We start from the raw sequence: 42920 nt of genomic DNA, 5'->3' as shown, positions 1-42920 counted from the left end.
CGTGGATGCCTGCGGCGGCCTGTGCGGGTGACGTGGGGTTCGCGTTCGCCTAGGGTGCGGGGTGGGTCGGGGGCGCGCCGGGGGGTGTCCGTCCTCGGAACGGCGCGGAATCGGTCGCCCGAGAAGCGGAACGAGTTGACGCGCCAACCGCTGCGGGCGGACACCCCCCGACACACCCCCTCACGTCCGTACGCGCCACACCCACGGAGAGGGCTTGCGCCACCACGGCGACGTCCCCCGACCCGTCCGCGTGCGGCTCGCCTCCGGCGGGGGCTCGCGCGTCGCCTCAGTGATGTACGCCGACTCGTCGGTGCGCGTCCCGCCCGCCGCGGGGGCTCGCGCCGCCTCGGTGACGTACGCCGACTCGTCCGTACAAGGCTTACCCGCTGCGGGAGCCGGGGCCGCCCCAGTGACGTGTGCTCACTCGTCCGTACGCGGCCGACCCGCCGCGGGGCTTACGGCGCCTCGGTGGCGTGCGTCGGGGTCATTCGCCCCTGTCCCGCTCCCCCAGCTGCGGGCAGTCGTGCCGCTGGGGCGGCACGGGTGGGCGCAGCGGTGCCGCGTGGCGCCGGGGTGCTCGGCCCCTGGCCCGCGGCCGCGCCGGTGGTGGCGCTGACGAGGGCCTGGGCGGGCTACGCCGGGACCTTTCGTGGGGTCGGGTTCCGCACCGTGGGGGTCGGTGTGGGGGTTCGCCTCGGGATGGCCAGGGCTGCCGCTCCCGCGAGGGCTACGACCGCGGCGCCCACCGCCAGCGCGGGACGGAGGCCGTCCACGAAGGTCTGTGCGGTTTCGTAGCCGCCCTGCGCCGCGAAGATCGAGGACATCACCGCTATGCCGAGGGCGCCGCCCACCTCGCGGAGGGCGTTGTTCGCTCCGGAGGCCATGCCCTGCTCGGTCGTGCGGACGCTGGACATCACCAGGTGGGACGCGGGGGCGAAGAAGAGTGCCATGCCGATGCCGCTGATGATGAGGCCGGGCAGTTGGGCGGTGTAGGAGACGTCCGTGGTGACGACGTAGCCCAGGTAACCGAGCCCGGCGGCCTGGAGGAACAGCCCCGTCGCGACGACCGGGCGGCCACCGATTCGGTCGGAGAGGACCCCGGCGATCGGCGCGACGAGCATCGGCATCCCGGTCCAGGGCAGCATCCGCAGCCCCGCCTCGGTCGGCGAGTAGCCGAGGACACCCTGCATGTACTGGCTGAGCAGGAAGATCGAGCCGAACATCCCCAGGAACATCAGCATGCTCGCCGCGTTGATGCCGGCGAAGGCGCGGGACCGGAACAGCCGCATCGGGAGCATGGGGTTCGCCGCCCGGGCGCCGTGGAGCACGAAGCCGGTCAGCAGGGCGGTGCCCGCGAAGAGGCCGAGCAGCACCGGGCCGGCCGTCCATCCGTCGGCGGGGCCGCGGACCAGGCCGTACACGATGCCGAAGAGGCCGCCGCTGGCCAGCACGGTGCCGGCGATGTCGAGCGGGGCGCCGGTGCCGTGGGACTCCCGGAGGCGGAGGCGGGCGAGCGGGAGCAGGGCGAGGCCCAGCGGAACGTTCAGCCAGAAGATCCACTGCCAGGAGATGTGCTCGGTGAGGCTGCCGCCGATGAGGGGCCCGGAGGCGACGGCGAGGCCGTTGACGGCACCCCAGACCCCGTACGCCATCCCGCGCCTCGCGGGCGGCACCGCGGCCGTGAGCAGGGTGAGCGTCAGCGGCATCATGATCGCGGCCCCGACGCCCTGGACCGCCCGGGCGGCGATCAGCGAGTCGATGCCGGGGGCCACGGCCGCCGCGGCGGAGGCCCCCGTGAACACCGTGATGCCCACGAGGAAGAGCCGCCGCCGGCCGAACCGGTCCCCCAGGGCCGCACCGAACATCAGCAGCACGGCGAAGGTGAGCGTGTACGCGCTGACTGTCCATTCGAGGTCGTGCAGCTCTCCCCCGAGGTCCTCCCGGATGGAGGGCAGCGCGGTCGTCACCACCAGGTTGTCCAGGGCCGCCATGAATCCGGCGACGCTGGTCACCACGAGCGCCCAGACGGCACCCGCGCGCGTGGGTGAGGTCTTCTCGGTTTCCCTCAGTTCCTTCAGTTCCTTTGGCATCTCTCCCCCAGCGGGATGATTAGTTATTGATCAATAACTTTTGTGGGCGTGAGAGGACGGCCGTGCCGTCCATCTCGTGATCCGCTACTTATCCAGTCGGCCGGTGTCCCGCGCCGACGGGTACATCCCTGCCCAGACCCGGTGTTCGGGCGGGAAGCCCATGGCCATCAGGCAGTTGATGAGCATGCCGTGGGCCAGGAAGTCGGTGGTCCGGCCGGGGTCCGCGCCGAGGGGCAGATGGATCGCGTCCCACAGGCGCGTCCAGCCGGCGCGTACGGCCTCGCCGAACTCGTGGTCGCCGGACTGCTCCGCCGCACCCACGGCGACGTACATCTGCATCTGCATCTGCAGGCGTTCGGGGTGTTCGGCGATGACCTTGCTGTACGCGTTGGCCATGGCGCGCATGGCCTCTTCGCCCTCAAGGCCCTCCGCGGCCTCCGCGAACATGCGGATGGTGTCCTCCACGCACCGCTCCGCGGCCGCGAGGAAGATCGCCTTCTTGCCCGGGAAGAGTCGGAAGAGGTACGGCTGCGACACCCCGACCCGTCGGGCGATGGACTCGGTCGACGTGCCGTGGTAGCCACCGCGGGCGAACTCGCTCGTCGCCGCCCGGATGACGCTCTCGCGCCTCTCCTCCGCGCTCATCCTGACCATGGCCAGAAAGTTAGTACTCAATCACTAACTCGGTCAAGGGCTTCGCAGGGTGTGCGCGGGGGTGCGAGGGAGGTGGGACGCGGGTGTGCGTAAGGGGCGCCTCTCGGTGGAGGGCGCCCCTTACTTCACGTCGTGCCTGTGTGCGGGTCAGGCCAGGCGTACGACCGCGCGGGACATGCCCAGGACCTTCTGGCCGGCGCTCAGCGCGGTGAGGTCTACGCGGACCGTGTTGTCGTCGAGCTTGGCGCCGACCTTGGCGGTGACCTCGATGCTCGCGCCCTGGTCGTCGTTGGGGACGACGACGGGCTTGGTGAAGCGGACGCCGTACTCGACGACCGCGCCGGGGTCGCCGGTCCAGTCGGTGACGACGCGGATCGCCTCGGCCATGGTGAACATGCCGTGCGCGATGACGTCGGGGAGGCCGACCTCCTTGGCGAACTTCTCGTTCCAGTGGATCGGGTTGAAGTCGCCGGAGGCCCCCGCGTACTGGACGAGGGTGGCACGGGTCACGCCGAAGGTCTGGGCGGGCAGTTCGGTGCCGACCTCGACATCGTCGTAGGAGATCTTCGCGGTCATCGGGTCCTCACGCCTCCTCGGCCGCGCGGGCCACGAGCTTGGTCCAGGCGGTGACGACGTGCTCGCCCGCCTCGTCGTGGACCTCGCCGCGGACGTCCAGGATGTCGTTGCCCGCCAGGGACTTGATGCCCTCGATGGTCGAGGTGACGGTGAGCCGGTCACCGGCCCGGACGGGGCGCCGGTACGCGAACTTCTGGTCGCCGTGCACGACGCGGCTGTAGTCGAGCCCCAGCTGGGGGTCCTGGACGACCTGCCGTGCGGCCTTGAACGTGATGGAGAACACGAAGGTCGGCGGGGCGATCACATCGGGGTACCCGAGGGCCTTGGCCGCGTCCGGGTCGGTGTACGCCGGGTTGGCGTCCCCCACGGCCTCCGCGAACTCGCGGATCTTCTCCCGGCCGACCTCGTACGGGTCGGTGGGCGGGTAGGACCGCCCCACGAAGGACTGGTCGAGCGCCATGGGCTCGGCACCTCCTGATTGCTCAGCGGGAACGGCGGCCGTCGGCCGGGGCTCGGCGGTCGGCCGCGGGGCTTGGCTCGTACCGTTCGGCGGTACCGGCCGGTACGGGTCACTCAACGACGCGAGGCCGTCCCCGATCTCTCGGGAACGGCCTCGCGTACGAGCCTGATTTATCGCGTCTCGCGGTGCGCGGTGTGCGCGTTGCAACGCGGGCAGTGCTTCTTCATCTCAAGACGGTCCGGGTTGTTACGCCGGTTCTTCTTGGTGATGTAGTTCCGCTCCTTGCACTCCACGCAGGCCAGCGTGATCTTCGGGCGGACGTCGGTGGCAGCCACGTGAGTGCTCCTTGACGAACGGATGGGACAGGTTTAACGCATAGAAGAGTAGCCGATCGAAGGACCGACCCCACAATCGGCTACTGTCAGTAGCGGTGACCGGACTTGAACCGGTGACACAGCGATTATGAGCCGCTTGCTCTACCGACTGAGCTACACCGCTGTGATGCGATCGGGCCCCGCCTGACGGCGGGAACCTTTCACACCAGAGCCCCAATACGGAATCGAACCGTAGACCTTCTCCTTACCATGGAGACGCTCTGCCGACTGAGCTATTGGGGCGAGCGATGAAGACATTACACGCCCCACGGCCGTTCGCCCAAATCCGTTTCCGGGCCTCGCTTCGCCGGGCTCAGCGGGGATCTTCAGGGAGGTGGGCCGGGGCTCCGCCCGCCTCTGTTCCCCTGCCCCGGGGGCCTCACCCCGCCCCCCCTTCCCCGGCCGCGGTGGAGTTCCTGGTGCCGTACCCGTGTGCTTCCTGTGCCGGGGCGCCATCGCCACGGTCAACATCAGGAACCGCACCGGCCCGGCACATGAACCACGCCGGTACGACTATTGCGCTCCTCCGGGCCGGGGCCGTGCGGCCCGCCTAGGCTCGTCTCACTCTGCGTGATCTTGTGTCCCTCACCTGTGCGCCGTCCCCGCGCCCCCCGTCCACCGTCCCCGTCCGCCTTCGCCGTCATGTGCAGCCGTCGCCGAGCCCCTGGGAGCGCGATGCCCGACAGCCAGCCGCAGCCGTCCCCCTTCTCGTCCGACCCGCCCTCGGGCCCGGACGAACCCGGCACCCTGCTGCTGTGCGGTGCGCGGCTCATGGACGGCCGGGTCGTGGACGTCCGGCTGGGCAGGGGCCGTATCGAGGCGGTCGGCACGGCGGGCAGCCTGGGGACGGGCCGTACGGCCGCGTCCGGTGCCCCCGTCGCGCGCGTGGACCTCGCCGGCCATCTGCTCCTCCCCGCCCCCGCCGAACCGCACGCCCACGGCGACACCGCCCTGTCGGCGGAGATCGAGGGACCGGTCCCGTACGACGGTCAGGACGTCCAGCGGCGGTTCACCGAGGCCGCGTTGTCGCAACTCGGGCACGGGGCCACGGCGTTGCGCTCGCATGTGCACGTGGGGGACGTCCAGGGGCTCGGGGCGCTGGCGGCGGTGTTGCGGGCACGGCGGGCGCTGCGCGGGCTCGTCGAGGTGACGGCGGTGGCGATGCCCCGGCTGCTGACCGGGGTGGCGGGGGCGGAGGGGCTCGCGATGCTCCGGGACGCGGTGAAGATGGGCGCCACCGTGGTGGGGGGCTGCCCCGATGTGGACCCCGATCCGGCCGGGTACGTCGAGGCGGTGCTGGACATCGCCTCCGAGCACGGTTGCCCCGTCGACCTGCACACCGACGCCGACGACCCGGCCCGGCTCGCCCGGCTCGCGGCCATGGCGGGTGGCCTGCGCCCCGGCGTGACCCTCGGCCCGTGCGCGGGCCTCGCACGCCTTCCCGCCCCGGTCGCGTCCCGCGCGGCGGACCAGTTGGCGGCGGCCGGCGTGGGCGTCGTCTCCCTGCCCCAGGGCGGCTGCGGCACGGTGGACGGCGGGGGCACCGCGCCCGTACGGCTGCTGCGGTCGGCCGGGGTACGGGTGGCGGCGGGCAGCGGGGCCCTGCGGGACGTCTCCAACCCCGTGGGGCGCGGTGATCCTCTGGAAGCCGCCTATCTGCTGGCCTCACGGGACGGGTTGCGTGCGGGGGACGCGTACGACGCGGTGAGCGGGGCGGCGCGGGCGGCCCTGGGCCTGCCCGAGGTACGCGTGGAGGCCGGCTTCCCCGCCGAGCTGCTGGCCGTCCGAGGCGAAACGCTCGCCGCCGCGCTCTCCCTGGGGTACACCCGGATCGTCGTGCACCGGGGGTCTGTGGTGGCCCGCACGAGCGCGGTACGGGAGTTCTGCGGGTCCGTGGCGGGGGTGGCGGGGGCGGCGCTGGATCTCCCCCGGCAGGGGCGGGGGAAGCCGTTTCCGGGGGTGTAGGGGGCGAGGAGCGGCTTGGGGGGCGTGGGGGTAGGGATAGGGATTGAGATGAGGATTGGGATGTGGGTCTGCGGGGCCGCCTGCGGCAGGGAAATGAGCGTGGGCACGCGCGCGTGGGTTTTCTCGTGCTCCACGCGTGCGTGCCCGGTGTTTTGAAACGTGCTGTTTCGAACCGTGCTCAATGGGGGACGGGGCCGGTGTTGGTGACCGGCCCCGAAGTCGGCGGCGTGCTAGGGCTGTTCGTGCACATGGGGTGCCTTGGCCGACAGAGCCCTGCCCGTGGCGGCCGAGTCCGACCGAGTCGGACCGAGTCGGACCGAGTCGGTGTCTGACCGTCAGACGGTCGTCAGACGGTCAGACGCCCAGCATTCCGCCGCCCAAAGGGCCGCCGAAGTCGTCGACGGGGATCTCGGAGGCGCCCTGGGGGGCGCTGATGTCGCCGGCCTTGCCGAAGGTGAGGACCAGGGGGGCCTTGGCGCCCTTCGGGTCCTCGGCGAGGACGGCGAGGTCGGTCTCGATCCGGGTCAGGTCACCGTTCTTGAGGGTGAAGTCGACGGCGACCTTCTTGTTCGGCGCGTCCTTGAGGTCCTTGGCGGTGGGCAGTTCGGCGCCCGGCGGGAGGTTGTCCTCGAGCGGCTGGAGCTTGTCGAAGACGCCGGTGAGCAGCTCGCGGAAGTTGGCCTTGGCCGTGATGACCTCGGTGCCGTCCTTGCCGTCCTTGGCCTTGAAGGTGACCTCGCGGGCGATGACTCCCCGCACGGCGTCGAGGATCTTCTTCTGCGTCTTGGCGTCGAGTTCGCCGGAGCCGCCGGAGCCGGAACCGCCCGCCTCCTCACCGGCCTTCTCCAGGTCGCCGGTGTTGATCTTGACCCAGTCGCCCTCGAAGAGCGGCTTCAGGTGCTGCTCGCTCTCGGGGAGTTCGTCGAGGTCGTCGGGCGAGGGGAACGGCATGCCCATCGCGTCGCCCATGGCATCCATGTCGACGCGGTAGTACATGTAGTCGCCGACGAGGCGGTACTCGGTGAAGACCTTCCGGTCGGCCGAGATCTTCATACCGACGCCGACGAGGTCCTTCTCCCCGGAGTCGGCCAGCGGCTTCTTCGACTTGACCGTCACGTCGACGCTGAGCCCGGTGAAGAACTCCACCATCTCCGGCGGCATTTCCTCGCTGTCCTCGCCCATCAGCGCGGTGAGGTCGTCCTGGTCGGCGTCGAGCCGCATGCCGAACGCCAGCGACTTCTGCTCGCCGAGCCGCTCGACGGCGTTGTCCACCTTCTGCCCCGCGCTGAGGTTCTGGACGGTGCCGCAGGCGGCGACCGTGACGAGCACGGCGGCGGCGCAGCCGACCCCGGTGAACGCGCGGCGGAAGACGGGCGCCCCGGCGGCGGACGCGCGCGCCATGGACGTACGTACTGCGGATTTGTGCATGACGGTGATGACGTCCCCCTATGTTTTCGGCGCTCGCCGATACGGCGAACATTGTTGAGACACACGAGGCGCCCGAATGGTTGCGCGGCGAACACAATCGTTCGGGCGTACGGTCGGAGACATGCGCATTGTCATCGCTGGAGGACATGGTCAGATCGCGCTGCGGCTGGAGCGACTGCTCGTCGCGCGCGGGTACGAGGTCGCGGGGCTCATCCGCCGCGCCGAGCACGCCGACGATCTGCGCGCGGCCGGCGCCGAGCCGGTGCACTGCGATCTGGAGTCGGCCACGCTGGAGGAGGTCACCGGGCATCTGCGGGGCGCGGACGCCGCTGTGTTCGCGGCGGGCGCCGGCCCGGGCAGCGGCGCGGCCCGCAAGGACACGGTGGACCGCGGTGCGGCGGTCCTGTTCGCGGACGCGGCGGTACGGGCGGGCGTACGGCGTCACCTGGTGGTGTCGTCGATGGGGGCGGACCCGGACCACGAGGGCGACGACGTCTTCGACGTGTACCTGCGGGCGAAGGGCGAGGCCGACGCGTACGTCCGGGGGCTGGACGCCCTGGACTGGACGATCCTGCGCCCCGGTCAGCTGACGGACGACGCCGGCACCGGTCTCGTACGTCTGGAGGCGTCCACGGGGCGCGGGCCCATCCCCCGCGACGACGTGGCCGCGGTCCTGGCGGAGCTCCTGGAGACGCCGGCCACGGCCGGCCTGGTCCTGGAGACGATCAGTGGTTCGACGCCGGTCTCGGTGGCGGTGAAGTCGGTCGCGGGCAACTGAGGACCGCTGGCTCGGCGAGGCCGGTCAGAAGAGGGGCAGCTGGCCGGGGAACTCCGGGACGGCGTATCCGTCGAGCGTGGGCTGGGCCGCCCCGATCTGGGCCTGCCTGCGCGATCCGGGGCACGACACGAGTTCCCCGCTCGCGCCCGGCGGATCGTGCCGCGCGAACCGTCCGGCCACGACGGCGATCTCACGACGGCACTCGGGGCAGCTCCTGCGGCGCGATGACATGGGGTCAGTGTGCCCGGTGACCGGCGGGCCGAGTCGTAGGGAGAAGATCCCCGACTGGCCCTGCCCGCCTCTGCGTTCGGGACGGCATGCCGTCGTGCGCCCCCGCGCCGGGCGGAACGAGCCCGGGCGGAACGAGCCCGGACGGCCAGGGCAACCGCGCCGGCCTGCCGCGTGAGACACGTCACCTCGCTGTCGCCCCGACGTCCGCCCGCCCAAAGGCGGTCGCACAGCGAAGAGACCCCCTCCGATCCGCTTCTCAACGGATCGGAGGGGGTCTCCCTCCACGTGGCGGCGCCAGGATTCGAACCTGGGTAGGCTAAGCCGACGGATTTACAGTCCGTGCGGCGATCGTGCCGTGACCTCAGCGTTTCACGACTTGAGGGCTAGGTGCCCCACAGATGCCCCGCGCTAGTAGGCAGAGCCGTCATCCCTGCTGGCGCCACTCGCTACGTCCCGAGCAACATCTGATTGAACGTCTCAGGTCGAGGAAAACCCTCCGCGACAGCGCGGAGCAGTCCGACGCGAGCCAAATCTCCCGCGATGCGCCGCCCCTCTTCAATCTCAGAATGCGCCGGATATTTACCGCCATGCACGAGCTTGCTCCGAAGACTGTAAAGACCGGAAAGCTGTTTGAGAATTTCTCGGCGTTCAGTCTTTTTCGACGCCAAATAATGAGCGCCATGCATTCGGAATCGATACCCTAGGTCCCCGTGTCGTGCATTACTGTCGTAAGGCAAAAGAAGCGACTCCAGCGAGACTACAAAGTCGACAACCGCGTCAGCAGAACTGTGGCGCGCAGCCCCTAGATAGAACCTGTGTAGAGCGAAATCATGAGCCGATGCAGGCTCGCCAACATTGTACTTCTGAATCCTGCTGGCCGTCGCTCCTATCTTCTCCAAGGCAACAGGCGTCAAGAGCCGTTTCTCTCGGGATCTTTCCGGAGTCCTTAGCGGGACGCGAGAGGTTCCAACACCCGCCCAGCTCGGATTCAACGCGACTCGCATCTCACGACCGACCAGCGCGTATCCATGCAGATAGAAGGAACAAAGCCAAGCAGCCACCTCCGCCCTGACATCAGGAAATTGCGACGTACGGGGAGTTTTCACGCCGAGCAAGAGGCGAGCGGTCGGAAGCTCAAGGAATGGGTTTCCCATCCCGATTCCCCACGCGTCAAAAATGCCCCCCTGCATCTCCTGCGAGAGCGCGGTGACCCGCATGTTGCCCGTACTCAGACCCTTCTTACGGGAGGGCGAAATCGATATTCCGGACACCGGGATCGCGGCTTCATATGTGAGTCCATCCGACTGCGCAAACTCGATAACATTCGCAGCAAAAGAGTTCGCAGCGCCTTCGGTAACTGCATCAAGGCGTGACAGATCTCTCAGATGGTGACAAAGGGCAGGAAAAAGAAGGTGCCCCAACGTCCAGCGCCCTGGATCTTCTTCATATCCCGGCAACTTCGGAATATCCCCTGACCCGTCATGGGTGAGCATCCAAACAACGTCGGCATCCCAGGGAGCAAAAAACGGAAGAGACACCCCTGGTTCTTTAACCAACTCCTCAGCGCAGAGCAACGCCATTTGAGCGACGGCCGGAGTCAACAAAGGTGCGTAGCGAAACGGAGAGAAGTCAGAATGGGAGAGGATGTTGATTTCCGCACTTCGCGCGAAACTTTGCCACCCGCTCCCATCCCTTTCCCACTGCACGTGAGTTTGACTAACGGGAATCACTAGCGGAATATCAAGGGATCGCAAACGATCCGCCGCAGCAGCGCCCGCCGCCCGAAATAGAGCCTTGAGTTGATTACGGAGAGCATCCTTCGTCACTTCTGCAGCATAACGACCCCTTGCCTCCGTCGGGGATTCTTTTTGCAAGATCCGAGCCACAAGAGCTACGCACGTGCCCCCGGAGGAACAAGTGAAACGCGGCCAAGTGGTGGGGCTGCCCGGTACGCTGGTTCGCACCACTTCAGAACGGAGAGTGCTCTGCGGATGGGGCCGAAGACGACCAAGGTCTATGAGACGCTTCGGGAACGGCTCGCCAAGGGCATGTACCGCCCAGGCGAGAAGTTCCCTTCTGAACGCACCCTGACCGAGGAACTAAGTATCGGACGTACGGCACTCCGGCAGGTGCTCGCCCGTCTGGTGACCGAGGGCGCCCTGGAAGTCCGGGGTCGGAGTTCGTACCGGGTCCCAGGCGCAGTGAGCGTGAAGACACCGGAAGGGCTGGCGCCATGGCGCATCCACGGTGAGCGGGATCTCTACGACAACCGATGGGTAAAGCTTCAGCTCTGGGACGTGGAGCCCCCCGACATGGAACGGTTCGAACACCACGTCGTAAAGCTTCACCACGTTGCCGTGACGGCTGTGGTCGACGATCAGGACCGCGTTCTCATGATGTGGCGGTACCGGTTCGTGCCGGGGCGGTTCGGGTGGGAGTTGCCCGGCGGCATCGTTGACGAGGGCGAAGCGCCGGCGGAAACGGCGATGAGGGAAGTCGTAGAAGAGACGGGATGGCGCCCGAAGCGCGTTGAGCACGTCGTCACGTACCAACCCATGGTCGGCATGGTCGACTCACCGCACGAGATCTTCGTAGCTCACGGCGCCGAAAAGGTCGGAGAGCCGACCGACCTGGAAGAGGCTGGGCACATCGAGTGGGTGCCTCTCGCCGACGTTCCGGGGCTCATGGCACGGGGTGAGCTGTTGGGTTCCGGAACCCTAGTCGCGCTGCTTCACATCCTGGCGACCAGGGGTAGGCAGGGCATCACAGCCGCTCACTGAGAAGGTCGACGCGACGGCGTTGCCGCACCGATCCGGTGCGGCCTGCCAAGAGCCGCGCCTGCCGCAGATGGGTGTTCGCGTCCTCGTACTCGGCACGAGAAAGGTGCGCTTGGGCAAGATCGGTGTGAAGCCCCGCCTTAGCTCGCACAAAGGTGGGGTCCATCACCTCAAGCGCGCTGTAGAGGCTGGTCACGGCTTCGTCGTCTCCGAGTAGAGCCAGAACGTTGCCGCGCCATCGTTCCAGATGAGCGCCGTTCAGGAAGATGCTCAGCATGTCCGGGTCACGGTCCTCAGGGCCCGGAGGGATCACGTCCATGGCCGCTTCCAACGCGCGCTTGCAGTCGTCCACCATGCTGGCGTGCGCGCACACTTCGGCTTCGGCCGCGTGCAACCATGCCCGAAGCCGAGGCGAGCCTGACTGGCCCACGGTGCGCTGAGCGTCGCGTACGAGGTCCACTCCGAGCGCGGGACGTCCGGCATCGCAAAGTACGTATGCCTGCTCAGCCATGGCGTGCGCGAGGTACATCGGGGCTTCGGCGTCGCGCGCGGCATGCTTCGCCAACTCGTAGTGACGCCAAGCCCGTTCGACCGCTCCCGAGTCGATCGCCTGCCACGCAGCGAGGGTGGACGCCCCGGCCAATGCGAGCGCTACGGGGCGGCGCGCGGACGGTAGTACAGCGAAGTTCAGCGCGTCCTCAAGAGCGTTGAGGTGTCCCGTCATTTGGTCGACGAGACTCGCCGCACCCCTCTGCCTGTCCATGGTGCGGAGTAGTTCGGTCTGGCTGTTGAACGCCTCCACCATGGACCTGCTGACGCTTGCGGCCGAATCGATCCGGCTCAACAAGTCGTCGTACCCGTCGGCCGTCGGGATCGTCGACTTCTGGGGTGCGTCCCTCAGCTCGGCGTCGGTCACACCGAGCAGGTTGCGCAGAACCGCCGCGTAGCGGTCCGAGATCGGGCGCCGACCGTTCTCCCATTCCGACACGTACACCCGCAGACTCGCGGTTGAGGCAACGTCGGTGAGGTTCCGTCGGGCGTATTGCTCGATCTCACGGATGAGCCGCTCCTGAGACCAGCCTCGCGCGGTCCGCGCGTTCCGCAGTCCTGATTCTGCGCTCACAAGGCACCCCGTTCAGCGTCAGCCTGATCGCCTCTAACCCATGGTGCCTTACATCGCCGCAGGTCAAAAGGGGTTAACACCAACCCTAACTGGCCGTTCATGAACGTTAGTTGACTGCCGCGACACCCCCTCCCAGAGGTCTCCTTGAGGTGCACCGCGAGGGGCGGTCGCCACTCAATCCGGCGAACCACCTTGACTCTGGTGCGCACCAGATGCACTCTACTGGTGCGCACCAGTTAGCCGGGCTAGACCCGACGCGCGGTGCGAAGGCAACGCCCGGAGGAAAGCCCCCGGCGGGGGTGAGTACGAAGGCAGCGTCCGTTGGTTGAGAACTCAACAGCGTGCATAGAGATCGACGGGGTTCGTCCCCGTCCCCGTGACGGCCGGGTGAGGACCGTCGACGGCCGCTCGCGGTCGTTCTGCTGGCGCCGAGCAGTGCGAATAGGGCGCCCCGACACCTTCGAGGCTCGGGGCCGGACGGCCGTGGCGACGGCTCCGGTGAAGCCCTCGGATTCCCCTTCGTCTCCGACTCGGAGGTCCCCGTGACCCGTCGAAGACCTTCGGGGCCGCCCCGCTGGACCGGCGCGGCGGCATCCCCAACGCGTCACCCGACCACTTCCGCCGCGCGGTGAATGCGGCGGCCGGTTGCCTGCCTCGCCCGTCCGGGCCCGCGTGCTGCGCGGGGCTCGTACGGGCGGGGTCGAGGGGAGCCGGACATCCGACTCCAACGGCGCGCGGCCCCGGTGCGGGAACACCGGGGCCGCTGTTCGGGCCGTTCACCCTGCGAGAGGAACACGACCCAATGAAGCACATCGTGACTGTTCAGGACGCTGTTACGGCGTTCGCCGACTGGCTGGAGCCGACCAGCGCGGAACTGGACGAGATCGACCTGGAGTCCCCCGTCATCCTGGCGGAGGTCGACCTGTTGGACGCGCAGATCAAGGCCATGGACCGCCCCGAGAACGAGGTCGACGCCCGCCGTGTCCGCCGGGCGCGTAACCGGGTGCTGGCCGCGCGGCGGGATGCGGCCAACCGCACCGTCGGCGCGATGCTGCCGGGGGGTGCCGCGTGAGCGCCCCGAACACGAAGCTGACCGCCGCGCACGCCGAGGTGAAGGCGGAGATCACGCGCACGGACACCAAGACGGGGCTGTTGCTCGCGTTCGTCGGTGCGGTGCTCGCCGGCACGTGGACCGTGGCCCGTGACCTGCCCCTGAACCTGCCCGCCTACGTCGCGGGCGGGTTGGGGGTGGCATTGCTGGTCGCGGCGGCCGGTCTGCTGCTGCGGTCGACCCGCCCGAACCTGCGCGGTCGGCACGGGTTCCCGCTGTGGGCGACCCTGACCGCCGAGGAGGTCACCGCCACCGTCAGCAGCGGGGATCTCGCGGCGGACGTCGCCGGGCTGTCCCGGCTCGCGGTGGTGAAGTTCACCGCCCTGCGCCGCGCGGTCGACCTCACCATGACCGGCGGTGCCCTGCTCATCCTCGCGGCCCTGCTCGCGGCGGGGGGTGCGCTGTGAAGACCAGGACCGTACTTCCCGCCGTCGCGATGACGGCGGTGTCCATGGTGCTCACCCTCGCCGTGGTGGTGATGTGGCTCGGTGCCGTCATGCCGTGGCCCGTTGCCCTAGTCGTCGGACTCGGCATCGACGGCGGATGGCTGGCCACCCTCGCCTATGAGCGCCGGTTGGCCGCGCAGGGCGACCACAGCCGTCCGGTGACCGCCGTCGGCTGGACGTTCGGTCTGCTCGCCACGGGCGTCCTGGTCGCGCACGCGCTGACCGCCGACCAGTCGCGCGGCGCGTGGCTGGCCGTGGTGTGGCTGCCGGTCGCGGCCAAAGCTCTGTGGCTGGTCCACGGGTTGTGGGAGCACACCGCGCTGACCCCGGTCGCGTTGGAGGCCATCGCGGGCATCCAGCAGGAAGCCCGCGACGAGGCGGCCGTGGCCCGTGCCCGGCTGCGGGCGGAAGCGGCCACCGAGGAGACCCGGCTGACGGCCGTGACGCAAGCCGGGGCGCGCGTCGCACGCGTCCAGGCCAAGACCGCCGAAACCCTCGCCGGGGCGTGGTCGACGCTGGAGGCGGCGCGGCGCGGTGAGGACACCGGCAGGGCGCTGACCAGCGTGACGACCCGCGTCACGCCCGACGTCACACCCGCGTGGGAACTGCCCGTGTGGGGCCCCATCGAGCCGGTTTCCTCACTCGCGCTGGAGACCGGGCCCGCCCTCACGGACGCTCAGCTTGACGCGCTGGTCGACGAGATCCGTCACAGCGAGACGCCCGCGCTGTCCTACAGGGAGATGTCTGCCCGGTTCCGCGCGGCCGGCCACTCCGCATCCGAGGTCCGTCTTCGGGCCGCGTGGAAGCGGGTTGCCTGATGGTGGCCCGTGCAGCATTCTTCGACCCGGACGGCGACCGCTACGGCATACCGACCTACCCGTGGCGGTGCGCGCCGGGCGGCTACGCCACCCGGCGCGGACTCCTCGCCAAGCCAGTACGGCCGATGACGTCGCGCAAGTGGGGCGCCCTTGCCCTGGCGATGCTCGCCCGCGGTACGTGCCCCGCGTGCCGGATCACTTACAGCTACTGCCTGCCGACCTCGCTCGGCACGTGCGTTGCCTGCGCCTATCCCGAAGAACAGCGCGCCGCTTGATCACGCAAGGGGTAGAAACCCTCCCCCTCCGCAAAGGGGTACGGACTGTACCCCTTACCGCCCGGTAGGGCGCTCACCATCACTTGCGCGGGCCCGGCCGCTCACCTCCTACAGCGACGGACCGGGCCCGCCCCTCCCACCTGATTTCGGAAGGAAGTCTCAGTGAAGCACCCCGACGACGACAACGAACTGTTCAACCGGCTCGAAGCCGAGATGGCCGCCGACTCCGGCCCGGACCCGCGGGCGGATGTGGTCGACCTCGACAAGGCCCGCTCAGCCCGGACGGGGTCGGCCGGCCCGACCACCCGACCCGCCCCCGACCCGTCGGCCGACTCCAACACCGGTCGCGCGGACGCCGAGTCGGCCGACCCGACCGCGCCCGTCATGGTCGACCAGGCCACCCCGACCGCAACCGGCCCCGGCTACCTCGGTCGACTCGCGGGCGCCCGGCGCCGCACGGTCATCCCGGTGTGGCTGAAGTCGGTTGCGGAGCTGCGCACGGCGTCGGCATGGGTGGCTCGCCACTACGCCCACACCGCCGGGTACCACGCGTTGCGTGCCCCGGTCTACGCCGCTCGGCTCGCCCTGCAAGCCCCGACGGGTGCCGCCCGGTTCGTGGGCGGGACCATTCGGTGGGTGACCGACCGCGAGGGCGAGCCGGTGCGCCTGGCCGCCGTTCGCCGCGAGGACGCGGCTGAGTACCTGAAGCTGTCCCGGCAGCGGGATGGACGTGTCCGGCTCCGCACTCTGGTGGCCGTGCTCGGCATGTTCGTCGGTGTCGGCTCCGCGCTGGCTATCTACGTCCTCGCCCCCGGCTGGCTTCAGGTGGTGTCGGTGAGCGCGCTGGTGATGGCGCTCGGGTCGGCCGGGCGGCGCGCGGACGCCCCCGTCATCCACCGGGCGGTGGAACTGCCCAAGGCGGTCAAGCTCACATCTGACATCGTGCTGCGCGCGCTGGGCTCGCTCGGCATTCCCGCGATCAACCAGGCGCAGGGCAAGGGGCGGGACGGGTTCGAGTTCACCGCGCCGATCACCCGAGATGGGCCCGGCTGGCGCGCGGAGGGCAACCTGCCCTACGGCGTGACGGTCACGGACATCATCGAGCGGCGCGAGCGGCTCGCGTCCGGTCTGCGGCGCCCGCTGGGCTGTGTGTGGCCCGAAGCGGTGCCCAACGAGCACACCGGGCGGCTCGTGCTGTGGGTCGGTGACCAGGACATGAACCAGGCCAAGAAGCCCGCATGGCCGCTGGTCAAGACAGGCTTGGTGGACCTGTTCAAGCCGGTCGCCTACGGCACTGACCAGCGCGGACGCTGGGTTGAGGTCACTCTCATGTACATCGCTGGCGTCATCGGCGCCATCCCTCGCATGGGCAAGACGTTCCTTCTGCGGCTGTTGCTGCTCATCGCTGCCCTCGATCCGCGGGCGGAGCTGCACACCTACGACATGAAGGGAACCGGCGACCTCGACCCGGTCGGCAACGCCGTCTCCCACCGCCATGCTGCGGGCGACGACGACGAGGCGATCGGCTACGCACTGGCCGACTTCCGCGCCCTGCGCGAGGAACTGCGGCGCCGTACCAAGGTGATCCGCTCGCTTCCCCGCGACATCTGCCCGGAGTCGAAGGTGACCAGCCCGCTCGCAGACAAGCGCTCCCTTGGGCTGCACCCGATCGTGGTCGGGGTGGATGAGTGCCAGGTGCTGTTCGAGCACCCCGAGCACGGCAAGGAGTTCGAGGAGATCGCCACCGACCTGGTCAAGCGCGGCCCGGCCACCGGGATCGTGCTGTTGCTGGCCACCCAGCGCCCCGACGCCAAGTCGCTGCCCACCGGCATCAGCGCGAACGCTGGCGCCCGGTGGTGCCTGAAGGTGATGGGGCAGACCGAGAACGACATGGTGCTCGGCACCTCGGCCTACAAGCGCGGCGTGCGGGCGACCATGTTCGCCTGGGGAGACAAGGGCATCCACTACTTCGTGGGCGAGGGAGCCGACGCGCGGATCGTCGCATCTGTGTACGTCGACGCCCCCGCGGCCGACGCCATCGCCGCCCGTGCCCGCACGGCCCGCGAGAAGGCTGGACTGCTGTCCGGTCACGCGCTCGGGGAGGCACCCGAGACGGTTACCGGGCCCGCCTACGACCTGCTCGCCGACATCCTCGCCGTCGTCCCCGCCAAGGAGACCAAGGCATGGTCCGAAACGGTCGTGGCCCGGCTCGCAGAGCTGCGCCCCGAGGTCTACGACGGATGGGAGCCCGACGCCCTCGCCGCCGCGCTCAAGCCGCACGGCATCGCCACCATCCAGGTCGGCCGCCGGCTGAAGGGCAAGGTCGTCAACCGGCGTGGCATCGACCGCTCCCACATCACCGCCGCGATTGCGGAGCGTGACGGAAAGCGGGACGCGAGCTGACCGTCCGGGGCCGCTAACGATAGCGCCACACCCCGCTAACGTTAGCGGCCCCGCTAGCGCCCCAAACCAGCTCTGATCAGGCCGCTAGCGGATAGCGGCCCACCTGCGGAAACCCCTGGAATCCCGCCTGGAAGGGCCTTTCATGACCCTCGTCTTCCTTGCTATCGCCTGCCTACTCACCGTCACGCTTGGTTACGCCGGGCTGTGCGCGGCCTCGCCGTTCGGTGACTGCCGCAAGTGCTCTGGCATGGGGCACGCCCTGAAGACCGACCGCAAGGGACGCACGAAACGCGGCAAGGACTGTCGCCGCTGCAAGGCCACCGGCAAGCGCATACGCGTCGGCCGCTGGCTCTACAACCGCTGGGCCCGCATCTACCGCGCCGGAACCGACACCCCCCGCCCGGAAGGAATCCGATGATCTTCGACATCTCCGCCGTGCTGCTGTTCGGGGCCGCCTCGGCCCTCGCCGTCAAGACCAAGTCCGCCGGGGGCGGCGCCGCCATCGTGCTGTTCCTGTTCGGGTTCTTCGCCGCCGGAACCGGCGCGTACGAGCCCATCCGCGACCTGGTGCAGGCGTTCGCCAGCGCCACCACCGAACTCGGCAACTGACCGGAGGCTATGACCGTGAACGAAGCCACTCGCCTTCCGGCCGTGTACGACACGGCGGCCACGGACATCCACCACCCCACCCCGGTTACGCCCGCGCACATGGCGCCGCTCATGCCCGTTCGGCCCGGCGGCATACCGGCGGTGGCGAGCGTCGTCCTGCCCGACGGCCGTGTCGTCACCGGCTACGCCATCGAGCCCGCCAAACCCGAACCGGCCGCGGCCAAGCAGGCCGTTTCCCGCGCGGCTGTGAACGTCGCGCTCGGGGGCGTGGGGTTCGCCGCCGTCTGCGGCGGACTGCTCATGCTCACCACGTTCATCACCGCGCTGACCGCGTTCGTCACCCAGCTCATCACCCTCGCCGCCGTGCTGTTCGGCGGATACGTCGCCGTCCAGGTCTTCAAGCCCAGCGAGGCCAAGAGCGGCAACACCTTCCACATCCGCAAAGCGATCTTCAAGCGCAACCACTTCAACGGCTGACAGGGAGCCCTCACGTGTTCAAGATCCGCGTCATCTGCGACCCCGCCGACACCGACCGCATCACCACCACGCTCACCACCGCGTTCACGACCGGCGACGTGCGCCGGTACCCGACCCGCGACGGCAAGCGCACCCGCCTCTACCTCACCGCCGACCACCGCCCCACCCCCGAGAACTGGCCCACCCCCGAGCAGGCATACGCGGGCGCCCCCAGCATCAACAGCGAGATCGGCTGGACCGCCCGCTTCCTCGCCAACGCCGAGTGCTACACCGATCTCGGCCGGGAGTTCTACCTGCGCAAGGCCGCCCTGCTCGACCGCATCGCCCTGCTCGACGAACCCGCCGCCACGGGCAACGCCACCACGACCGCCGAAGCCGCGGCCGCGTTCCTGCTCGACATGGACCAACCCGGCGTCATCTGCGACCCGCGCGCCTACGTCCGCCAGCAGTACGCCCACACCCTCACCGACCACCAGTAGCTACGCCAAGGGCGGCCCCCCATTCCGCCAAGAACCGGGGCCGCCCTTGCCAACCAGCACCCTTCAAGGAACTGGAGACATCCAGCATGACCCAACTCGCCCCGCTTCGGCGAGCACTGGAGCTCGCCGCCCGCGGCCTGCCCGTGCTGCCCTTACGCCGCGGCAAGGTCCCGTTCGGCAACTGCCCCTACTGTGCCGACAACGCGTGCGGCGGTCGGCCGAACATGAAGACCCCCGGCCCCTGCACCTGTCTGGCGCCCTGCCACGCGTGGGCCGCCGCTACCACCGACCCCCGCGTCCTCACCTCACCCGCATGGGCCCGAGCGTGGCGGACGGCGGTGTCTGTTGCTTACCACCCTGGTGGCGCCGGGGTGACTGTCGTCGACCTCGACAACGCCGACGCCCTCGCATGGGCCCGCGACAACCTGCCCGCCACCCGCACCGTGCCCACCACACGGGGCGAGCACTGGATCTACCGGGGCGCCATGCCGTCCGCGAACGCCGTCCGCCCCGGTGTCGACGTCAAGTCGCTCTCGCAGTACGCCCGGTGGCTCGGCCCCGGCACCGGCCACATGGCGGCCCTGCCGGCGGCCGTGCGCGCGCTGGTCGTGAAGGAAGACACCACCCCCGCCGGGCGCGGGGTGGCTTCTTCCCTCCCGGCGCGCGCCCGGTGGGACCGGACGGTTGCCACCGGATGCCGCCACACCGAGCGCTACGTCCGCACCGGCCTGGACCGCGGCCTCGCCCTCGTACGGGCCCGCACCGAATCCGGCGCAGGCTCGCAGGCGTTCGGTGTGGCCCGGTTCCTCGTCGCGCAGCACACGGCGTGCCCCGGCCCGTGTGGACTGGACGCCATCGGCGAGGAGATCACGGCCGCTGCCGTCTCCGTCGGCGTCCCCGAGCCCTACGCCCGCCGCGCAGTCACCAACGGCCTCCAGACGACCGAGGGACGTGCGGCATGACCAAACCATCCCGAAACCCTGTAAACGACCCTCAGGGCGCCGTACAGGGTGCTCCACAGCCGCCCGTGGGCGAGCCGAAGGGCGCCGCCCGCAAGGGCGTCCTTTCTGCCCTTGGTTCTGACTCGCAGACGACCACCGTCACCGGCATCGCCCCAGGGCTCCAAGTCCGGTGCGACGGCGTGCCGGTCGCGGACTGGCTCTGCGTCTGCGGGCAGCACGAACGGGCCCGTGGCCGCGGGGCCGTCGCCCGGTTGACCGATCGCGTCATCGTCGGCATCTGCCCCCACACCACCGCCGCCGAAGGGAGGACGGCAGCATGATGGACACCCGCACCACCCAGGGCGAGCAACTACCCCCGCCGTCCAACCCCCTCGCGGTCGCCCGCCGTCTCCTGCCCGACTGGCAGACCGAGGACGGACAACTCGTGTGCCGACGCTGGCGCGCGTCCTGGATGCGGTGGAACGGAACCTGCTGGCGCGAGATGGACGAAGCGCAGGTCCGGGCCGCCATGTACAAGCGCCTGGAGCACGCCGTCTACCTGGCACCGGTCAAGGACGGCGAGACCGAGGAACGCGACTGGGCGCCCACGAAGCAGAAGATCAGCAACCTGCTCGATGCCCTGGGCTCGATCATCCTCCTGCCCACCGACACCGACGCCCCCGCCTGGATCGACGACGAGGGCGCCACCGGACAGGACCACGGCCCCATCGTCGCGTGCCAGAACGGGCTGCTGCGCATCCAGGATCGGGCACTCCTGCCGCACACCCCGGAGTTCTTCAACATCGTCTCCGTGCCGTTCGACTACGACCCCACCGCGACCGCCCCGACCTGGGAACGCTTCCTCTCGCAGGTCTGGCCCGACGACCCCGACTCCATCACCGCCCTTCAGGAATGGTTCGGCTACGTCGTCTCCGGCCGCACCGACCAGCAGAAGATCCTTCTCATCGTGGGCCCGTCCCGCTCGGGCAAGGGCACCATCGCCCGCGTGCTGAAATCGCTGGTCGGCAAGGAAAACCTCGCCGGGCCCACCCTCGCCGGTCTCGGCACGAACTTCGGACTCGGCACCCTGATCGGCAAACCGCTCGCGGTCATCTCCGACGCCCGCCTGTCCGGCAACGACAACAGCCAAGTCGTCGAACGGCTGCTGACGATCTCCGGTGAGGACACCATCGACGTCGACCGCAAATACCGCGAGCCTTGGACCGGCAAGCTGCCCTCACGGCTGGTGATCCTGTCCAACGAGCTGCCGCACTTCGGCGACTCCTCCGGCGTCATCGCCAACCGGTTCATCCTCCTCAGCACCCGCCTGTCATGGCTGGGCAAGGAAGACACCACCCTCACCGACCGGCTCACCGCCGAGATGCCCGGCATCCTCAACTGGGCCCTGGAAGGGCTCGCCCGCCTGCAACGCACCGGCCGGATCACCGAACCGGCATCCAGCCGCGAGGCCATCACCACCATGCGCGACACCGCCTCGCCCACGAGCGCGTTCGTCCGCGAACGCTGCACCACCGGACCTGCCTGCACCGTGCCCGTGGATGCGCTGTGGAACGTCTGGCGCGAGTGGGCCGAGGACAACGGCGTGCGCCCCGGCACGAAGCAGGTCTTCGGCCGCAACCTGCTCTCCGTCGTCCCCCAACTCAACCGCACCCGGCCCCGCGACGCGTACGGCCGGCAGGTGGCCACGTACACCGGGATCACGCTGAACGTGTCCGAACCACATTTGCCTGAGTCGTGACTCATCGCGACTCAGGCCCTCACCAACCTGCTCTGAGTCGCGATGAGTCGCGACTCAGAGCAATGTCACTCCAACTCCCCCACCACCCTGGAGGAACCGAAACCGTGGCCGCCGCCCGGAAGCTCAAGCTCCGTGAAGTCCTGGAAGAGATCGGCGTCAGCCGCGCGTCCTTCTACCGCATGAGGGCTCGTGGTCAGGCGCCGCGCATCACCTACCTCCCCAACGGCCAGATCAGGATCAGCCGCAGCGACCTGGACGAGTGGTGGAGCAACCTCGAACGCCCTGCCTACTGATCGACCGCCCCTGACAACCGCTCGACCACGGGCCCGCCTCACGGCGGGCCCGTTCTCATGGAAGGACCCATGTGGGCACCACGTACGACGTTCGAATCTGGGCCGTCCGTCAGCGCAAGGACCGGGGCCAGTCCTCAGCCGAACTGCGCTGGAAAGTGGGCGACACCCCGCACTCGCAGACGTTCGCCACCAAGACCCTCGCCGACAGTCGGCGCGCGGAACTCCTGACCGCCGTCAACGGCGGTGAGCCCTTCGACGAGGCGACCGGCGTGCCGGTCAAGGAGATCCGACAGCGCAACGACGTGACGTGCTACCAGCACGCACGCGACTACATCGAGATGAAGTGGCCGACGGCGCCCGCGAAGACCCGCACAGGTCTCGCCGACACCATGGCAACGGCCATGCCGGTACTCGTGACCAGCCGTCGCGGCATGCCCGACCCGCGGGTACTGCGCCAGGCCCTCTACAGCTGGGCGTTCAACTTCAACCGCTGGACCGAGGACCCGCCGGCCGAAGTCGCGCGCGTCCTCGCGTGGGTGGAGCGCAACGCGATGCCCGTCAGCGCCCTGGACGACCCCCTCGTGATGCGCAAGGTGCTGACCGCCTTCACACAGCGCCTTGACGGCAAGAAGGCCGCCGCCTCGACCGTGAAGCGCAAGCGCGCCGTCTTCCACAACGCGCTGGGGTTCGCGGTCGAGGCCCGGCGCCTGCCCCACAACCCACTCACCCAGGTTCAGTGAATGATCCCACCGACCACCGACGGGATCGACCCCGGCTGTGTGGTCAACCCTCGCCAAGCGCGCACGCTGCTGGACGCGGTCGCCACGCAGGGCTCCCGTGGTGAGCACCTCAAGGCGTTCTTCGGTTGCCTCTACCACGCGGCCCTGCGCCCGGCTGAGGCCGTCTGGCTGCGCCATGAGAACTGCGAGTTGCCCGCGTCCGGGTGGGGCACGTTGCACCTGGACGGTTCCCGTCCCCGCGTCGGTCGCGGCTGGACCGACTCCGGCGACCCGCACGACACGCGAGGGCTGAAGTGGCGCCCCGAGCGGGAGATCCGGCACGTCCCCATCCCGCCGCACTTCACCGCCATGCTCCGCGAGCACATCCAGGCCCACGGCATCGCACCCGACGGTCGGCTGTTCCGCACCGCCCGCGGGGGACTCGTGCAGGAGAGCGGCTACGGCGAGGTGTGGGCCCGCGCGCGCAGGAAGGCGCTCACGCCGCAGCAGCACGCCTCTCCGCTCGCCGCACGCCCATATGATCTTCGTCACGCGTGCGTGTCCCTTTGGCTGAACTCCGGGGTCGACCCGGTGGAGGTCGCACGGCGCGCCGGCCACTCGGTGGCTGTCCTGCTGAAGGTCTATGCGAAGTGCCTCGACGGAGCTACGGCCATGGCGAACGCCCGAATTGACGCGGCGCTGGAGCATTGGGCGTGACGACGTGCCCCACAGATGCCCCACACGCACTGGTCAACAGGCGAATCAGGGTGAGGCAAGGTGGGGCAAAGCCCTAGAAATCGCCCCACGGTCAGCCTGAATACCAGAAGGGCCCGCGATCAGCTTTTCAGCTGGTCACGGGCCCTTTCGGTCCTGTGGCGGCGCCAGGATTCGAACCTGGGTAGGCTAAGCCGACGGATTTACAGTCCGCTCCCATTGGCCACTCGGGCACACCGCCTGGGATTTGCCACCCTTCGAACCGCTTTTCAGCGGTGCTCCGTGGCGACGACGTAAACGATACCTGATGCGTGGGGGTGCTTCGCCACCTGATTGATCAGTACTCGGAGGGGGCTGGGTGGCTAGGCTTGTCCGGATGCGGCGCGGGACCTGACACCGGGCTCGGCGATCGCCTTCGCGCGCGCCGGCACGTGTCCGATGGTCCCGACACGCCCCCCGATACCCCGATACAAGGAGCCACAGGACATGGCCGACTCCAGTTTCGACATCGTCTCGAAGGTCGAGCGGCAGGAGGTCGACAACGCCCTCAACCAGGCCGCCAAGGAGATCTCGCAGCGCTACGACTTCAAGGGCGTCGGCGCCTCGATCTCGTGGTCCGGCGAGAAGATCCTGATGGAGGCGAACTCCGAGGACCGGGTGAAGGCCGTCCTCGACGTCTTCCAGTCCAAGCTGATCAAGCGGGGCATCTCGCTGAAGGCGCTGGAGGCGGGTGAGCCCCAGCTGTCCGGCAAGGAGTACAAGATCTTCGCGGAGATCCAGGAGGGCATCTCCCAGGAGAACGCCAAGAAGGTGGCGAAGATCATCCGCGACGAGGGCCCGAAGGGTGTCAAGGCCCAGGTCCAGGGCGACGAACTCCGCGTGAGCTCCAAGAGCCGTGACGACCTGCAGTCCGTGATCGCCCTCCTCAAGGGCAAGGACTTCGACTTCGCGCTCCAGTTCGTCAACTACCGGTAGGTCGTACCGGAGGGTGGGCCCTCGGCCGGAGCCAGGGCCCACCCGTCGTGCGCGCTCAGCGTCGGGAGTGGCCGAACAGCAGGCGGTAGGCGATCAGCAGGACCAGGGAGCCGCCGATCGCGGCCGCCCAGGTGGCGCCGTCGTAGAAGTCCTTGCTGATCGGGTGGTCCAGCCAGCGGGCGGAGATCCAGCCGCCGATGAACGCTCCCGCGACGCCGATGAGGGTCGTGCCGATGAAGCCGCCCGGGTCGCGGCCCGGCAGCAGGAACTTGGCGATGGCGCCGGCCAACAGCCCCAGAACGATCCAGCCGATGATGCTCATGCCGTGAACCTGCCCTTTCGTGCCGTGCCTGTGCCGCGCCCGGGGGTGTCGTCTCCGTCACGTCGCTCCCGACGGTCGCGTCCGTGGTTCCTGAGGGTTCCGTGGTGCCGGGCCCGGTCGTCGTGCTCTGTTGATGCGGAAGACGCCTCCCGTACGTCCGGCGGTTGCGCTGGTCAGTAGGGTGCGGCTCATGACACAGCCGGTTTCGGCCGCCCCGTTGCGGCGCACGCTCGGTGTCGGTGACGCGGTGGTCGTCGGCCTCGGATCGATGGTCGGCGCGGGCATCTTCGCGGCGCTGGGGCCCGCGGCGCACGCCGCCGGGTCCGGGCTGCTCCTCGGTCTCGCGCTCGCGGCCGTCGTCGCCTACTGCAACGCCATGTCCTCCGCCCGGCTCGCGGCCCTCTACCCGGCCTCGGGCGGCACCTATGTGTACGGGCGTGAGCGGCTCGGCGCCTTCTGGGGGTATCTGGCCGGCTGGTCCTTCGTCGTCGGCAAGACCGCCTCGTGCGCGGCCATGGCGCTCACCGTGGGGGCGTACGTGTGGCCGGAACAGGCGCACGCCGTGGCCGTGGCCGCGGTGGTGGCGCTGACGGCCGTGAACTACGGCGGCATCCAGAAGTCCGCCTGGCTGACGCGGGTGATCGTCGCCGTCGTGCTGGCGGTCCTCGCCGCCGTGGTCGTCGTGTGCCTCACCTCCGGCAGGTCCGACGCCGGGCGGCTGGACATCGGGGCGTCGGGCGGCGTGGGCGGGGTGCTGCAGGCGGCCGGACTGCTGTTCTTCGCGTTCGCCGGGTACGCGCGGATCGCGACCCTGGGCGAGGAGGTGCGCGACCCGGCGCGCACCATCCCGCGTGCGATCCCCCTCGCGCTGGGCATCGCGCTCGTGGTGTACGCGGCCGTCGCGGTCGCCGTGCTGTCCGTGCTGGGCTCGGGCGGCCTCGGGCAGGCGTCGGCCCCGCTGGCCGAGGCGGTACGGGCGGCCGGGGCGCCGGGGCTCGTGCCCGTCGTGCGGGTCGGTGCGGCGGTGGCCGCGCTGGGGTCGCTGCTGGCGCTGATCCTGGGGGTCTCGCGGACGACGCTCGCCATGGCCCGCGACCGGCATCTGCCGGGCGTCCTGGCCGCCGTGCACCCCCGGTTCCAGGTGCCGCACCGGGCGGAGCTGGCCGTCGGCGCGGTGGTCGCGGTGCTGGCCGCGACCGTCGACCTCCGGGGCGCGATCGGCTTCTCCTCGTTCGGCGTGCTCGCGTACTACGCGGTCGCCAACGCGTCCGCGTGGACGCTGAGTTCCGCGCCGGTCTCACGGATCGTGCCCGTCGTGGGGCTCGTCGGCTGCGTCGTCGTGGCGTTCGCGCTGCCCTGGGTGTCAGTGGTGGTGGGCGCCGCCGTACTGGGCGCGGGGGCCGCGGCCTACTTCGTACGGCGGTGGTGGCAGCGCCGCGGCCTCGCCGGTCAGTAGCGTCCGGCGAAGGGCTCGTCCGTAGAGATGATCTCGCGGCCCAGGGGCATCAGGGAGAGCGGGACGAGCTTGAAGTTGGCGATGCCGAACGGGATGCCGATGATCGTGATGCAGAGCGCCAGGCCAGTGAAGATATGGGTCAGCGCGAGCCACCAGCCCGCCAGGACCAGCCACAGGACGTTGCCGACGCACGAGGGCGCGCCCGCGTCACGGCGCTCGATCGTCGTGTACCCGAAGGGCCACAGGGCGTAGACGCCGATACGGAACGCCGCGATGCCGAAGGGGATGCCGATGATCGTGACGCAGAGGAGGAGTCCCGCGACCACGTAGCCGAGGAAGAGCCAGAAGCCGCTGAGGATGAGCCAGATGATGTTGAGGATCGTCTTCACTGGGGGCGACCTGCCATCTTCTCGAGTCGGGCGATGCGTTCGGCCATGGGCGGGTGCGTGGAGAACATCTTCGAGAAGCCCTGACCGGGCCGGAACGGGTTCGCGATCATCATGTGGCTCGCCGTCTCGATGCGGGGTTCGGGGGGTAGCGGGAGCTGTTTGGTGCCTGTTTCGAGCTTGCGCAGGGCGGCGGCGAGGGCCAGCGGGTCGCCGGTGAGCTGGGCGCCGGAGGCGTCCGCCTCGTACTCCCTGGACCGGCTGATCGCGAGCTGGATGAGACTGGCGGCGAGCGGGCCCAGGATCATGATCAGCAGCATGCCGAGAAGACCGGGGCCGTCATCGTCGTCGGAGCGGCCGATGGGGATCAGCCAGGCGAAGTTGACCAGGAACATGATCACGGAGGCGAGGGCTCCCGCGACCGATGAGATCAGGATGTCGCGGTTGTAGACGTGGCTCAACTCGTGGCCGATGACACCGCGCAGCTCCCGTTCGTCGAGGAGGCGGAGTATGCCGTCCGTGCAGCACACGGCCGCGTTGCGCGGGTTGCGGCCCGTCGCGAACGCGTTCGGGGCGTCGGTCGGGGAGATGTACAGGCGGGGCATGGGCTGCCTGGCCTGGGTGGAGAGCTCACGGACCATGCGGTACAGGGCGGGGGCCTCGAACTCGCTGACCGGGCGGGCGCGCATCGCGCGTAGAGCCAGCTTGTCGCTGTTCCAGTAGGCGTACGCGTTCGTGCCGAGGGCGACGACGACCGCGATGATCAGACCCGTCCGGCCGAAGAGGCTGCCTATGACGATGATGAGTGCGGACAGCCCCCCGAGGAGTACGGCGGTCCTGAGCCCGTTGTGCCGGCGGTGCACGGTACGCCCTCCAAGTCGTGCGGCAGGGGAACCCTTTGCCTGCTGTCGCTGTTGACTCCACTTCTCAGTGGACCCTCCCGTACTGGTCAACGCCAGGCGGAGAGCACTAGTTCCCTTGTGCGCGCGGGCCGGGGCGGGGCCGTCCGGGTGACGGCCGGACGCCTCGGCACGCACGCGTGTACGGGGCATCGAGTGCCCACGCGTGCGTGCCGGATGCCAGGGGGTGGCTGTGCCTGTCGGTTCGACCGGCTCTGGAAGGGCTCTAGAAGAGGGCGGTGTCGGCGAAGCGCAGGACCAGTTGGGGGGCTCCGGAGAGGGCGATGCCGACGATTCCGGTGAGGGCGATCGCGAGGGTGAGGGGGGCGGGGACGCGGTGCGGCTCGGGTTCGCCCTCGGGGGCGCGGAACAGCAGCGCGGTCCACTGGAGGTAGTAGAACAGTGCGATCACGACGTTGACGGCCATGACGACGGCGAGCCAGCCGAGGCCCGCGTCGACGGCCACCGAGAAGACGGTGACCTTGGCGAACAGGCCGATGACGCCCGGCGGCAGTCCGGCGAGGCAGAGCAGGAAGAAGCCCAGCAGCAGCGCGGTCAGGGGGCTCGACGCGTAGAGGCCGCGGTAGTCGCTGACCCGGTTGAGGGTCCTGGTGCGGCCGACGAGGGCGGCCACGGCGAACGCGCCGAGGTTCACGGCCGCGTACATCAGCGCGTAGGCGACGGTGGAGCCGATGGCCCGCTCGGCGTCGTCGGTGTAGGCGGCGGCCGCGATCGGCACCAGGAGGTACCCGGCCTGGCCGACGGAGGACCAGGCGAGCAGCCGTACCGCGCTGTACGCGCGCGTGGAGCGCTGTCTGAGGGCGCCGACGTTGCCGACGGTCATGGTGAGGGCGGCCAGCGCGGCGAGGGCGGGGCCCCAGACGTCGGCGTACGACGGCAGGGCGACGACGGTGACGAGGATCAGCCCGGAGAAGCCGACCGCCTTGCCGACGACCGACAGGTAGGCGGCCACCGGGAGGGGGGCGCCGACATAGGTGTCGGGGACCCAGAAGTGGAACGGTACGGCGGCCGTCTTGAAGGCGAAGCCGATGAGGGTGAGGACGACGCCGGTCTGGGTGACGGTGTGGAGCTGGCCGTCGACGTTCTGGACGCGGTCGGCGATCTGGGTGAGGTAGAGGGTGCCGGTGGTGGCGTAGATGAAGCTGATGCCGAGGAGGCTGACGGCGGTCGCGGTGACGGACGACAGGAAGAACTTCAGGGCCGCTTCGGAGGACCGCTTGTCGCCGTGGCGAATGCCGACCAGGGCGAAGGCCGGCAGCGAGGCGACCTCCAGGGCGACGACGAGGGTGGCGAGATCGCGGGCGGCGGGCAGGAGGGCGGCGCCCGCGGCGGACGACAGGAGCAGGAACCAGAACTCCCCGGCCGGCAGTTCCCTGCGGTCGTCCTTCAGGGCCGTCATCGACAGCAGGGCGGCGAGGAGGGCGCCGCCGAGCACCATGAACTGGATGACGAGGGTGAAGCGGTCGGCGGTGTAGCTGCACACGTCCGGGCTGCCGCTCAGGCAGAAGGTGGCGCGGTCGCCGTCCAGGAGGGGCAGCAGGGCCAGCAGGGACAGGGCGAGACCCGCCGCCGACGTCCAGCCGAGGAAAGCCTTCTTCGCGTCGTCCACGAAGAGGTCCGTGACGAGCACGGCGAGGCCGACCACGGCGGCGATCGTGGGCGGCGCGACGGCGAGCCAGTCGACGGACTGGACGACGGACTCGGCCAGCGGCCGGACCGACTGGGAGGCCGTCGTCAGGGCCAGGGAGCTCATCGGGTGCCTCCTGCGAGGAGCTGCTGCACGGCCGGGTCGGTCAGGCCGAGGAGGGCCGCGGGCCAGAGACCGGCGAGGACGGTGAGGGCGACGAGCGGCGTCCAGGCCGCGAACTCGTACGTCTGTACGTCGGCGAGCCGGGGCCCCTCCTGCGGGGCGCCGCCCATGCAGACGCGGCGGACCACGATCAGCATGTACGCGGCGGTGAGGAGGGTGCCGAACGCGCCGATCGCCATGAAGGTGAGGAAGGCCGGGCGGCTGAGGTCGTCGGCGGGCCGGAACGCGCCGAACAGGGTGAGCATCTCGCCCCAGAAGCCGGCGAGGCCGGGCAGTCCGAGGGAGGCGACGGCCCCGAACGCGAGCAGGCCGCCGAGGCGCGGCGCCCTGCCGTAGAGGGCGGCGCCGGTCTCCCGCGCCAGGGCGTCGAGGTCGGTGGTGCCGGTGCGGTCCTTGAGGGCGCCGACGAGGAAGAACAGCAGGCCGGTGATGAGGCCGTGGGCGATGTTGGCGAACAGGGCGCCGTTCACGCCGGTCGGGGTCATCGTCGCGATGCCGAGGAGCACGAAGCCCATGTGGCCGACGGAGGAGTACGCGATGAGGCGCTTGAGGTCGCCCTTGGCGCCCGGCCGGGCGAGGGCGAGGCAGGCGAGGGACCCGTAGATGATGCCGACGACCGCGAAGGCGCCGAGGTACGGCGCGAAGGCGCGGAAGCCGTCGGGGGTGATCGGCAGCAGGATGCGGACGAACCCGTAGGTGCCCATCTTCAGCAGGACGCCGGCCAGCAGGACCGAGCCGACGGTCGGGGCGGCGGTGTGGGCGTCCGGCAGCCAGCTGTGCAGCGGCCACATCGGGGTCTTCACCGCGAGCCCGATCCCGATCGTCAAAGCGGCGATGACCTGCACGGATGTGGTCAGTTCGGGGTGATTGTCAGTGGTGAGTGCCACCATGTCGAACGTGCCCGCCCTGAGTCCGATCAGGAGCAGGCCGAGCAGCATGACCACGGATCCGAGCAGGGTGTAGAGGATGAACTTCCAAGCGGCCCGCGTGCGTTGCTCACCGCCCCAGCGGGCGATGAGGAAGTACATCGGGATGAGCACCATCTCGAACGCGAGGAAGAACAGCAGCAGGTCGAGGACGGCGAAGGTCGCGAGGGTGCCGGACTCGAGGACGAGCAGCAGGGCGACGAACGCCTTCGGGGACGGGCCCGAGGGCAGCTTGAAGTACGAGTAGAGCGCGCAGAGGAAGGTCAGCAGCGCGGTCAGGACCAGGAGGGGGAGGGAGATGCCGTCGATGCCGAGGTGGATGCGCACGTCGAGTGCGGGGATCCAGCTGATGTCGGTGCTGGCCTGCATCCTCGACGGGTGGTCATGGTCGAAGCCGAGCGCGAGGACGATCGCGGCGATGAGCACCGCGCCGGTCACGGTGATGCCGTGGCGGAGCACGGCCTGCTCGGGTGACTTCCCCTTCAGCCCCGGTGGGGCGGGCAGGAGAGCGGCGGCGGCGCCGATGAGCGGGCCGACGACGACGAACGCCAGAAGGACCTGCATCACGGACTCGTTGATATCGATCACGCGTGCTCACGCTCCCGTGGCGACGAGAAGGGCGGCGACCACCAGGACGACGGTGCCGGCGAGCAGCGCGCTCACATAGGTCTGCACATTGCCGGTCTGCGCCCGCCGTACGGCCGCGCCGAGCAGGCGGGGCAGGGCGCCCGCACCGCGTACGTAGGTGTCGACGACCTCGCGGTCGAGGAACCGGACGAGTCGCGCGCCGGCCTGGACCGGGCGGACGAAGAGCGCCTCGTACACGGCGTCGAGGTGGAAGCCGACGGCGGCGTGGCGGTGCAGCGGGCCGAGCAGGACCCGGGAGGGGTCCGTCGGGTCGGGCGCCGAGGCCACGTCCCCGTAGGCGGGCGCGTGGCTCGCGATGGCCTCCGCCTCGACGGTCGCGGCGTCCGCCCCGGGGTGGGCCGCGACCGCGCCGAGCGGGGTGCGGGCCAGCGCCGTGGTGTACCGCCAGGCCGCGTACGTCACGAGGCCGCCGGTGAGGGCGAGGCCGGTGCCGAGGACCGACGTGGTGAGGGTCGGGGCCAGGTCGTCGCCGTCGAACCAGTCGGGGAGGGTGCCGTAGGCGAGTCCGCCGAGGGCGAGGGACGGGACGGCGAGCACCCAGAGGACCACGGTCATGCTGAGCGGCTGGCGGCCGTGGTCGGGGGCTTCGTCGCCCTGGCCGCGGAAGGTGCGCAGCCACAGGCGGGTGGCGTACGCGGCGGTGAGGAGGGCCGTGAGCAGGCCGGCGGCGAGGACGGTCCAGCCGGCGGCGCCGGGGATGTGCTCGGCGTGGCCCTCGGCGGCGGTCTCGGCGGCGCCGAGGACGGACTCCTTGGAGAAGAAGCCGCTGAAGGGCGGGATCGCGGCGAGGGCGAGGAGCGCCACGGTCATCGTCCAGTAGGCGTCGGGGACGCGGGCGCGGAGGTTGCTCATGCGGGACATGGCGGCCAGGGAGTTGGTGCCGGCGGCGTGGATGATCACGCCGGCGGCGAGGAACAGCAGCGCCTTGAAGGCGCCGTGGGAGATGAGGTGGAAGACGGCGGCGCCGCGGTCGCCGACGGCGAGGGCGCCGGTCATGTAGCCGAGCTGGCCGATCGTCGAGTAGGCGAGGACGCGTTTGATGTCGTCCTGGGCGAGGGCGGCGAGGGCGGAGCCGGCCATGGTGACGGCGGCCATCACGGCGAGGACGACCAGGGCCGCCGCGGAGGCGGTGAAGACCGGGAGGAGACGGGCGATGAAGTAGACACCGGCGGCGACCATCGTCGCGGCGTGGATCAGCGCGGAGACGGGCGTCGGGCCGGCCATCGCGTCGGGGAGCCAGGTGTGGAGGGGGAACTGCGCGGACTTGCCGGCCACACCGGCGAGGAGCAGCAGGGCGATCAGCGTCGGGTGGTCGAGGCCGCCGTCGGCGGCGGTGTCGAGGATCCGGGTGATCCGGAACGACCCGGCGTCCGAGGCGAGCGCGAACAGACCGATCAGGAAGGGGATGTCGCCGAGCTTGGTGACGAGGAACGCCTTGAGGGAGGCGGCACGGGCCTCCGGGGTCTCCCAGTAGTGGCCGACCAGGAAGTAGGAGCAGATGCCCATGATCTCCCAGCCGACCAGCAGCACCATCAGGTCGCCGGAGTAGACGACGAGGAGCATCGCGGAGGTGAAGAGGGAGACGAGAGCGGCGTACGAGGCGTAGCGGGGGTCGTCGCGGAGATAGCCCGTGGAGTAGATCTGCACGCAGGTGGCGACCAAGCCGACGACCACGGCGACGAGGGCGGCGAAGCCGTCGATGTACAGGGCCAGGTCGATGGGGACCGAGCCGGTGGGGGTGAGCTGCGTGGACGCGACGACCGGGCTGTCGCCGCCCTGGCGTACGGCGACCAGCACGGCCAGCGCGAAGGCCGTGAGGGTCGGGAGTACGGCGAGGGGGCGGACGAAGCCGGGGGCGGTGCGTCCGAGGAGCAGGCCGGCGGCGGCGCCGAGGAACGGGAGGAGGGGGACGAGGACGGCGAGGGTGGTCGTGGTCACGCGCTGGCCTCGGCCTTCTCGCTCCGCTCGGGGCGCTCGGCGGTGTCGCGGAGCTTGTCGATGTCGGCGGTGCCGCGGTTGCGGTGGACGGCGAGGACGATGGCCAGGCCGATGCCGATCTCCGCGGCGGCGATGGTGATGGTGAACAGGGTCAGTGCCTGCCCGGAGTGGAGGGTCTCCTCGGCGGCCTTGCTGAGCCAGACGTCGAAGGCGACGAGGTTGAGGTTGACGGCGTTGAGCATCAGCTCGACGGACATCAGGACCAGGATCGCGTTGCGGCGGGCGAGGACGCCGTACAGGCCGGTGCAGAAGAGGAGGGCGGAGAGCACGACGGGATAGGCGAGGTGCATCAGCGGGGCCCTCCCTCGGACGGGTCGGGGGCGGCGGCTGCGGCGGGGGGTGCGTCGGCCGGGGGAGGTTCCTCGGCCGGGGTGGGTGCCGGTTTCGGCACGGCGGTGTCGGCTGCGGCGGGTGCCGTCGCCGGTGCCGTGGCCGGTGCGGTGGCCGTCGCCGGTGCGGGTGCCGTCGCCGGTGCGGTGGCCGTGGCGGGTCCGGTGGCTGGGGTGGTTCCCGTGGCCGCTGTGGGGGTCTTCGGTTCGTCGGGCTCCTGCTTGGCCTTGCGGGAGAGGACGATCGCGCCGACCAGGGCGGCGAGGAGGAGGACGGAGAGGGCCTCGAAGGGGAGGACCCAGTTCTGGAAGAGGCTTTCGCCGGTGGTCCTGGTCGAGCCGGCGACGGGGCCGTCGAGGTCGATCCACGTGGCGCGGAAGGCGTCGACGACGACCCAGACGAGGGCGGCGGCAGCGGCGACGGCCACGGTGAGGGCGGCCCACCGGTTGCCGGAGTCGGCGTCCGGGGAGCGGCCGATCGGGGCCCTGGTGAGCATCAGCCCGAACAGGAGGAGCACGACGACGGAGCCGACGTAGATGAGGACCTGGACCCAGGCGATGAACTCGGCGGTGAGCAGCAGGTACTCGACGGCGAGACCGCCGAGCGCCACGACCAGCCAGAGGGCGGCGTGCACCAGCTGGCGGGTGGTGACGGTGACGATCGCGGCGCCGAGGGTGACCAGGCCGACGAGGAGGAAGGCGATCTCGACGCCGGTGGGCGAGAGGAAGCCGCGGGTCTCGACGGCGGCCAGGGAGGGGTGGTGGTGCGTGGCGGCGAGGGCGACGGCGGTGGTGGCGGTGACGCTCATGCGTTCCCCTCCCCCGGCCGGTGCGGCTCGGCCCTTTGCGCCCGCTCGCCCGAACCGGTCTGCTCGGCCTGCCCTGCCTGTTCGGCCTGATCGGCCTGTTCGGCCTGTTCGGCCTGCTGGGTGGCGGCGAGTTTTTCGGCGGTCTTGCGGGCGGCGGCGAGTTCCTTGGGTTCCTCGGCGCCGGGGTCGAGGGCGGGCGGGGCCGGGACGGTCCACATCCACTCGCGGAGTTTGTCGCGCTCGTGGGTGAGCTCGCGGATGTCGGTCTCCGCGTACTCGAACTCGGGCGACCAGAAGAGGGCGTCGAAGGGGCAGACCTCGATGCAGATACCGCAGTACATGCAGAGGGAGAAGTCGATGGCGAAGCGGTCGAGGACGTTACGGCTGCGCTCACGGCCGCCGGGGGCGGCGGGCGGGACGGTCTCCTTGTGGGAGTCGATGTAGATGCACCAGTCCGGGCACTCCCGGGCGCACAGCATGCAGACGGTGCAGTTCTCCTCGAAGAGACCGATGACGCCGCGGGTCCGGGGCGGGAGTTCCGGCTGGGCGTCCGGGTACTGCTCGGTGACCGTCTTCCGCGTCATCGTGCGGAGGGTGACGGCCAGGCCCTTGGCGAGACCGCTACCGGGGATGCGGGGCCGGGTGGGCGGGAGGGACTCAGCCATGGTTACTGGATCACCACCTTGACGACGCCGGTGAGGGCGATCTGGGCGAGGGACAGGGGGACGAGGAGGGTCCAGGAGAGCTTCTGCAACTGGTCCTCGCGCAGTCGGGGGTAGGTGACGCGGAGCCAGATGACGAGGAAGGCGAGGACGGCGGTCTTCAGCAGGGTCCAGACCCAGCCGAGGCCGTCGGCGCCCCAGGGGCCGTGCCAGCCACCGAGGAAGAGGACGGTGGTCAGGCCGCACAGGACGACGATGCCGGCGTACTCGGCGAGGAGGAACAGGGCGAAGCGGAGGCCGGTGTACTCGGTGTAGGCGCCGAAGATGATCTCCGAGTCGGCGACGGGCATGTCGAAGGGCGGGCGTTGGAGTTCGGCGAGGCCGGCGACGAAGAAGACGATCGCGCCGACGATCTGCCAGGGGAGCCACCACCACTGGAAGGCGTCGAGGATGCCGACGAGGGAGACCGTGCCGGCCGCCATCGCCACCGAGGCGGCCGTCAGGAGCATCGGGAGCTCGTAGGCGAGGAGCTGGGCGGCGGTGCGGAGACCGCCGAGGAGGGAGAACTTGTTCGCGGACGCCCAGCCGGCCATGAGGGAGCCGAGCACGCCGACGCCCATCACGGCGAGGACGAAGAAGATGCCCGCGTCGATGACCTCGCCGACGGCGCCCTCGCCGGGGCCGATGGGGATGGCGAGGAGGACGAGGAGGTACGGGAGGAGGGCGACCGCCGGGGCGAGCTGGAAGATGCGGCGGTCCGCGCCGGCCGGGACGACGTCTTCCTTCTGGGCGAACTTCACGCCGTCGGCGACGAGCTGGGCCCAGCCGTGGAAGCCGCCGGCGTACATGGGGCCGAGGCGGCCCTGCATGTGGGCCATCACCTTGTGTTCCGTCTGCCCGATGATCAGGGGGAAGGTGAGGAAGACGACGAAGACGAGCAGGAGTCGCAGGGCGACGTCGAGGGCGTCGTTCACCGCGGGCCTCCTGCGGGGGGTTCGGGGGTGGTGGGGGGTTCAGTAGCTGGGGGTTCGTCCGGGGTCTCGTCGGCGGGCGTCGCGGGCGTCTCGCTCCCGTCGCCGGGGGTGCGGTCGCCGTCGGTAGTGCCGGGGGACGCGGACGGCTCCGCCGCGGGTTGGGTGCCGGACGCCGGTTCGGCCCCGGGCGCCGGTTCGGTCTCGGCGTCGGGCGCAGCCGCGGGCGCGGGCGCGGGCGCGGCCTCGGGCGCGGGTTCGTCCTCCGGCTTCGAGGGCTGGGACTCCTGCTTGGGCCGGGCCACGGGCTCGGCCTGCGGATCCGGCTCAGGCGTGGGCCTCGGCTCCGTCGGAGCGGGCTCCGCTTCAGGTGTCGGCTCCTCGAAGGCCGGGCGGGCGTGGTGCCACGGGGCGTCGGCGCTGCGGGCAGCGGGGCGCGCCGGGCGGCTCTCCGCCGGGTGTTCGGCGGGGGCGTCGGCCGACAGGGTGCGCTGGCTCGCCGAGCCGTCGGAGGCGGTACGGGCGCGGCGTGGCGTCGCGGGAGCGGACGGTGCCTCGGGAGCGGATGGCGCCTCGGGGGTCGACGCCGACTCCGCGGCCGTCTGGCTCGCCGAGCCCTGCGCCGCCGTACGGCTACGGCGCGGAGGCGTCGACGGGGTGGGTGCGGCCGGGGTGCCCGAGGCGTCCGGTGTCGGTGTCGCCTCGGCGGCCGTCTGGCTCGCCGAGCCCTGGGAGGCCGTACGGGTGCGGCGTACGGGGCGGTCCCCGGCCGCTCGGGCCGGGCGGTCCCCTGCGGCGCGGGCCGGGCGGTCTCCGGCGGCTCGGGTGGGGCGGGTCGGGGCCGGGGGGAGTTGGCCCTTGAGGGGGCCCCACTCGTTGGGGTCGGGGACGCCGGGCGGGAGCATCTGGCGGCGCTTGGGGCCTCCGTGCTCGGACTCGCCGGGCTCCTTGGCGCCGGGCCACGCCTTGGCGACGCGGGCGGCCAGGACGAAGTCCTTGCGGAGTGGGTGGCCCTCGAAGTTCTCGGGGAGGAGGAGGTGGTCCAGGCCGGGGTGGCCCTCGAAGCGAACGCCGAACATCTCGTGGGTCTCGCGTTCGTGCCAGGCGGCACCGGCGTAGACGTCCACGGCGGTGGGCAGCACCGGCGACGCGTGCGGGACGGTGGTCCGGACGAGGAGACGGCGGACCGGGGCCAGGGCCACGACATGGGCGGAGACCCGGAAGCCGGTGCCGGGTTCGTCGACCGCGCTCAGCCAGTCGAAGTAGGTGCAGCCCAGGGTGGTGCGGGCGGTGCTCAGGGCCTCGATCCAGGAGGCGGAGGGGACGTCCACGGTCAGGACGTCGTAGGACTCCTCGGCGGTGGCGTCGGCGCCGAAGAGTTCCTCGACGGGGGCGGGAAGCCAGCCGGTCAACGGTCCCCCTCCCCGGTGGAGCTGTCCGTCGTGCCGGTGCCGGCCGGCGGGGCCGGGGGCTTCACCAGGTCGCTCTGGAGGGCCGCCGGTGACGGGCGGGCGGGGGCCGGCGTCGGGCCCTCGGCGGCGGTCGAGGACACGGTGCCCCCGGCGGCGACGGCGTCCGTTCCGTTGCCGTACCGCTCCCCCAGGGACTCCCGCGCGATCTTCTCCTGGAGTTTCAGGATGCCCTGGAGAAGGGCCTCGGGGCGGGGCGGGCAGCCGGGGACGTAGACGTCGACGGGGATGATCTGGTCGACGCCCTTGGTCACCGAGTAGGAGTCCCAGTAGGGGCCGCCGCAGTTGGAGCAGGCGCCGAAGGAGATGACGTACTTCGGTTCCGGCATCTGCTCGTAGAGGCGCTTCACGGCCGGGGCCATCTTGTCCGTGACCGTGCCGGACACGACCATCAGGTCGGCCTGGCGGGGGCCCGGCGCGAAGGGGATGACACCGAGGCGGATGAAGTCGTGGCGGGCCATCGACGCGGCGATGAACTCGATCGCGCAGCAGGCCAGGCCGAAGTTGAAGACCCAGAGGGAGTAGCGGCGGCCCCAGTTGAGGATCACCTTCATCGGCTCGGGGGCGAGGCGGGCGAGGGCGCCCAGCCGCTTGGGCTCCGGGAGGGACACGGGCTGCGGGGTGGTCGTCTCTGGCGTCACGTCCATGCCAGGACCCCCTTCTTGTATGCGTAGAGCAGGCCGACGGCGAGGAAGCCGAGGAAGACGAACATCTCCACCAGCGTGGTCGCGCCGTAGCCGTCGTCGGCGAAGACGGTCGCCCAGGGGAAGAGGAAGATCGAGTCGATGGCGAAGATGACGTAGAGGAAGGCGTACACGTAGTAGCGGACCTGGGTGTGGGCCCAGTGCTCGCCGACGGGGTCGACGCCGCACTCGTACGTGAGGAGCTTCTCCCGGGTGGGGACCTCGGGGCGCAGCAGGCGTCCCGCGCCGAAGGCGATGGCCACGAAGAGCACGCCCACGGCGGCGAGCAGTCCGACCACCGAGTAGGACTGGAAGTAGTCCGCCGCCACGACGTACTCCGCCGCGACGGCGACGGTCGGTTCCGGCACGTCCGCCCCTCGTTCCCTCACCTGGCGACCTGTACGTACGCGCTCCGTACGCCATACATACGCCGCTGTTCGACGATCTGTACGCACGGGAGTCTAGGCCCTGCTAAAGAGACCGTAAGCAGCCCGTCACAGCTCGGCATGCGCAGGGCCGTGACCTGGGGGTCCCTGGGCTGGGCGGTGGCGGGGGCCGTGCGGGGCCAAGGCGGCGGCCCGGTCGGGGAGATGGGACCACCGGACCGGGGCGACGGGGCCGCCGAGTCGGGGCGAGGTGGCCGCCGAGTCGGGGCGACGGGGCCGCCGGGTCGGTGCCACGGGTCGGTGCGGCGGGGCGGGGGGGTGGGCCGGGGGCCTCGGCGGCGGGTGGGGTTTTCCCCAGGAGGGCCGGGCGGTTCGCCTCATGGCGCCGGTGGGGCGCGGGCGGGCAGGCTGTGGCCATGACCGAGCCCCTTTCTCCTTCTCCGTCGGCCGGCCGTGGACGGCCGTCCGGGCGCCCGTTGCCCTCCAGCCGCACGCCGTCCGAACCGCTGCCGCCCGCGAGGCTCGCGTTCGAGGCGCACACGTGGAAGGAGATCGTGCATCTGCTGGCGAATCTGCCGATGTCGCTGATCGGGTTCACCTTCGTGACGACGGTGCTGTTCACCAGTGCCTTCCTGACACTGACGGTGATCGGTTTCCCGCTGCTCGCGGCCGCGCTGCTGGGGGCGCGTCAGCTGGGCAAGCTGGAGCGGATACGGGCGCGGGCGCTGCTCGACGTGACGGTGGACGAGCCGAGTCCGCTGCCGCTGCGGGGCGGCGCGGACGGGTTCGTCGCGCAGGTGTGGATGAGTGTGAAGGACCCGGTCGGCTGGCGTTCGATGCTGTACGAGCTGATCCGGCTGCCGTGGGGGATCGCGACGTTCACGATCACCCTCACGGGGTTGTTCGTGGCGTGGCCGGTGCTGCCGTTCATCGTGCGGGGACTGGCGAACGCGGACCGGGCGATGGTGCGGGCGCTGCTGTCGCCGTCGGACGAGCTGGAGCGGCGGATCGCGGAGCTGGAGTCGGACCGGGGGGTCGTGGTGGACACGGCGGCGGCCGATCTGCGGCGCATCGAGCGGGATCTTCACGACGGGGCGCAGGCGCGGCTGGTGAACCTGGCGATGGGGCTCGGGCTGGCGAAGGAGAAGCTGCTGGAGGGCCAGGCCGACGACGCCGTGGCCTCGATGGTGGCGGAGGCGCACGGCGAGGTGAAGCTGGCGCTCCAGGAGCTGCGGGATCTGGCGCGGGGCATCCATCCGGCGGTGCTGACCGACCGGGGCCTGGACGCGGCGCTGTCCTCGGTGGCCTCGCGGTGCACCGCTCCGGTGAAGGTGACGGTCGATCTCCCGGCGCGGCCCGCGGCGGCGATCGAGGGGATCGCCTACTTCACCGTCTCGGAGCTGCTCCAGAACGTCAGCAAGCACAGCGGGGCGCGGTCCGCGGCCGTGGACGTCTGGCGGTCCGACGACCGGCTGCTGATCCAGGTGTGGGACGACGGGCGCGGCGGCGCGAGTGTCGACGGCGGCTCGGGCATCGCCGGTCTCGCGGAGCGGCTGGGCGCGGTCGACGGTCTCTTCATGGTCGATTCCCCGGTGGGCGGGCCCACGACGATCACGGCGGAACTGCCCTGGCGGAACCGGTAGGCGGCGGAACCGGTGGGCGGGGGCTCATGGGTGAGGCCGAGGGGTGGGGTTAACCCCCGGAACCGGACGCCGACGGGCTGGATGGTCCGGGAGGCCGGGGGCGGGGAGTGTGGGGGTACGCCAGATCGTGGCGCGCTCCGGTCGGAGTGTGGGTGAGGAGGAGTGGCGGCTATGGAATCCGCGTATGGGCAGGGGTACGGCGGCTGGGACGACGCGGCCGTGGCCGAGCGGCGGCACCGGCTGCCGGCGGGGCTGCGGGCGCCGTTCGAGGGGCGCAGCTGGCGGGAGTTCGGCTATGTGATGCTCGGCTTCCCGATCGGCGTGCTGATGTTCACGTACGCGGTGACGATGCTGTCGGTCGGGGTGGGCCTGCTGGTCACGTTCCTCGGGGTGCCGGTGCTGGCCGCCGGGCTCGCCGGGTGCCGGGGGCTCGGGGCGATGGAGCGGGCGCGGGCGCGGGCGCTGCTCGGGGTGGAGGTGGCCGCGCCGGAGCCGTTGCGGCCGCGCAAGCGGGGCGCGCCGGCGTGGATGGGTGCCGTCCTGCGCAGCGGGTCGTCGTGGCGGCAGCTGCTGTACGCGGTGGTGCAGTTCCCTTGGTCGCTGTTCTCCTTCGTCGTCGCCCTGAACTTCTGGGCGTACGGGTGGGCGATGCTGACGTATCCGCTGTGGTTCTGGGTCTTCCCGATGTGGGTCGGGCAGGACGGGGTGCAGCTGTACGGGGACGAGGGGCACGCCGTGTACCTCGACAACGCGTTCGAGGTGACGGTGACGGCGTTGGTGGGGCTGCTGTTCACGATGGCCACGCCGTGGATCGTGCGGGGGCTGACCATGGTGGACCGGGTGATGGTGAGCGCGTTGCTCGGGCCGTCCCGGCTGGGCGCGCGGGTGGTGGAGCTGGAGTCGGACCGGGGGGTCGTGGTGGACACGGCGGCGGCCGATCTGCGGCGCATCGAGCGGGATCTGCACGACGGGGCGCAGGCACGGCTGGTGAACCTGGCGATGGATCTGGGTGTGGCGCGGGAGAAGCTGACCGAGGATCCGCGGGAGGCGGCGCGGATGGTGGACTCCGCGCACGGCGAGGTGAAGACGGCGCTGCGGGAGCTGCGGGATCTGGCGCGGGGCATCCATCCGGCGGTGCTGACGGACCGGGGCCTGGACGCGGCGCTGTCGGCGGTGGCGGCCCGGTGCGCGGTGCCGGTGGTGGTGGAGGTGGATCTGCCCGCGCGGCCGGTGCCGGCGATCGAGGGCATCGTCTACTTCACGGTGTCCGAGCTGCTCCAGAATGTCAGCAAGCACGCGGGCGCCTCCCGGGCGGTGGTGGATGTGTGGAAGGTCGAGGGGCGGCTGATGCTCCAGGTCACCGATGACGGGATGGGCGGCGCCGACGTCGGGGCGGGGTCGGGGCTCGCCGGGCTGGCGGAGCGGCTGGGGGCCGTCGACGGGGTGCTGGTCGTGGACTCACCGGCGGGCGGACCCACCCGCGTCACCGCGGAGCTGCCCTGGCGGGCGTGATCCTCGGGGCCCCGGCCGCGGGGGCGTGACGTTCGGCGGCAGGGGGGCGGGACCACCAGGGGCGGGACCACCAGGGGCGCGTCCGGAGCCGAGGCTCCGGACGCGCCCCTGCGTGTCGCGGCGGCGGTAACCAGCCAAGAGGTGGCGGGGTTCTTACGCGCGAGGGTGTCGGGGTGGCGTGGCGGGACCGGGATGCTGGGATGCTGGGGCCGTCGGGTGGGTGGGCCAGGAGGACGGCCGGCTCCGGGCTTGCGGGGGGACGGGATCGTGGAGGACAAGGTGCGGGTGGTCATCGCCGAGGATTCGGTGCTGTTGCGGGAGGGCCTCACCCGGCTGCTGACCGACCGGGGGCACGAGGTCGTCGCGGGGGTCGGGGACGGCAACGCGTTGATCAAGACGATCGGTGAGTTCGCGGCGCAGGGGGACCTGCCCGATGTCGTCGTCGCCGATGTGCGCATGCCGCCGACCCATACCGATGAGGGCGTCCGGGCGGCCGTGCAGTTGCGCAAGCAGCATCCGCGGCTGGGCGTGCTCGTGCTGTCGCAGTACGTGGAGGAGCGGTACGCCACCGAGCTGCTCGCAGGGTCCAGCCGGGGCGTCGGTTACCTGCTGAAGGACCGGGTGGCGGACGTGCGGGAGTTCGTCGACGCGGTGGTGCGGGTGGCCGGCGGGGGCACGGCGCTCGACCCGGAGGTGGTGGCGCAGCTGCTCGGGCGCAGCCGCAAGCAGGACGTGCTGGCGGGGCTCACTCCGAGGGAGCGCGAGGTGCTGGGGCTGATGGCGGAGGGGCGCACCAATTCCGCGATCGCCCGGCAGCTGGTGGTGAGTGACGGTGCCGTCGAGAAGCACGTCAGCAATATCTTCCTGAAGCTCGGGCTGTCCCCGAGCGACGGGGACCACCGGCGGGTGCTGGCGGTCCTCACGTATCTGAATTCCTGACGGGGCCGCCCGTACTGGCCCGCTCCCGCCCCCGGTCACCCCCGAACACCAGCCGCCCGCCTCCTCTCCCCCCGAAGCGCCCGACGCGTCAGTACTAGAACCCCCGCTTCCGGGGGAGCGTCTTCTGTGGCAGTTCAGCGGGTGTGCGGGGTGGGGTCGGGGCGAGGTCGACGAGGGGTCGAAAAAAGCTCGTCGAACAGTCGAACGGTCAAGGGAAGGTCCGCAGCACCGACGTAGGGTTGGTCTCGGGAGGGCCGCTGGGACGGTCGTTCCCGGACAGCCGCCTCAAGGGAGGTCAAGTTCAGTGACCAGGCAGGTCAGCAGCCCAGCGGAGCAGGCCGACGAGGCCGTTCTCGGAGAACTGGGGGAACAGCGCAAGTCGGCGGGGACCAAGGACGTCCGCCGCCTCGATCGGGTGATCATTCGGTTCGCGGGTGATTCCGGTGACGGTATGCAGCTCACCGGTGACCGTTTCACCTCCGAGACCGCTTCGTTCGGCAACGACCTGTCAACCCTGCCGAACTTCCCCGCCGAGATCCGCGCCCCCGCCGGCACCCTGCCCGGCGTCTCCAGCTT

General features: G+C 70.6%; 42 protein-coding genes, 4 tRNA genes and 2 pseudogenes. 22 read left to right on the top strand and 26 right to left on the bottom strand.

Annotation, left to right across the window (positions count from 1 at the left end; genetic code table 11):
- Positions 1-632: 632 nt before the first annotated feature.
- The 7 genes from ACZ4Z3_RS08230 to ACZ4Z3_RS08200 all read right to left on the bottom strand — a co-directional run bounded on the left by ACZ4Z3_RS08230 (position 633) and on the right by ACZ4Z3_RS08200 (position 4397).
- Positions 633-2090 carry an MFS transporter gene (locus tag ACZ4Z3_RS08230; protein ID WP_468500265.1) on the bottom strand — a complete coding sequence of 486 codons (1458 nt, stop codon included), beginning with the start codon at positions 2088-2090 and terminating at the stop codon, positions 633-635.
- Between the two features lie 84 nt (positions 2091-2174).
- Complete coding sequence (locus ACZ4Z3_RS08225) at positions 2175-2744, bottom strand: TetR/AcrR family transcriptional regulator (RefSeq protein WP_468500264.1); 570 nt, start codon at positions 2742-2744, stop codon at positions 2175-2177.
- 147 nt (positions 2745-2891) lie between these two features.
- The gene (locus ACZ4Z3_RS08220; protein ID WP_468500263.1) at positions 2892-3320 is read right to left on the bottom strand and encodes a MaoC family dehydratase; all 429 of its coding nucleotides are present in this window, start codon (positions 3318-3320) and stop codon (positions 2892-2894) included.
- A gap of 7 nt (positions 3321-3327) precedes the next feature.
- Positions 3328-3780, bottom strand: a complete 453-nt coding sequence (locus ACZ4Z3_RS08215; protein WP_055542592.1) for a MaoC family dehydratase N-terminal domain-containing protein — start codon at positions 3778-3780, stop codon at positions 3328-3330.
- Between the two features lie 170 nt (positions 3781-3950).
- Positions 3951-4115, bottom strand: coding sequence for a 50S ribosomal protein L33 (gene rpmG / locus ACZ4Z3_RS08210; protein WP_003948671.1), 165 nt, complete (start codon positions 4113-4115; stop codon positions 3951-3953).
- Positions 4116-4205: 90 nt separating this feature from the next.
- Positions 4206-4278 (bottom strand) — tRNA-Met (locus tag ACZ4Z3_RS08205).
- Positions 4279-4324: 46 nt separating this feature from the next.
- A tRNA-Thr gene (locus ACZ4Z3_RS08200) sits at positions 4325-4397 on the bottom strand.
- 432 nt (positions 4398-4829) lie between these two features.
- Here ACZ4Z3_RS08200 and ACZ4Z3_RS08195 point away from each other — a divergent pair.
- Positions 4830-6119 carry an amidohydrolase family protein gene (locus ACZ4Z3_RS08195; RefSeq protein WP_468500262.1) on the top strand — a complete coding sequence of 430 codons (1290 nt, stop codon included), beginning with the start codon at positions 4830-4832 and terminating at the stop codon, positions 6117-6119.
- Between the two features lie 354 nt (positions 6120-6473).
- Here ACZ4Z3_RS08195 and ACZ4Z3_RS08190 read toward each other — a convergent pair whose 3' ends face one another.
- Positions 6474-7547, bottom strand: coding sequence for a hypothetical protein (locus ACZ4Z3_RS08190; RefSeq protein WP_468500261.1), 1074 nt, complete (start codon positions 7545-7547; stop codon positions 6474-6476).
- A 121-nt stretch (positions 7548-7668) separates the two neighbouring features.
- Here ACZ4Z3_RS08190 and ACZ4Z3_RS08185 point away from each other — a divergent pair, with 121 nt between their 5' ends.
- Entirely contained in the window at positions 7669-8325 is a 657-nt protein-coding gene (locus tag ACZ4Z3_RS08185; protein WP_468500260.1) for an SDR family oxidoreductase, read from the top strand.
- Between the two features lie 24 nt (positions 8326-8349).
- Here the strand turns inward: ACZ4Z3_RS08185 and ACZ4Z3_RS08180 are convergent, their stop codons facing one another.
- The 3 genes from ACZ4Z3_RS08180 to ACZ4Z3_RS08170 all read right to left on the bottom strand — a co-directional run bounded on the left by ACZ4Z3_RS08180 (position 8350) and on the right by ACZ4Z3_RS08170 (position 10382).
- A complete protein-coding gene (locus ACZ4Z3_RS08180; RefSeq protein ID WP_390948181.1) occupies positions 8350-8556 on the bottom strand; it encodes a hypothetical protein in 207 nt (68 codons plus the stop codon).
- 286 nt (positions 8557-8842) lie between these two features.
- A tRNA-Tyr gene (locus ACZ4Z3_RS08175) sits at positions 8843-8916 on the bottom strand.
- Between the two features lie 86 nt (positions 8917-9002).
- On the bottom strand, positions 9003-10382 hold the full coding sequence (locus ACZ4Z3_RS08170) for a hypothetical protein (protein ID WP_468500259.1): 1380 nt from the start codon (positions 10380-10382) through the stop codon (positions 9003-9005).
- Positions 10383-10547: 165 nt separating this feature from the next.
- On the opposite strand from ACZ4Z3_RS08170, the gene ACZ4Z3_RS08165 reads away from it, so the two are divergent.
- A complete protein-coding gene (locus ACZ4Z3_RS08165) occupies positions 10548-11336 on the top strand; it encodes an NUDIX domain-containing protein (protein ID WP_468500258.1) in 789 nt (262 codons plus the stop codon).
- Here the strand turns inward: ACZ4Z3_RS08165 and ACZ4Z3_RS08160 are convergent.
- A complete protein-coding gene (locus ACZ4Z3_RS08160) occupies positions 11320-12327 on the bottom strand; it encodes an XRE family transcriptional regulator (RefSeq protein WP_468500808.1) in 1008 nt (335 codons plus the stop codon). The genes ACZ4Z3_RS08165 and ACZ4Z3_RS08160 overlap by 17 nt on opposite strands.
- Before the next feature lie 931 nt (positions 12328-13258).
- Here ACZ4Z3_RS08160 and ACZ4Z3_RS08155 point away from each other — a divergent pair.
- The 13 genes and pseudogenes from ACZ4Z3_RS08155 to ACZ4Z3_RS08095 all read left to right on the top strand — a co-directional run bounded on the left by ACZ4Z3_RS08155 (position 13259) and on the right by ACZ4Z3_RS08095 (position 23503).
- Entirely contained in the window at positions 13259-13528 is a 270-nt protein-coding gene (locus tag ACZ4Z3_RS08155; protein ID WP_468500257.1) for a DUF6284 family protein, read from the top strand.
- Positions 13525-13974, top strand: coding sequence for a Pycsar system effector family protein (locus ACZ4Z3_RS08150; protein ID WP_468500256.1), 450 nt, complete (start codon positions 13525-13527; stop codon positions 13972-13974). The genes ACZ4Z3_RS08155 and ACZ4Z3_RS08150 overlap by 4 nt, the downstream gene beginning before the upstream one ends.
- On the top strand, positions 13971-14831 hold the full coding sequence (locus ACZ4Z3_RS08145; protein ID WP_468500255.1) for a protein spdB: 861 nt from the start codon (positions 13971-13973) through the stop codon (positions 14829-14831). Before ACZ4Z3_RS08150 ends, ACZ4Z3_RS08145 begins: the two co-directional genes overlap by 4 nt.
- Positions 14831-15106 (top strand): RRQRL motif-containing zinc-binding protein, encoded by a 276-nt coding sequence (locus ACZ4Z3_RS08140; protein ID WP_468500254.1) that lies wholly within the window; start codon positions 14831-14833, stop codon positions 15104-15106. Before ACZ4Z3_RS08145 ends, ACZ4Z3_RS08140 begins: the two co-directional genes overlap by 1 nt.
- A gap of 162 nt (positions 15107-15268) precedes the next feature.
- Complete coding sequence (locus ACZ4Z3_RS08135; RefSeq protein ID WP_468500253.1) at positions 15269-17509, top strand: cell division protein FtsK; 2241 nt, start codon at positions 15269-15271, stop codon at positions 17507-17509.
- A 142-nt stretch (positions 17510-17651) separates the two neighbouring features.
- Positions 17652-17927 (top strand): hypothetical protein, encoded by a 276-nt coding sequence (locus ACZ4Z3_RS08130; protein ID WP_468500252.1) that lies wholly within the window; start codon positions 17652-17654, stop codon positions 17925-17927.
- Complete coding sequence (locus tag ACZ4Z3_RS08125; protein WP_468500251.1) at positions 17924-18118, top strand: hypothetical protein; 195 nt, start codon at positions 17924-17926, stop codon at positions 18116-18118. Before ACZ4Z3_RS08130 ends, ACZ4Z3_RS08125 begins: the two co-directional genes overlap by 4 nt.
- A 15-nt stretch (positions 18119-18133) precedes the next feature.
- Entirely contained in the window at positions 18134-18595 is a 462-nt protein-coding gene (locus ACZ4Z3_RS08120; RefSeq protein ID WP_468500250.1) for a hypothetical protein, read from the top strand.
- A 14-nt stretch (positions 18596-18609) separates the two neighbouring features.
- A complete protein-coding gene (locus ACZ4Z3_RS08115; RefSeq protein ID WP_468500249.1) occupies positions 18610-19074 on the top strand; it encodes a hypothetical protein in 465 nt (154 codons plus the stop codon).
- An 86-nt stretch (positions 19075-19160) separates the two neighbouring features.
- Complete coding sequence (locus tag ACZ4Z3_RS08110; protein ID WP_468500248.1) at positions 19161-20036, top strand: bifunctional DNA primase/polymerase; 876 nt, start codon at positions 19161-19163, stop codon at positions 20034-20036.
- 316 nt (positions 20037-20352) lie between these two features.
- Complete coding sequence (locus ACZ4Z3_RS08105; RefSeq protein ID WP_468500247.1) at positions 20353-21774, top strand: DNA primase family protein; 1422 nt, start codon at positions 20353-20355, stop codon at positions 21772-21774.
- 104 nt (positions 21775-21878) lie between these two features.
- Complete coding sequence (locus ACZ4Z3_RS08100) at positions 21879-22067, top strand: helix-turn-helix transcriptional regulator (RefSeq protein WP_468500246.1); 189 nt, start codon at positions 21879-21881, stop codon at positions 22065-22067.
- A gap of 71 nt (positions 22068-22138) precedes the next feature.
- Positions 22139-23503: pseudogene (locus tag ACZ4Z3_RS08095) on the top strand (tyrosine-type recombinase/integrase).
- A 156-nt stretch (positions 23504-23659) separates the two neighbouring features.
- Here ACZ4Z3_RS08095 and ACZ4Z3_RS08090 read toward each other — a convergent pair.
- Positions 23660-23741 (bottom strand) — tRNA-Tyr (locus tag ACZ4Z3_RS08090).
- A gap of 245 nt (positions 23742-23986) precedes the next feature.
- Between ACZ4Z3_RS08090 and ACZ4Z3_RS08085 the strand changes: the two genes are divergently transcribed.
- Positions 23987-24475 (top strand): YajQ family cyclic di-GMP-binding protein, encoded by a 489-nt coding sequence (locus ACZ4Z3_RS08085; protein WP_055716161.1) that lies wholly within the window; start codon positions 23987-23989, stop codon positions 24473-24475.
- Positions 24476-24530: 55 nt separating this feature from the next.
- Here the strand turns inward: ACZ4Z3_RS08085 and ACZ4Z3_RS08080 are convergent, their stop codons facing one another.
- Positions 24531-24797, bottom strand: coding sequence for a GlsB/YeaQ/YmgE family stress response membrane protein (locus tag ACZ4Z3_RS08080; protein ID WP_055539388.1), 267 nt, complete (start codon positions 24795-24797; stop codon positions 24531-24533).
- Between the two features lie 190 nt (positions 24798-24987).
- Between ACZ4Z3_RS08080 and ACZ4Z3_RS08075 the strand changes: the two genes are divergently transcribed.
- Positions 24988-26253, top strand: a complete 1266-nt coding sequence (locus ACZ4Z3_RS08075) for an APC family permease (RefSeq protein WP_468500245.1) — start codon at positions 24988-24990, stop codon at positions 26251-26253.
- Here ACZ4Z3_RS08075 and ACZ4Z3_RS08070 read toward each other — a convergent pair.
- The 12 genes from ACZ4Z3_RS08070 to ACZ4Z3_RS08015 form a co-directional block, all read right to left on the bottom strand.
- Positions 26247-26642, bottom strand: coding sequence for a YccF domain-containing protein (locus ACZ4Z3_RS08070; protein WP_468500244.1), 396 nt, complete (start codon positions 26640-26642; stop codon positions 26247-26249). The two genes, ACZ4Z3_RS08075 and ACZ4Z3_RS08070, sit on opposite strands and share 7 nt — an antisense overlap.
- A complete protein-coding gene (gene htpX / locus ACZ4Z3_RS08065; protein ID WP_468500243.1) occupies positions 26639-27502 on the bottom strand; it encodes a zinc metalloprotease HtpX in 864 nt (287 codons plus the stop codon). Before htpX ends, ACZ4Z3_RS08070 begins: the two co-directional genes overlap by 4 nt.
- Positions 27503-27764: 262 nt before the next feature.
- Entirely contained in the window at positions 27765-29312 is a 1548-nt protein-coding gene (locus ACZ4Z3_RS08060) for an NADH-quinone oxidoreductase subunit N (protein WP_468500242.1), read from the bottom strand.
- The gene (locus tag ACZ4Z3_RS08055; protein WP_468500241.1) at positions 29309-30883 is read right to left on the bottom strand and encodes a complex I subunit 4 family protein; all 1575 of its coding nucleotides are present in this window, start codon (positions 30881-30883) and stop codon (positions 29309-29311) included. The genes ACZ4Z3_RS08060 and ACZ4Z3_RS08055 overlap by 4 nt, the downstream gene beginning before the upstream one ends.
- A 6-nt stretch (positions 30884-30889) precedes the next feature.
- Positions 30890-32881 (bottom strand): NADH-quinone oxidoreductase subunit 5 family protein, encoded by a 1992-nt coding sequence (locus ACZ4Z3_RS08050; protein WP_468500240.1) that lies wholly within the window; start codon positions 32879-32881, stop codon positions 30890-30892.
- A complete protein-coding gene (gene nuoK / locus ACZ4Z3_RS08045; RefSeq protein ID WP_055716154.1) occupies positions 32878-33231 on the bottom strand; it encodes an NADH-quinone oxidoreductase subunit NuoK in 354 nt (117 codons plus the stop codon). Before nuoK ends, ACZ4Z3_RS08050 begins: the two co-directional genes overlap by 4 nt.
- Complete coding sequence (locus tag ACZ4Z3_RS08040) at positions 33231-34079, bottom strand: NADH-quinone oxidoreductase subunit J family protein (RefSeq protein WP_468500239.1); 849 nt, start codon at positions 34077-34079, stop codon at positions 33231-33233. The genes nuoK and ACZ4Z3_RS08040 overlap by 1 nt, the downstream gene beginning before the upstream one ends.
- Entirely contained in the window at positions 34076-34744 is a 669-nt protein-coding gene (locus ACZ4Z3_RS08035; RefSeq protein ID WP_468500238.1) for a NuoI/complex I 23 kDa subunit family protein, read from the bottom strand. The genes ACZ4Z3_RS08040 and ACZ4Z3_RS08035 overlap by 4 nt, the downstream gene beginning before the upstream one ends.
- A gap of 2 nt (positions 34745-34746) precedes the next feature.
- Entirely contained in the window at positions 34747-35715 is a 969-nt protein-coding gene (locus tag ACZ4Z3_RS08030; protein WP_249829038.1) for a complex I subunit 1/NuoH family protein, read from the bottom strand.
- Positions 35712-37124, bottom strand: coding sequence for an NADH-quinone oxidoreductase subunit C (locus ACZ4Z3_RS08025; protein WP_468500237.1), 1413 nt, complete (start codon positions 37122-37124; stop codon positions 35712-35714). Before ACZ4Z3_RS08025 ends, ACZ4Z3_RS08030 begins: the two co-directional genes overlap by 4 nt.
- Positions 37121-37828, bottom strand: a complete 708-nt coding sequence (locus tag ACZ4Z3_RS08020) for an NADH-quinone oxidoreductase subunit B (RefSeq protein WP_468500236.1) — start codon at positions 37826-37828, stop codon at positions 37121-37123. Before ACZ4Z3_RS08020 ends, ACZ4Z3_RS08025 begins: the two co-directional genes overlap by 4 nt.
- Positions 37819-38232, bottom strand: coding sequence for an NADH-quinone oxidoreductase subunit A (locus tag ACZ4Z3_RS08015; protein ID WP_055523485.1), 414 nt, complete (start codon positions 38230-38232; stop codon positions 37819-37821). The genes ACZ4Z3_RS08020 and ACZ4Z3_RS08015 overlap by 10 nt, the downstream gene beginning before the upstream one ends.
- Before the next feature lie 434 nt (positions 38233-38666).
- Here ACZ4Z3_RS08015 and ACZ4Z3_RS08010 point away from each other — a divergent pair, with 434 nt between their 5' ends.
- The 4 genes and pseudogenes from ACZ4Z3_RS08010 to ACZ4Z3_RS07995 all read left to right on the top strand — a co-directional run.
- Positions 38667-39893 carry a sensor histidine kinase gene (locus ACZ4Z3_RS08010; protein WP_468500235.1) on the top strand — a complete coding sequence of 409 codons (1227 nt, stop codon included), beginning with the start codon at positions 38667-38669 and terminating at the stop codon, positions 39891-39893.
- A gap of 171 nt (positions 39894-40064) precedes the next feature.
- Entirely contained in the window at positions 40065-41405 is a 1341-nt protein-coding gene (locus ACZ4Z3_RS08005) for a sensor histidine kinase (protein ID WP_468500234.1), read from the top strand.
- Between the two features lie 279 nt (positions 41406-41684).
- Positions 41685-42344: a LuxR C-terminal-related transcriptional regulator gene (locus tag ACZ4Z3_RS08000; protein WP_468500807.1), complete on the top strand. Its 660-nt coding sequence runs from the start codon at positions 41685-41687 to the stop codon at positions 42342-42344.
- A gap of 304 nt (positions 42345-42648) precedes the next feature.
- Positions 42649-42920 (top strand): annotated as a pseudogene (locus ACZ4Z3_RS07995) (2-oxoacid:acceptor oxidoreductase subunit alpha); the annotation flags it as partial.

It is taken from the genome of Streptomyces sp. NPDC030296 (assembly GCF_055572815.1).
This window is presented reverse-complemented; position numbering and strand designations above follow the sequence as displayed.

Coding starts and splice junctions, on each gene's coding strand:
- ACZ4Z3_RS08230 (WP_468500265.1), bottom strand. CDS start 2,090: ATGCCAAAGGAACTGAAGGAACTGAGGGAAACCGAGAAGACCTCACCC.
- ACZ4Z3_RS08225 (WP_468500264.1), bottom strand. CDS start 2,744: ATGGTCAGGATGAGCGCGGAGGAGAGGCGCGAGAGCGTCATCCGGGCG.
- ACZ4Z3_RS08220 (WP_468500263.1), bottom strand. CDS start 3,320: ATGACCGCGAAGATCTCCTACGACGATGTCGAGGTCGGCACCGAACTG.
- ACZ4Z3_RS08215 (WP_055542592.1), bottom strand. CDS start 3,780: ATGGCGCTCGACCAGTCCTTCGTGGGGCGGTCCTACCCGCCCACCGAC.
- ACZ4Z3_RS08195 (WP_468500262.1), top strand. CDS start 4,830: ATGCCCGACAGCCAGCCGCAGCCGTCCCCCTTCTCGTCCGACCCGCCC.
- ACZ4Z3_RS08190 (WP_468500261.1), bottom strand. CDS start 7,547: ATGCACAAATCCGCAGTACGTACGTCCATGGCGCGCGCGTCCGCCGCC.
- ACZ4Z3_RS08185 (WP_468500260.1), top strand. CDS start 7,669: ATGCGCATTGTCATCGCTGGAGGACATGGTCAGATCGCGCTGCGGCTG.
- ACZ4Z3_RS08180 (WP_390948181.1), bottom strand. CDS start 8,556: ATGTCATCGCGCCGCAGGAGCTGCCCCGAGTGCCGTCGTGAGATCGCC.
- ACZ4Z3_RS08165 (WP_468500258.1), top strand. CDS start 10,548: ATGGGGCCGAAGACGACCAAGGTCTATGAGACGCTTCGGGAACGGCTC.
- ACZ4Z3_RS08155 (WP_468500257.1), top strand. CDS start 13,259: ATGAAGCACATCGTGACTGTTCAGGACGCTGTTACGGCGTTCGCCGAC.
- ACZ4Z3_RS08140 (WP_468500254.1), top strand. CDS start 14,831: ATGGTGGCCCGTGCAGCATTCTTCGACCCGGACGGCGACCGCTACGGC.
- ACZ4Z3_RS08130 (WP_468500252.1), top strand. CDS start 17,652: ATGACCCTCGTCTTCCTTGCTATCGCCTGCCTACTCACCGTCACGCTT.
- ACZ4Z3_RS08125 (WP_468500251.1), top strand. CDS start 17,924: ATGATCTTCGACATCTCCGCCGTGCTGCTGTTCGGGGCCGCCTCGGCC.
- ACZ4Z3_RS08110 (WP_468500248.1), top strand. CDS start 19,161: ATGACCCAACTCGCCCCGCTTCGGCGAGCACTGGAGCTCGCCGCCCGC.
- ACZ4Z3_RS08105 (WP_468500247.1), top strand. CDS start 20,353: ATGATGGACACCCGCACCACCCAGGGCGAGCAACTACCCCCGCCGTCC.
- ACZ4Z3_RS08085 (WP_055716161.1), top strand. CDS start 23,987: ATGGCCGACTCCAGTTTCGACATCGTCTCGAAGGTCGAGCGGCAGGAG.
- ACZ4Z3_RS08080 (WP_055539388.1), bottom strand. CDS start 24,797: ATGAGCATCATCGGCTGGATCGTTCTGGGGCTGTTGGCCGGCGCCATC.
- ACZ4Z3_RS08075 (WP_468500245.1), top strand. CDS start 24,988: ATGACACAGCCGGTTTCGGCCGCCCCGTTGCGGCGCACGCTCGGTGTC.
- ACZ4Z3_RS08060 (WP_468500242.1), bottom strand. CDS start 29,312: ATGAGCTCCCTGGCCCTGACGACGGCCTCCCAGTCGGTCCGGCCGCTG.
- nuoK (WP_055716154.1), bottom strand. CDS start 33,231: ATGCACCTCGCCTATCCCGTCGTGCTCTCCGCCCTCCTCTTCTGCACC.
- ACZ4Z3_RS08040 (WP_468500239.1), bottom strand. CDS start 34,079: ATGAGCGTCACCGCCACCACCGCCGTCGCCCTCGCCGCCACGCACCAC.
- ACZ4Z3_RS08035 (WP_468500238.1), bottom strand. CDS start 34,744: ATGGCTGAGTCCCTCCCGCCCACCCGGCCCCGCATCCCCGGTAGCGGT.
- ACZ4Z3_RS08020 (WP_468500236.1), bottom strand. CDS start 37,828: ATGGACGTGACGCCAGAGACGACCACCCCGCAGCCCGTGTCCCTCCCG.
- ACZ4Z3_RS08010 (WP_468500235.1), top strand. CDS start 38,667: ATGACCGAGCCCCTTTCTCCTTCTCCGTCGGCCGGCCGTGGACGGCCG.
- ACZ4Z3_RS08005 (WP_468500234.1), top strand. CDS start 40,065: ATGGAATCCGCGTATGGGCAGGGGTACGGCGGCTGGGACGACGCGGCC.